Annotated in this window: 50 protein-coding genes, 1 pseudogene and 1 other annotated feature (2 of these 52 cut by a window edge); of the genes and pseudogenes, 35 read left to right on the top strand and 16 right to left on the bottom strand. The window is 46.0% G+C overall.

Translation table 11 applies throughout. The features are described 5' to 3' along the window. The 12 genes from melA to KSP24_RS10340 all read left to right on the top strand — a co-directional run. On the top strand, positions 1–473 hold the final stretch of the coding sequence (gene melA, locus KSP24_RS10395) for an alpha-glucosidase/alpha-galactosidase (RefSeq protein WP_013369680.1). It extends 1,042 nt beyond the left edge of the window; the window shows 473 of its 1,515 coding nt (coding positions 1,043–1,515); the start codon falls outside the window, past its left edge; the stop codon is at positions 471–473. A 585-nt stretch (positions 474–1,058) separates the two neighbouring features. Then, positions 1,059–3,212 (top strand): glycoside hydrolase family 6 protein, encoded by a 2,154-nt coding sequence (locus KSP24_RS10390; RefSeq protein ID WP_216975074.1) that lies wholly within the window; start codon positions 1,059–1,061, stop codon positions 3,210–3,212. Positions 3,213–3,386: 174 nt separating this feature from the next. Next, the gene (locus KSP24_RS10385) at positions 3,387–4,322 is read left to right on the top strand and encodes a nucleoside hydrolase (RefSeq protein WP_216975073.1); all 936 of its coding nucleotides are present in this window, start codon (positions 3,387–3,389) and stop codon (positions 4,320–4,322) included. 165 nt (positions 4,323–4,487) lie between these two features. Continuing rightward, entirely contained in the window at positions 4,488–7,163 is a 2,676-nt protein-coding gene (locus tag KSP24_RS10380; RefSeq protein WP_137077979.1) for a PAS domain S-box protein, read from the top strand. Positions 7,164–7,326: 163 nt separating this feature from the next. Then, positions 7,327–7,716, top strand: a complete 390-nt coding sequence (locus KSP24_RS10375) for a GntR family transcriptional regulator (protein WP_013369685.1) — start codon at positions 7,327–7,329, stop codon at positions 7,714–7,716. Then, positions 7,709–8,611, top strand: coding sequence for an ABC transporter ATP-binding protein (locus KSP24_RS10370; RefSeq protein WP_013369686.1), 903 nt, complete (start codon positions 7,709–7,711; stop codon positions 8,609–8,611). The genes KSP24_RS10375 and KSP24_RS10370 overlap by 8 nt, the downstream gene beginning before the upstream one ends. Continuing rightward, positions 8,586–10,682: a multidrug ABC transporter permease gene (locus KSP24_RS10365; RefSeq protein WP_216975072.1), complete on the top strand. Its 2,097-nt coding sequence runs from the start codon at positions 8,586–8,588 to the stop codon at positions 10,680–10,682. The genes KSP24_RS10370 and KSP24_RS10365 overlap by 26 nt, the downstream gene beginning before the upstream one ends. A 176-nt stretch (positions 10,683–10,858) precedes the next feature. Further along, positions 10,859–11,623 carry a class I SAM-dependent methyltransferase gene (locus tag KSP24_RS10360; protein ID WP_137077981.1) on the top strand — a complete coding sequence of 255 codons (765 nt, stop codon included), beginning with the start codon at positions 10,859–10,861 and terminating at the stop codon, positions 11,621–11,623. A 151-nt stretch (positions 11,624–11,774) separates the two neighbouring features. Continuing rightward, the gene (locus KSP24_RS10355; RefSeq protein ID WP_216975071.1) at positions 11,775–13,229 is read left to right on the top strand and encodes a PstS family phosphate ABC transporter substrate-binding protein; all 1,455 of its coding nucleotides are present in this window, start codon (positions 11,775–11,777) and stop codon (positions 13,227–13,229) included. A gap of 157 nt (positions 13,230–13,386) precedes the next feature. After that, the gene (locus KSP24_RS10350) at positions 13,387–14,679 is read left to right on the top strand and encodes a WD40/YVTN/BNR-like repeat-containing protein (RefSeq protein ID WP_216975070.1); all 1,293 of its coding nucleotides are present in this window, start codon (positions 13,387–13,389) and stop codon (positions 14,677–14,679) included. 13 nt (positions 14,680–14,692) lie between these two features. Beyond that, entirely contained in the window at positions 14,693–15,556 is an 864-nt protein-coding gene (locus KSP24_RS10345) for an aldo/keto reductase (RefSeq protein ID WP_216975069.1), read from the top strand. A 15-nt stretch (positions 15,557–15,571) separates the two neighbouring features. Beyond that, positions 15,572–16,108, top strand: a complete 537-nt coding sequence (locus KSP24_RS10340) for a mismatch-specific DNA-glycosylase (RefSeq protein ID WP_216975068.1) — start codon at positions 15,572–15,574, stop codon at positions 16,106–16,108. 95 nt (positions 16,109–16,203) lie between these two features. On the opposite strand, the gene ald is transcribed toward KSP24_RS10340, so the two are convergent. Further along, positions 16,204–17,334: an alanine dehydrogenase gene (gene ald / locus KSP24_RS10335; RefSeq protein ID WP_216975067.1), complete on the bottom strand. Its 1,131-nt coding sequence runs from the start codon at positions 17,332–17,334 to the stop codon at positions 16,204–16,206. A gap of 382 nt (positions 17,335–17,716) precedes the next feature. Between ald and KSP24_RS10330 the strand changes: the two genes are divergently transcribed. From KSP24_RS10330 to KSP24_RS10300, 7 genes are all read left to right on the top strand, one after another. Then, the gene (locus KSP24_RS10330) at positions 17,717–19,381 is read left to right on the top strand and encodes a PucR family transcriptional regulator (protein WP_216975066.1); all 1,665 of its coding nucleotides are present in this window, start codon (positions 17,717–17,719) and stop codon (positions 19,379–19,381) included. 101 nt (positions 19,382–19,482) lie between these two features. After that, entirely contained in the window at positions 19,483–21,006 is a 1,524-nt protein-coding gene (locus KSP24_RS10325) for a copper amine oxidase N-terminal domain-containing protein (protein ID WP_013369695.1), read from the top strand. A 245-nt stretch (positions 21,007–21,251) separates the two neighbouring features. Continuing rightward, positions 21,252–22,562, top strand: coding sequence for a galactokinase (locus KSP24_RS10320; RefSeq protein WP_216975065.1), 1,311 nt, complete (start codon positions 21,252–21,254; stop codon positions 22,560–22,562). A gap of 113 nt (positions 22,563–22,675) precedes the next feature. Next, positions 22,676–23,593 (top strand): PD-(D/E)XK nuclease family protein, encoded by a 918-nt coding sequence (locus KSP24_RS10315; RefSeq protein ID WP_216975064.1) that lies wholly within the window; start codon positions 22,676–22,678, stop codon positions 23,591–23,593. A gap of 176 nt (positions 23,594–23,769) precedes the next feature. Further along, entirely contained in the window at positions 23,770–24,429 is a 660-nt protein-coding gene (locus KSP24_RS10310; RefSeq protein ID WP_040101980.1) for an SGNH/GDSL hydrolase family protein, read from the top strand. Positions 24,430–24,571: 142 nt separating this feature from the next. After that, complete coding sequence (locus tag KSP24_RS10305; RefSeq protein WP_216975063.1) at positions 24,572–25,915, top strand: hemolysin family protein; 1,344 nt, start codon at positions 24,572–24,574, stop codon at positions 25,913–25,915. Positions 25,916–26,176: 261 nt separating this feature from the next. Next, complete coding sequence (locus tag KSP24_RS10300; RefSeq protein WP_025675498.1) at positions 26,177–27,451, top strand: methyl-accepting chemotaxis protein; 1,275 nt, start codon at positions 26,177–26,179, stop codon at positions 27,449–27,451. An 89-nt stretch (positions 27,452–27,540) separates the two neighbouring features. Here the strand turns inward: KSP24_RS10300 and KSP24_RS10295 are convergent, their stop codons facing one another. Further along, positions 27,541–27,753 carry a hypothetical protein gene (locus KSP24_RS10295; protein WP_025675499.1) on the bottom strand — a complete coding sequence of 71 codons (213 nt, stop codon included), beginning with the start codon at positions 27,751–27,753 and terminating at the stop codon, positions 27,541–27,543. 140 nt (positions 27,754–27,893) lie between these two features. Between KSP24_RS10295 and KSP24_RS10290 the strand changes: the two genes are divergently transcribed. Continuing rightward, positions 27,894–28,676, top strand: a complete 783-nt coding sequence (locus tag KSP24_RS10290) for a YwaF family protein (protein WP_064962449.1) — start codon at positions 27,894–27,896, stop codon at positions 28,674–28,676. Positions 28,677–28,799: 123 nt separating this feature from the next. Here KSP24_RS10290 and KSP24_RS10285 read toward each other — a convergent pair whose 3' ends face one another. After that, the gene (locus tag KSP24_RS10285; protein ID WP_216975062.1) at positions 28,800–29,591 is read right to left on the bottom strand and encodes an SDR family oxidoreductase; all 792 of its coding nucleotides are present in this window, start codon (positions 29,589–29,591) and stop codon (positions 28,800–28,802) included. Positions 29,592–29,794: 203 nt separating this feature from the next. Here KSP24_RS10285 and KSP24_RS10280 point away from each other — a divergent pair, with 203 nt between their 5' ends. After that, on the top strand, positions 29,795–31,228 hold the full coding sequence (locus KSP24_RS10280) for an N-acyl-D-glucosamine 2-epimerase (RefSeq protein WP_216975061.1): 1,434 nt from the start codon (positions 29,795–29,797) through the stop codon (positions 31,226–31,228). A 117-nt stretch (positions 31,229–31,345) separates the two neighbouring features. Then, a complete protein-coding gene (locus KSP24_RS10275; RefSeq protein ID WP_025678842.1) occupies positions 31,346–32,017 on the top strand; it encodes an MgtC/SapB family protein in 672 nt (223 codons plus the stop codon). 217 nt (positions 32,018–32,234) lie between these two features. On the opposite strand, the gene KSP24_RS10270 is transcribed toward KSP24_RS10275, so the two are convergent. Then, positions 32,235–32,912, bottom strand: a complete 678-nt coding sequence (locus KSP24_RS10270; RefSeq protein ID WP_013369710.1) for a peptidylprolyl isomerase — start codon at positions 32,910–32,912, stop codon at positions 32,235–32,237. A 330-nt stretch (positions 32,913–33,242) separates the two neighbouring features. After that, positions 33,243–33,500, bottom strand: coding sequence for a YqkE family protein (locus KSP24_RS10265; RefSeq protein ID WP_013369713.1), 258 nt, complete (start codon positions 33,498–33,500; stop codon positions 33,243–33,245). Between the two features lie 136 nt (positions 33,501–33,636). Between KSP24_RS10265 and KSP24_RS10260 the strand changes: the two genes are divergently transcribed. Both KSP24_RS10260 and KSP24_RS10255 read left to right on the top strand, forming a co-directional pair. Beyond that, positions 33,637–34,869: an MFS transporter gene (locus KSP24_RS10260; RefSeq protein WP_064962446.1), complete on the top strand. Its 1,233-nt coding sequence runs from the start codon at positions 33,637–33,639 to the stop codon at positions 34,867–34,869. A gap of 87 nt (positions 34,870–34,956) precedes the next feature. After that, positions 34,957–35,136: an aspartyl-phosphate phosphatase Spo0E family protein gene (locus tag KSP24_RS10255; RefSeq protein WP_013369715.1), complete on the top strand. Its 180-nt coding sequence runs from the start codon at positions 34,957–34,959 to the stop codon at positions 35,134–35,136. A 67-nt stretch (positions 35,137–35,203) separates the two neighbouring features. On the opposite strand, the gene KSP24_RS10250 is transcribed toward KSP24_RS10255, so the two are convergent. Next, positions 35,204–36,106 (bottom strand): DMT family transporter, encoded by a 903-nt coding sequence (locus KSP24_RS10250; protein ID WP_040101971.1) that lies wholly within the window; start codon positions 36,104–36,106, stop codon positions 35,204–35,206. Positions 36,107–36,261: 155 nt separating this feature from the next. Between KSP24_RS10250 and KSP24_RS10245 the strand changes: the two genes are divergently transcribed. Next, positions 36,262–37,122 (top strand): TrmB family transcriptional regulator, encoded by an 861-nt coding sequence (locus KSP24_RS10245; protein WP_013369717.1) that lies wholly within the window; start codon positions 36,262–36,264, stop codon positions 37,120–37,122. A 138-nt stretch (positions 37,123–37,260) separates the two neighbouring features. Here KSP24_RS10245 and KSP24_RS10240 read toward each other — a convergent pair whose 3' ends face one another. Then, positions 37,261–38,343, bottom strand: coding sequence for a bifunctional 3-deoxy-7-phosphoheptulonate synthase/chorismate mutase (locus KSP24_RS10240; protein WP_216975060.1), 1,083 nt, complete (start codon positions 38,341–38,343; stop codon positions 37,261–37,263). An 84-nt stretch (positions 38,344–38,427) separates the two neighbouring features. Continuing rightward, positions 38,428–38,701 (bottom strand) — a binding site (T-box leader). A gap of 368 nt (positions 38,702–39,069) precedes the next feature. Next, the gene (locus tag KSP24_RS10235) at positions 39,070–39,330 is read right to left on the bottom strand and encodes a hypothetical protein (RefSeq protein ID WP_013369720.1); all 261 of its coding nucleotides are present in this window, start codon (positions 39,328–39,330) and stop codon (positions 39,070–39,072) included. A gap of 183 nt (positions 39,331–39,513) precedes the next feature. Between KSP24_RS10235 and KSP24_RS10230 the strand changes: the two genes are divergently transcribed. Both KSP24_RS10230 and KSP24_RS10225 read left to right on the top strand, forming a co-directional pair. Next, positions 39,514–39,801 (top strand): hypothetical protein, encoded by a 288-nt coding sequence (locus KSP24_RS10230; protein ID WP_013369721.1) that lies wholly within the window; start codon positions 39,514–39,516, stop codon positions 39,799–39,801. A gap of 132 nt (positions 39,802–39,933) precedes the next feature. Further along, entirely contained in the window at positions 39,934–41,823 is a 1,890-nt protein-coding gene (locus KSP24_RS10225; RefSeq protein WP_216975059.1) for an ATP-binding protein, read from the top strand. 99 nt (positions 41,824–41,922) lie between these two features. Here the strand turns inward: KSP24_RS10225 and KSP24_RS10220 are convergent, their stop codons facing one another. The 4 genes and pseudogenes from KSP24_RS10220 to KSP24_RS10205 all read right to left on the bottom strand — a co-directional run. Beyond that, complete coding sequence (locus tag KSP24_RS10220) at positions 41,923–42,159, bottom strand: NHLP leader peptide family RiPP precursor (protein WP_216975058.1); 237 nt, start codon at positions 42,157–42,159, stop codon at positions 41,923–41,925. Between the two features lie 75 nt (positions 42,160–42,234). Next, entirely contained in the window at positions 42,235–43,170 is a 936-nt protein-coding gene (locus KSP24_RS10215) for a hypothetical protein (RefSeq protein ID WP_216975057.1), read from the bottom strand. A gap of 178 nt (positions 43,171–43,348) precedes the next feature. Next, on the bottom strand, positions 43,349–44,386 hold the full coding sequence (locus KSP24_RS10210) for a polysaccharide deacetylase family protein (protein WP_419185403.1): 1,038 nt from the start codon (positions 44,384–44,386) through the stop codon (positions 43,349–43,351). A 105-nt stretch (positions 44,387–44,491) separates the two neighbouring features. Beyond that, positions 44,492–44,977 (bottom strand): annotated as a pseudogene (locus KSP24_RS10205) (glycoside hydrolase family 11 protein); the annotation flags it as partial. Between the two features lie 333 nt (positions 44,978–45,310). On the opposite strand from KSP24_RS10205, the gene KSP24_RS10200 reads away from it, so the two are divergent. Next, positions 45,311–45,787, top strand: a complete 477-nt coding sequence (locus tag KSP24_RS10200) for a hypothetical protein (protein WP_216975056.1) — start codon at positions 45,311–45,313, stop codon at positions 45,785–45,787. Positions 45,788–45,837: 50 nt separating this feature from the next. On the opposite strand, the gene KSP24_RS10195 is transcribed toward KSP24_RS10200, so the two are convergent. Next, positions 45,838–46,332, bottom strand: coding sequence for a hypothetical protein (locus KSP24_RS10195; protein ID WP_216975055.1), 495 nt, complete (start codon positions 46,330–46,332; stop codon positions 45,838–45,840). A gap of 674 nt (positions 46,333–47,006) precedes the next feature. Next, the gene (locus KSP24_RS10190) at positions 47,007–47,456 is read right to left on the bottom strand and encodes an AbrB/MazE/SpoVT family DNA-binding domain-containing protein (protein ID WP_238791015.1); all 450 of its coding nucleotides are present in this window, start codon (positions 47,454–47,456) and stop codon (positions 47,007–47,009) included. A gap of 202 nt (positions 47,457–47,658) precedes the next feature. Between KSP24_RS10190 and KSP24_RS10185 the strand changes: the two genes are divergently transcribed. Together KSP24_RS10185 and KSP24_RS10180 are read left to right on the top strand one after the other, a co-directional pair. Next, positions 47,659–49,059 carry a helix-turn-helix domain-containing protein gene (locus KSP24_RS10185; RefSeq protein WP_216975054.1) on the top strand — a complete coding sequence of 467 codons (1,401 nt, stop codon included), beginning with the start codon at positions 47,659–47,661 and terminating at the stop codon, positions 49,057–49,059. 226 nt (positions 49,060–49,285) lie between these two features. Next, on the top strand, positions 49,286–49,540 hold the full coding sequence (locus tag KSP24_RS10180; RefSeq protein ID WP_013369731.1) for an aspartyl-phosphate phosphatase Spo0E family protein: 255 nt from the start codon (positions 49,286–49,288) through the stop codon (positions 49,538–49,540). Between the two features lie 201 nt (positions 49,541–49,741). Here the strand turns inward: KSP24_RS10180 and KSP24_RS10175 are convergent, their stop codons facing one another. Next, on the bottom strand, positions 49,742–50,965 hold the full coding sequence (locus KSP24_RS10175) for an acyltransferase (RefSeq protein ID WP_216975053.1): 1,224 nt from the start codon (positions 50,963–50,965) through the stop codon (positions 49,742–49,744). A gap of 218 nt (positions 50,966–51,183) precedes the next feature. On the opposite strand from KSP24_RS10175, the gene KSP24_RS10170 reads away from it, so the two are divergent. From KSP24_RS10170 to hcp, 4 genes are all read left to right on the top strand, one after another. Further along, a complete protein-coding gene (locus KSP24_RS10170; protein ID WP_013369733.1) occupies positions 51,184–52,191 on the top strand; it encodes a substrate-binding domain-containing protein in 1,008 nt (335 codons plus the stop codon). Positions 52,192–52,225: 34 nt separating this feature from the next. Further along, the gene (locus KSP24_RS10165; RefSeq protein ID WP_216975052.1) at positions 52,226–54,226 is read left to right on the top strand and encodes a cache domain-containing sensor histidine kinase; all 2,001 of its coding nucleotides are present in this window, start codon (positions 52,226–52,228) and stop codon (positions 54,224–54,226) included. Beyond that, complete coding sequence (locus KSP24_RS10160) at positions 54,177–55,478, top strand: response regulator (protein ID WP_013369735.1); 1,302 nt, start codon at positions 54,177–54,179, stop codon at positions 55,476–55,478. The genes KSP24_RS10165 and KSP24_RS10160 overlap by 50 nt, the downstream gene beginning before the upstream one ends. A gap of 143 nt (positions 55,479–55,621) precedes the next feature. Continuing rightward, positions 55,622–56,914 carry a hydroxylamine reductase gene (gene hcp, locus KSP24_RS10155; RefSeq protein WP_064962432.1) on the top strand — a complete coding sequence of 431 codons (1,293 nt, stop codon included), beginning with the start codon at positions 55,622–55,624 and terminating at the stop codon, positions 56,912–56,914. Between the two features lie 48 nt (positions 56,915–56,962). On the opposite strand, the gene KSP24_RS10150 is transcribed toward hcp, so the two are convergent. After that, the gene (locus tag KSP24_RS10150) at positions 56,963–57,310 is read right to left on the bottom strand and encodes a helix-turn-helix domain-containing protein (RefSeq protein WP_040101959.1); all 348 of its coding nucleotides are present in this window, start codon (positions 57,308–57,310) and stop codon (positions 56,963–56,965) included. 210 nt (positions 57,311–57,520) lie between these two features. On the opposite strand from KSP24_RS10150, the gene KSP24_RS10145 reads away from it, so the two are divergent. Continuing rightward, positions 57,521–57,671, top strand: the start of a protein-coding gene (locus KSP24_RS10145) for a hypothetical protein (RefSeq protein WP_064962431.1). 353 nt of this gene lie beyond the right edge of the window; 151 of the gene's 504 nt are visible here — the first part of the coding sequence; its start codon is at positions 57,521–57,523; its stop codon lies off the right edge, out of view.

Below are 57,671 nucleotides of genomic sequence, written 5' to 3'. Positions count from 1 at the left end.
TGCCGGACGATGCGATTATTGAAGCCCCTGGATATGTGGATCGGAATGGCATTTCCATGCCGCATGTTGGAGAACTGCCGCTCGGTCCTGCTGCCGTGTGCAATGTTAGTATTTCCGTTCAGCGTTTGGCTGTCGAAGCGGCTGTACATGGAGACGATAAGCTGCTGCGCCAAGCGTTTATGATGGACCCGTTAGTGGGCGCGGTGTGTAATCCAAAAGAAATTTGGCAGATGGTCGATGAGATGCTGGTGGCACAGGAGGCATGGTTGCCGCAATATGGAGCAGCGATTGCCGAGGCGCGCCAACGTTTGGCTGCAGGCGATCTGATTCCGACCCGACCTTATGAGGGAGCAGCGCGGCTTAAGGTGAAGACGGTTGAAGAAATGCAGCTGGACCGGGATGCTGCCAATAAAAATGCAGGACAATCCGACAAAGGCAAGGATCGCGAAAAAGTGCAGAACAGCAAGGCGTAACAGCTACTTGGTACAATTGAAGTAACGCTCATTCTATGGCCTGTTAATAAACAGAGACGGATGGAACAGCAATAAAAGGGTGTTTTCATGACCATAGGTCTGGAACACCCTTTTTGCTGTCGATAGATTTAACGATTTGGCGTAGCTGGTAACCTGAGGTTTATCATTGTCGATTTGGGCTGGCGGAAATTAAAGAATACAGTCTTGTTTTTTATGAATCCACTCTTTTACTGTCGACTCTGAATCTCCTGAGAGCTTGTCATAGCAGGGAAGTTCAACAAGTGATAGAACCGATCTTAGAAAAAGAGGCACCCTGCCGGACCGTCGTTGTGGCAATTCAAATACCTAATTAATAATTGTAGTCCTTAATTTATTCAATTTACAGCAGATTTCCAGCTCACTATAATCTAACATAGGAGGTGACAAGAAGGGGAAAATGTGAGCGCATGAACAAATGGAAAGCGCTTACCTTTCACAACTATGAACGCTACTTTTTCTAGGGAGAGAGTAGGCGTAACACACATTTAATCATATAACAATCAGGTGCCGACATAGGAAGATTCAATAAAATCTACGGAAAGATAGGTGAAGCAATTGAAAACAAAGCAAGTGCTTCGTAAAGGAATGAAGTATGCTTTTGCGCTATCACTCGTCGCAAGCAGCTTTCTACCAGGTGCAGGATTTACGGATAAAATACATGCAGAATCCCATGTCGATAATCCTTACCAAGGAGCGACAAAATACGTTAACCCTGATTATGCGGCTAGTGTCGACACATCGATTGCCAAGGTTACGGATGCGAACCTGAAGGCAAAAATGCAAACGGTCAAAACGTTCCCGACAGCCGTATGGCTTGATCGTATTGCTGCTATTAACGGCGGTGGGGGCAAGCTTGGCTTGGAAGCGCATTTGGACCAAGTATTGGCGCAAAAGAAAGGCAACACACCGATTACGGCGGAATTCATTGTGTATGATCTGCCCGGACGAGATTGTCATGCCTTGGCTTCCAATGGTGAATTGCCGTTGACCCAGGCAGGTCTGGAAACGTACAAAAAGGATTATATTGACAAAATCGCTTCTATTTTTGCGAATCCCAAATATAAGGATATTCGCATCGTAGCGATCATTGAACCGGACAGTTTGCCAAATCTGGTAACCAATCTGGATACTCCCCAATGTGGACAAGCCAAATCTACAGGAATTTATGAGGCTGGCGTTAAATACACAATGAATAAGCTGAACGAGATTCCGAATGTGTACAAATACGTGGATATCGGTCACTCTGGCTGGTTAGGTTGGGATAACAACCGTGCAGCAACGGTATCTCTGTTTACAACTATCTTCAAAGATACTAGCAAAGGTCTGGCCAGTGTGGATGGCTTTATCACGAATACAGCCAATACTTCACCGTTGACAGAACCGAATCTGCCTGATCCCAACCTGAATATTGGCGGGCAGCCGATCAAATCGTCCAAATTCTACGAATGGAATCCTAATTTCGATGAATCGGATTTCGCTGAGTCCTTGCATAGAGATTTTGTCAATGCAGGCTGGCCAAGCTCGCTCGGCATGTTAATTGATACCGGCCGTAATGGATGGGGAGGACCTAACCGTCCGACTTCCGCAGTCGGCAATGATATTAACTCCTATGTAAACTCAGGTCGTGTGGACAAACGTTCGCACCGTGGTAACTGGTGTAATAGCAGCGGAGCAGGGATGGGAACACCGCCACAAACGGCTCCAGCTGGCCATATCGATGCCTATGTCTGGGCGAAACCTCCGGGTGATTCCGATGGTTCCAGCTCACTCATTCCGAACGATGAGGGTAAAGGCTTTGACCGTATGTGTGATCCTACCTATACAACCAAGGATGGCACATTAACAGATGCTTTGCCGAATGCACCTATTTCAGGAGCATGGTTCCATGATCAGTTTGTGATGCTGGTACAAAATGCGTACCCTGCAATCATGCCTTCCAGTGGTGGTGTGGACCCAGCGCCTACAGCTCCAGCTGTACCTTCAGGCTTAAAGGCTACTGTGGGTAATGCACAAGTAACGCTGACTTGGGATGCGTCTACGGGTGCCGACAGCTACACCGTAAAACGTGCCACTAGCGAAGCAGGTCCTTTTACAGCCGTGGCGCCTCTTGTAACAGCAAGAGAGTACACGGATAAGGGACTGACGAACGGAACAACGTACTTCTATGTTGTAAGTGCTACGAATGCGAAAGGAACAAGTAAGGATTCAGCAACGGTAAGCGCTGAACCAAAAGGTACACCGACAGATCCAACCGACCCTACAGATCCAGCGGGTGATCTGGTGGTAATGTATCGTGCTGGGGACACGGATCCAGCGAATAACGCTGCCAAGCCTTTCTTTAACCTGAAAAATAAAGGTACAACACCCGTGAAGCTGAGCGAGCTGAAAATCCGCTATTACTTCACGAAAGATGGCAGCCAAGAGCTGCAATCTGCGGTAGACTGGGCGCAAGTAGGTAATGATAATGTGCTGCGCACCATTAAAGACAACTATATTGAAATTGGATTCAGTGCGGCAGCCGGCACGCTTGCTGCTGGAGCGCAAACAGGTGATATTCAGATCCGCATGAACAATAGCGACTGGTCTAATCTGAACGAATCCAATGACTATTCCTTCGATCCAACCAAAACATCTTATGCTGAATGGAACAAAGTAACGTTGTTCCACAACGATAAGCTGGTATGGGGAATCGAGCCTTAGGATTTGGCCAGATCATGTGCTCTTGAGTGATTAAAAAGTGGCAAAAAAAGGCTGCGGCATAACTGTCGTAGCCTTTTTTTAACGTCTTCAAATAAAGAATTCGATGACCAAGGGAATAAGCATTCAAATTGTGTATAATGAAAAAAAGAATGCTGTTCTACTGTGGAGGTCATCATGAGCAAAAAGTTAATCTTAGATGTAGATACTGGCATTGACGATGCGCTTGCTATTGCGTACGCGGTCCATTCGCCGGAATTGGAGCTACTTGGTATTTCAACCACCTTTGGCAATATCTCGGTGGAGGAGGCAACACGTAACTCACTGATCCTGCTGGAAAAACTGGGGGTAGAGGCTCCGGTCGTGTCTGGGGCTCACAAGCCGTATGCCCGTGAGCTGTTCAAGCCATATTCCCGTCATATTCATGGTGAAGACGGCATTGGCAACCAGCTAAAAGGAGCGCCGTCCCGTCAGGCAGCGTCTGGAGATGCGGCTGATTTTATCATTGGACAGGCTCGTCGCTATGAAGGCAAGCTTACACTTGTAGCTGTGGGACCGCTCACCAATCTAGCGATTGCTCTGGATCGTTGTCCGGAATTGCCTCAATTACTTGACCGCCTCATTATCATGGGCGGCGCGGTCACGGTGAAAGGGAATGTAACTCCAACGGCAGAAGCCAATATCTATGCCGATCCAGAGGCAGCAGCCTATGTGCTGGAAGCAGGTTTTCCGCTTACGCTCGTTGGGCTGGACGTTACCATGCAAACCCTGCTTCCCCAGCAGGAAGTGGACAAGTGGCGTGAGCAAGGGACTGAGCTTGGTATGTTTATGGCGGATATGACCGACTTTTATATGGAAGCCTATCGCAATTTCAGACCTGGTATTGCAGGCTGTGCATTGCATGATCCACTAGCCGTAGGGTTAGCTATTGACTCCAGTTTTGTGGAGACGCGTCCAATGCACATTGCCGTTGAGGTAGGGGATTCCACCGAGGTTGGTCGCACCCGAGAGGTACAAAATGAGACTGGAGCTCAAACGCTGACTACGATTGATGTGGCACTTAAAGTAGACGCTGAGCGATTTTTGCGTCATTTTCTTAGCCGGGTGGTATAAAAAAATAATCTAAAGATTGCCGATGAACCTGCATCGGCAATCTTTTGTGCATACATGTTTTAATGGCTTTCATCTAGAGGAGGGCTCTCCTCAATAAAAATCCCATATCATGTTAGAATAGGTATAGTTAGAAAAACTGCCGGACCACAGAGGAGGAGATTCATTGTGTTTTCTGCTGCTCGACGACTGCCTTTGCTGGAACATATGTATAATCATGCCCCGACAGGAATCGTGATTTTGTCGAGGGAGGGGAAGTGTCTGTATGTCAATCCCGCCTTTTGCAAAATGGTCGGATATGAGCAGGAGGAATTACTGGATATCCGATATTACCATCTCTTGTATAATGAGGCTCAGGATCAGCAAGGGCTGAGGGAGGCCTATGCAGGTTGGCTAAAGGCTACGGATCAAGTCTACAAGACAGAGCTGCGTTTAAAGCATAAACGGGGAACAACTGTCTGGCTATCGCTGGAATTAACCATATTTGATGATGAGGCTACCGAACAATCTTATTTGATTGCGTATGCAATGGATGTCACGGAGAAAAAGGACATGGAGCAGGTGCTTTCGGACAATGAGGATTTGTACATGTTGATTACCGAAAATACGCCGGATGTCATCTCTTACAGCACGGCAGACGGCATACTTCAATATATTTCCCCTTCGGTGGAAAAACTCCTTGGCTATACGAAGCAGGAAATGCTCGGCAAAAAACGGCTTCAATTTTACCATATCGAAGATGCCGATTACATGCGTGTACATGGAATGTTCAAGGAAACAGGCATCATGAAGCGGCGTGTACGTCATAAGGACGGGCATTATTTGTGGCTGGAAGTATCGTACCGTATTATTCGAGATGAACAGGGCAAGATCAAGCGAGTTCTATCCATCGGACGAAATATCACAGAGCGCCAGAAGAGCGAGGAGAACCTGGCAAAAGCTCAACAGTTGGCGATGTTCGGCTCATGGGACTGGGATCTGGTCAACAATGTTATGCATTTTTCCAAGGAATTTCGCAGCATATTTGGCTATCGTGTCAAGCCGGTTGAAACAAGTATTGACGCTTTCATGAAGGCAGTTCATCCCGAAGATACTGAACGGATGAAGCAAATTATCAACAACGTGATCTTAAAGGGAATTCACGAAGAAACCTTTTACCGGATTGTATTGCCCAATGGGGAACAGAAGGTACTGCGTTCGATCTGGGAAGCTGAGATGGACGAGCATGCAGGCAAGCCTGTTCAAGTAGTCGGGATGATACAGGATGTTACAGAGCACCGGGAAATCGAGCAGCGTCTTCGTGAAAGTGAAAACCGTTATAAGTCACTATTTCAGCATAATCCACTCGGGATATGCGCCATGAATATGGAAGGTCATATTTTGAGCGTGAATCCGAGTTTGGAGAAGCTTACGGGTTATACGAGGGATGAGCTGCTTGGAACTGAAATACTTGTAATGGCTTCCTCTGAGGAACAGGACAAAATCAAACGACATATCGAAATGGCCAAACAGGGGGAGACACAAACCTATGAATCGGAATTCATACATAAGGAGGGGGAGCGTCTATTCATCAAGATGACTAATATCCCGATTTTCGTGCAAGAAGAAATTGTAGGCTGCTACGGGATTATAGAGAATGTTACCCCTCTTAAAAACTACATTGCTCAGATTGAAAAGCTCAGTAACGAGCATTCGCTTATTTTGAATGCAGTATCCGAAGGAATTGTGGGTTTGAATACGGAAGGACATGTCCGCTTTATGAACCCGGCAGCCGTTGAGATGTTCGGCATAGGATCAGCCAACCCGCTGAACGGTTCATGTATAGACGTGATTCGCCATGCTGACGAAATAGGCAGCCATTTTCCGGACGAGCAGGCTTCTATTCTCCAAGCGATTCGCAGCGGCGCTTCTTATCAGGCAGAGGAAGCTGTATTTTGGAAAAAAGACGGGTCCAGTTTTCTGGCCTCTTATCGAATCAGCCCTTTGATGGATAACGGCGAGCGAAAAGGAGCTGTGATGGTTTTTGTAGACAGGACGAATGAAAAGGAGATTATTCGGGCCAAGGAGTCTGCCGAACGCGCCGACCGGGCCAAGTCAGAATTCCTGTCTGTGATGAGTCATGAGCTCCGTACACCGATGAACGGCATTATAGGCATGGCCGGGTTACTGGCAGACACGGAATTAGATGAGGAGCAACGTAGCTATATCGATATTATTACCAGCAGTAGCAACGCTTTAATGCAGATACTAAATGAGATACTGGATTTGAGCAAAATCGAAGCTGGCAAAATGTCGTTGCTGCATGAGTCTTTTGTACTGGAGGATGTGGTTGGCAGTGTAGCTGACCTATTTATGACACAGGCTATGGAAAAAGGCATCCAGCTAGAATGGCATGTAGATCAGGAAATGCCAGGGATGCTGGTCGGTGATCATGTGCGTATCCGACAAATATTGGTGAACTTGGTGAGCAATGCGATCAAATTTACGGAGCGAGGGCATGTAAATATTTTTGTGGAGAGAAAGGCTTACAGCCGCCGTAAAAAGAAATGCCTGATTGAGTTTAGTGTAACTGATACTGGAATCGGCATCCCGGCAGACCGTCAGCATTTGTTGTTTCAGCCTTTTTCCCAGCTTCATCCGGCATTGAACCGGAAATATGGAGGGACAGGCCTCGGCTTGTCCATCTGCAAAAACCTGGTCAAGCTAATGGGAGGTTCCATTGGTGTGGATAGCGACGAGGCCAAAGGAGCAACATTCCGGTTCCAGCTGGATCTTAAACTGCCGGAAGGGCAAACGCTTGCCAATATAAGCCGTGATCAGCCTTATGATTCAAAGGAAGGCTAAAAAGACATAGCCGTGATGCATCCTGCATCACGGCTATTTTTGTAAGAAATGTTCAAAGAAAAGATTGACAATCTGTTCTAACTGTACTATTAATGATAGTACAGTTAGAACAGTTGAATATGCATAAATGAATTTGAGCCAGTGTTGAAAGGAGGAAGTCCATGTGTTCGAGCTGGATATCCGCAGCCGTAAGCCGATCTACGAACAGCTTATGGAGAAGGTCAAGGAAATGATCATGTACGGATCGCTTCAGCCGGATGAGCAATTGCCTTCTGTACGGGCATTGTCCGCTCAACTTACGGTGAATCCGAATACGATTCAGAAGGCGTATCGCGAGCTGGAACGCGAAGGATATATCTATTCCGTTCAGGGTAAAGGTAGCTTTGTCACGCCTACCCAGCAGCAACCGCAACAAATGAAACGGGATGAGATTCGGGCGGCATTGTTAAAACAGATGATCGAAGCTGTCCATTTCGGTTTTACACAGCAGGAAGTGGACGACATATACGTGGAAGCTATGCAAACAAAGGAAAGGGGGATGTCCCTTGATTGAATTAAGGGAAGTCACAAAGACATTTACAGAAGAAAAGGCTGTCGATCAGCTTGCCCTTACGGTAAAGAAGGGCTCCATTTTTGGACTGCTGGGCTCGAACGGGGCAGGGAAAACGACCTTGCTCAAAATCATTGCCGGGATTTACCGACCGGATACTGGCAAGGTGCTAATCGGTGGTCAGCCAGTGTATGAGCAGCCTGAAGTCAAGCAGCACATTCTGTTTTTACCGGATACCCCTTATTTTTTCCCGCAAGCGACAATTCGTCAGATGGCCCGGTTTTACCGCTCCATTTATCCAAGTTGGAGTGAGGAACGCTACACACAGCTTACGGATATTTTCAAGCTGGACCCGAAGCGCAAACTCCACCGTTTTTCCAAAGGGATGAAGCGCCAAGCCGCTTTTTTGCTTGCCTTGAGCTGCATGCCTGAGCTGCTGGTTTTGGATGAACCCATTGATGGTCTGGACCCGGTGATGCGTAGAATGATCAAAAATCTCTTGTTCCAAGAAACCGCTGCACGTGAGATGACCGTCGTGATCTCATCTCATAATTTGCGTGAGATTGAAGACATGTGTGATCATGTCGGCATTATGCACCAAGGTCGGATGCTATTGGAAAAAGAGGTCGATGACCTCAAATCCGATACGCATAAGGTGCAGGTTGCTTTTCGGGACAGCATGCATGAGGAAGCTGTCTGTAGCCAACTTTCGGTCGTACATAAGGAGCGGAGGGGCAGTGTTCTGCTGCTTATTATCCGGGGTGAGCGAGAGCGGATTGCGGAGACGATTGAAGTGTATGAGCCACATGTATTCGATTTGCTACCGCTGACGCTTGAAGAAATTTTCATTTATGAAATGGAGGACGCAGGTTATGACATCCAACCGATTCTTCTGTAGCGGCGGCGTAATTCGCCAATGCCTGAGACAGCATGGCTGGATCGGTCTACTGTACTTGGCGGGATTACTGTTTACAGTACCGCTGTCATTGTTTATGAGCATTGGTGATGAACAACCACGAGTGGTTTTAAAAAGCTTGTTCGATAGCACAAGCTCAGGTAATGAATTGCAAAAATTAATTCTAGTGACCGTACCGGTGCTGGCAGGAGTGATGCTGCTTCGTTTTGTTCAGCGACAGGGGCCATCCGATTTGTATCATAGCCTACCTTTGCGTAGAGAGCATCTATTAACGGCACATTTAATTAGCGGTCTTATTCTTTTACTTGTACCTGTATGGCTGACTGCGGGAGTAACTGCCTGGGTTAACACGTCAGTCGAACTGCCTTATATTTTTCAAATTAATGACGTTGGATCGTGGGCTTTGGTTGTGTCCGTCCTTACGATTTTCTTGTTTACTTTTACTGTGTTTGTAGGGATTTGTGTGGGACAATCGTTGCTACAGACCGTAGTAGTGTATGTTTTGCTGCTATTGCCTCAGTTTCTATTCATGATGATAGGGCGTTTTCTGGAACGCAATTTATACGGATATGTGCGGGTGCGAGAAACCGTTGTTCAATATATTAACGGCTCGGAGTTTCGCAGCAATAATAATGTTTGGGAAAACTTATCGCCGTTTGTACGCATTATGGACAACTTGCCACAGCGCGCCTTTTCTTACATGGAGCTACTTGCCTATCTAGGTATCTCTCTGCTGTTTGTCGCCTTGAGTTATGGTTTGTATCGTAAACGCTTGGTCGAAAAGGCGACTCAGGCCATAGCATTTCCTTTCTTACAGCCTTTGTTCAAGGCAGGAGTCATACTATGCGCCATGCTTATACTAGGCGATTATTTTAATAATGCAGGTACAAGAGGAGCAAACTGGTCGATTTTTGGGTATGCACTTGGAGCTATTTTAGGCTATATCGTTGTAGAGATGGTCATTCGCAAGACGTGGCAAATTATGCGTGTTCGTGCTTTGGTGGAAATGGTCGTGTACGGTGTGATTATGGGGCTGGTACTATATATCCCGGTTTCAGGTTGGTTGGGTTATGAGGGGCGGATTCCAACAGCACACTCCGTAGAAAAAGTTTATGTCGGGCGAGAGGAGCCTCTAGGGGGAGATGCAGAAAGAGAAGCTTATTACTCCCAAGACAGGGCCTATATCACCTCTGTGCTGAATTTACATCGTGAACTCGTACGCGCACATGCAGCTGGCGAGAAAATGTTGTCCAAAAACCTGGCCGTCGAATCGGCATTCATAGTCTACCGTTTGGATGATGGTTCCACCATGACTCGGCGTTATACATTCCCTGAGAAACCTTTCCGGACAGAACTGACTAAGGTGATGGAAGCAGAGCCTTATAAAACGGTAAGATACGAGCTGGATAAGCTGCAAGGAAAAGCAGAGACGATTAATATCCAATCCATAGATGATAATGAAAGACGAGTGGTTTTGACCAATCCCAAAGAAACTCGTGAATTTGAAGATATACTCAGAGAAGAAGTATTAAGTATGAGTTATAGTGAAATGCAATCACATCGATATCCTCTGGGGAATGTTTCTATTACAAATAAAGAGTCATCCTTTACCAATAACGAACCGAAATGGAAGCGTGAACTCTCATTTAATTGGCCGGCTTCCTATCACAAGCTTACAGGTTGGCTAGAACAAAAGGGATATGCGGATAAGGTCGTCATCGATGCCAAGGATATTTTTTCGATACGGGCTGTTCCTATTATTACTGAAGAGCTTGAACCTTATCAACCCAATCAGTATATTGAAGACTATAAGCTATTTAAAAGCATTCAACAGAAGCACAAAGCAATAACAATTGAAGATCCGAAGCTTTGGAGTACTGTACTGGAAAAGCGCAGACCCTATAGCTATACTCCAAATATTGCGAAGGGTACTTACCTGGTTCAGGTCAAGATCAAACCTTTATTTAGTTCAGATCCCCACACAGGCTATTACTATTTTACGCCAAACGATATGACACCGGAGCTTGCAAAGGCATTACCGGCAATTCCTTAAGCTCTAACGAGGGAGAGCGTCTGGTTTAGATGGCAAATAGACGGAGGTAGATGAACATGGGATGGTTGGGACACGACATATAACAACCTGATCGACGGGCAAGAGCTCCTCCACATTAGAACTGATATAAATAGAGACCAAAGCGTGTACAGTTCAATAGTGGAGGAGCAAAAAATATGAAGTATACAGAAGATCGTGAATTTCTACAGTTGTTGGAGCATCATAAACAGTCGTTTTCCGGATGGGATTTTTCATTCATCTCGGATACGGGACGAGTGGCGAGCGAGCCTTTGGACTGGTCTTATGCCAGCAAGGCTTTGGCGTTGATCCATTCCTCCAAGGCCATGCTGGATATGGGAACAGGCGGGGGAGAGCTCTTGTCGCAGTTGAGCCCTTTTCCAGAGATCATATGTGCGACAGAGGCATATGCACCGAACATACCTATCGCCAAGCAAAGATTGGAGCCGCTGGGTGTGCACGTGATGGCTATACATGATGACGATTCCCTTCCGTTTGGCGATGCCGGGTTCGATCTTGTGCTGAACAAGCATGAGTCATTTTCGCCAGCAGAAGTGCGCCGTATTTTGCGTCCAGGAGGTACGTTTTTGACTCAACAGGCGGGAGGCCTGGATTGTGCAGGCCTTAACGCTCGCTTGGGAGCACCTGATTACATGTATGCGGACTGGACTCTTCCTCGGGCACTTGCAGGTTTGAAAAGCAATGGTTTTGAAATCGTAGAGCAGCGGGAACAGTTCCCGATACAGCGATTTTACGATATTGGAGCGATTGTCTATTACTTAAAAGTCATTGAATGGCAGATTGCAGACTTCCAGCCAGAGAAATATATAGAACAGCTGTATGGTCTGTATTTGGACATTAAACGTGATGGGTATTGGGACGTGAAGCAGCATCGTTTTTTGATCCATGCCAGAGCGATATAGAGAAGATTCGATACCAAAGAGGCCTTTCCTGTAGGGGAGGCCTTTTTGCCATGTTTACCATCCTTTCGTATACTAATCTTTACCATAATTGTACAATGAAGAAGCAATGGCTTACAGTCTCATTTCATTCATTAGTTATAGGGGGATGTACATGTCTGAACCAAAGGGAGTTATAACCAAGCCGGAAAAGAACGAGTCTGTGCGGATCGCATGGTTTTGGCCATGGCTGGTCGGTACGTTTATGTTTGGATTGTTTTCAGTCATGTTTAATATTATTTGGAGTATGGTTGTAGCACCTCAAGTGCAGTATTTGCTGAGGCATGAAGGTGTAACGGATACAACTGTGATTGTAATACTGCTTCTATATGCATGGATTATCGGTCTCATCTTTGCAGCTTATGGTGCCTTGAGTGCGCGTATGTCCAACATGGGCAAGCTTCCGTTGATGCTGACAGGGCTACTATCATTATTATGTGGGCTGTGGTTGTGGATTGTAGGAATACAAGGGTCAGGTGGTCAACCTGCTGAAGTGTCGGGAGGGGCGTGGGGGCTCTTTTCACTCTATCATGCTTGGGCGGAGCCTGTGTTAGAGGTATTGGGCCCATATACACAGCATGGTGAATTCTGGTTTCTGCTGACCGCACTGCTGCCCATAATTGGCATGGTAGTCGGTGTTGGGGTAGATCGTTATCCAGCGCTAACCGACAAGAATGGTAAGGTGGATCATAGATGGCAATGGGTTGTTGCCGCGATATCTGCTGCGCTCATCATTGTACTGACGATTACGCTCATGCTTCCTCAACGTCCGTACATTGCGGAAAGGGATTTCCCGGTAGTAGATGGAGCTACAGCGGCCATTCCATTCGCGCAGGATATGCTGCATGAATTGACCGGAATGAGCAAGGTTCGTGCGGCTCACGAACTGAGATTCAACACAACACATCAGGCTTATGTCAATCTGATTGAAAAGAAGGCGGATCTGATACTGGTGGCGGGTCCATCCGATGAGGAATTGCGCCTGGCGAAAAGTCGGGGAATTCAAATGAAGCTCACACCCATCGGGTGGGATGCGTTTATTTTTCTCGTTCATAAAGGCAATCCGGTTAACGGACTTTCTTCGGAGCAGGTACGCAGCATATATGAAGGATCTATTCGTAACTGGAGTGAAGTAGGGGGAAAGAATCAGCCGATCGTTGCTTATCAGCGAGAGGAAAATTCAGGAAGTCAAACATATATGCAGAAGAAAGTGATGAAAGGTCATGACATGGCTGAACCACCTCGGGAACTCCGAATTGGTATAATGGGTGAAATGATTAATGCAGTTGCTGATTTTAACAAGGATCACAATGCGCTCGGTTATTCATTTTATTATTTCGCAAATGTGATGCATAATCGTCAAGAGGTCAAATTTTTATCTATTGATGGAGTGGAGCCTGACAAAGAACACATTCGTTCGAAACAATATCCATTCACAGCCCAACTGTTTGTAGTTACACGCGAAGGTGAGAAACCACGTGCTTCGATGCAACGATTACTTGAATGGCTGCAAAGCGAAGAAGGAACTCGGGCTATTGAAAAAGGCGGCTTTGTTCCTGTAAACTCGTAATCCTATAACGATTCGCATACAGGATTCGCATGCAGTCAGTATCGTATATTCACCGCAAGAGTGAAACCAATACAGCAGAGTAATACATAGAATATGCTTTGCTGTGAGTACCATACCCGCGCAGCAAGTATATCAACAACATAAGGGGATGAACAAAATGAAGAAAAAAACATCGGTTTGGGTGCTTTTGCTCGCCGTAGCCCTAGTAGCAGCGGGGTGTGAATCAAATTCACAAACAGGACAAACAGCTCAGAACAAACCAAAGGATTCTGCAGCGTCACAAGTCAATGGTTCGGGAGCCACTGTGGATACACCGGAACAGCAGACTACTTCTGACGGTAAAAATAGCACATCTCCGTCCAGCACTGACAAAGCAGTGGAGACAGGAGGGCAAGCAACGACAGATGCTAGTATAGCGAACGTCCGCATGGACAATATTACCGCGCTGCGATTAATCGACGGCCAATCCGGCTGGATCGGCGGTAATGGATGGATTGCCCGAACAGATGCGGCTCCATCCGGTTCAGTCGGTTCAGCTTGGAATGTGCAGTATCAAGGAAAAGGTACGGTTCAACAGATTTTTGCCTTGAATGGACAGCAGGCCTGGGCTGTTATGGAAGATAGCGGTTCACTGCTGGCAACTCTCGATGGCGGCAAGCGTTGGGAAGCTGTCGGGACTGTGCCTGAGCAAGGACAGGCGGGCTTTTTACACTTTGTATCATCCAAGGAAGGATTCAGTGGCAATCAATATACCAAAGATGGTGGACAAAGCTGGTCTTCGCTCCCCGTACCTAGCCACATAGTAGGACAGCCATATTATCATGATCGGCAAAACGGCTGGGCGGTAACTCAGAGCACAGAACGCTCATTCCAGATTTTACACACCGTTAACGGGGGCCAAAATTGGACCCCTGTCATGTCACGAACAACCGAAGGGCCTCTGAACGGAGTAACTATTCGTTCGGTAGAACGGGGCAACGCATGGATTGAGCTGGTTGGAGACACGGGGATGAATCAGACGTCGTATTCGCTTTGGCATACGGCTGATAGTGGACAAAGCTGGCGCACTGTACTGGCAAATTCCACCGCTGGCGGCGGTCCGGCACCGGGTATTGGCCAGCAAGACAATCAGGTTCCCAAAAATGAAGGGACGGCACCAGGTATGCTCTATGCAGTTAACAGCAGTACCGCATTGATGGGAGGCTATTGTGCACCGTGCGACAAGCCTAATACGATTGGTTGGACAACTGACGGTGGCAAGACGTGGAACAATGGCAAGCAAGGCTTTGAGGGTTATGGCAATCAGCAAATCGGGATGGCCAATGCCAAGGAAGGCTGGGCTATTTTCTCGGATTCAGAGCAGGCCCCGATTCTATATACCACCTCGGATGGCGGTCAGCACTGGACGCAGAGTCATGTATTTGACAAGCCTGTGACACCAGGCTCCTAAGGAGGGAATGTAGTTGAGTCAACATAAGAAAAGTGCGATTACATGGACGGACGGTCGTGAAGTACCACTCATCGGGCAGGGGACGTGGAATATGGGCGAAAAAGCCTCACTTCGGCAGGAGGAGGTGCGTGCGCTTCAACTTGGCTTCGAGCTGGGTATGATGCTGGTGGACACGGCTGAAATGTATGCGGAGGGCGGCGCAGAAGAGATCGTCGGGGAGGCCATTCGGGGCCGCCGGGATAATGTGTATCTCGTCAGCAAAGCCTACCCTCATCATGCGGACCGTCAAGGATTGGCTCAAGCCTGCGAAGCGAGCCTAACCCGAATGGGAACCGAATACGTGGATATGTATCTGCTGCATTGGCGCGGAAATATTCCACTGCAAGAAACAATACAAGGCATGGAAAAACTGCGTGAGCAAGGCAAAATCCGTAGCTGGGGCGTGTCCAATCTGGACAAGTCCGATATGGAGGAGCTATGGGGCCTGAGTAATGGCGAAGCCTGTGCTGTCAACCAAGTGCTGTATCACGCGGCTTCGCGAGGTATCGAATATGATCTGCTTCCTTGGAGCCGTACGCATGGAGTACCTGTAATGGCCTATTGCCCGATTGCTCAAGGGGGACGCCTGCGTCGAGGACTGCTGGACCATCCTGTTATGGTAGACATTGCTGCCAGCCACGGAGTAACTCCATCGCAAATCGCACTCGCATGGGTCATACGGGACGGTGATGTATGGGCAATTCCCAAGGCGGTACAAGAATCGCATGTACGAGAAAATGCAGCGGCGGCGAGCATTCAGCTCACCCCTGAACAACTTCAACAAATAGACGAAGCTTTTCCTCCGCCAACGAGGAAGCAGCCGCTGGATATGGTTTGAGGAAGGAGGGGCCCGATGACAGAACCAGAGACAGAACTACACGAGGTAGATGATCATCTCGACTATGGATTATCCGTTGTATTTATCGGCTTTAATCCCAGCTTGAAATCAGGAGAGGTAGGACATCATTACGCTAATCCGCGCAACCGCTTTTGGCGCATACTGGAGGGGGCCGGCTTGACGCCTCGCTTATACGATCCATCGGAAGATCGGGAGCTGTTGAAACTGGGTTTCGGTTTTACAAACATTGTTTCCCGTCCCACCAGGGGAGTGGAGGACATTACCCGTGAGGAATACGCTGAAGGACGTCTGAAGCTGCATGCAAAGCTAATGGAATACCGCCCGAAGGTCGCTTGCTTTGTCGGCAAAGGCGTGTACACCGAATATAGTAAAAAATCCAAAGCGGATTGGGGATTCCAGCCTGAACCGCTAATCCCCGAAATGCATGAATTTGTGGCACCTTCGTCTAGTGGACTGGTGCGCATGTCGTTGGAAGAAATCACGGATATTTATCGGCGTCTCCAAACGTTCCTTTCGTCAGAAGCCATCTAAATGCGGTTAAATATGTTATATGCAGTTAGCATACAAAGAACCATACACTTCAATCCCTACTGGGAAAAGTGTGTGGTTCTTTGTGCTGCTTTTTTCTATTGTAAGGTTTTGGTCTGCCATGCCTGTTCCACAGGAACATAAGGATACCCCAGATCACGGGCGACTGTTTCGTAGGTGATATGTCCATTCAGGACATTGGCACCGCTAAGCAGCGGCTTGCTTCTGCGAAGCGCCTCTTGCACACCAAGATCTGCAAGTTGGAGAGCAAAGGGGAGCGTCGCGTTGGTCAGAGCGAGCGTAGAGGTTTGCGGTACCGCGCCTGGCATGTTCGCCACTGCATAGTGAATGACGCCATGCTTTACATAGGTTGGCTGATCATGTGTCGTGATGTGGTCAATCGTCTCAACAATGCCACCTTGGTCAATGGCGACATCGACGATCACTGAACCGGGTTGCATCGTCTGCACCATGGCCTCTGTGACAAGCCGCGGGGCTTTGGCACCGGTAATCAGGACAGCACCGATCAGCAAATCACTTTGCGCCACGGCGTCCGCAATGTTGGAGGGGGTGGATACCAGCGTATGAAGCTGATTGCCAAAAATATCGTCCAGTTGGCGCAATCTTGGCAGGCTCAGATCGATTAGTGTCACATCTGCCCCGAGACCGATAGCGACCTTGGCAGCATTGGTGCCGACCACCCCTCCGCCAATAATAGTCACTTTACCGCGTTTGACCCCCGGCACACCTGCCAGTAGGATGCCTTTACCGCCTTTTGGTTTTTCCAACAGCTGTGCTCCGATTTGTACAGCCATTCGACCTGCAACCTCGCTCATGGGGGTAAGTAGCGGCAGGCTTCCTTCCACATCTAGCGTCTCATAGGAAATGGCGGCTACGCCGTTGTCTGTTAAAGCCCGAGCCAGTGCGGGCTCGGCAGCCAGATGCAGATAGGTGAACAAAATCAAACCTGGCCGAAAATACCCGTATTCAGAGGGGAGCGGCTCTTTTACTTTGATAATCAGATCCGTCTGGGACCATACATCCGCAGCTTGCTGTACAAGGGTTGCACCCGCAGTGGCATAATCTCCGTCTGTAAAGCCGCTTTCAACCCCTGCATGGCTTTCTACAAACACTTGATGTCCGTGTTGAATCATTTGAGCAGCACCCGCAGGTGTCAGAGCGACACGATTTTCATTGTTTTTAATCTCTTTCGGAATCCCAATTCTCATTCGTCTCACCTCTCCTAAAAATAATTGTTATCCAACAGCAAATGATTGTTTTTAGGGCAGCTACGCTGCAGAATCAATGTTTGTTGATCGTGTTATCCAACGGCCAAGCATTGTTCTAGGGCAGCTATGCCTGCTATGTTTTACTGTTGGATGCGACCAAACGAGTGCAGAAAATGGCACTATCATTTGTATGCAGTCTGCTGATTAGTTACATGGACTCAAGCCGATAAATGCAATTCGTGTTAGATTAGGTACAGTTTACAAGGGGAGCGACTCCTTCGCATCATACATTTTGTCGGATTATCTGACTTAAAGGCTCGACTTTTTGATGAATATATGTCATATAAAATGACATAGAAACATACACATAAGGAGAATGCCGATGAAAGGTAAAAAAACATTTACCATTGCGGATGTGCTGGAACGTCCTGTTTTCCGGCGGGCGAACCTGGCAGCGGGGGAACAGGGCGTAAACCGCCGTGTGGGTTGGGTTCATGTGCTAGAAATCACAAATGTATCCCCCTTTGTGAGCCGTCATGACCTGATTTTGACGACCGGCCTGTGGTTAATCCGGAAGGGGGAAGAGCGCGCCGAGTATATGGAGCAGCTGATCCGCTCGGAAGCCGCGGGATTGTGTGTGGAGCTAGGCACGAGCATCTATGAGATCCCCCCTGAAATACTGGAGTTGGCGGAACAGCATCACTTCCCGGTCATCGTATTTGAGCAGCCGGTGCGTTTTGTTGAAATTACACAAGATATTCACTCTCTACTTATTAACCGACATCATGAACTATTAAAAGATCTGGAGCGATTTTCACGTCAGCTTCAGCAGGAAACCCTACGCAGTACCGATATGAACGCCCTCTTGCGTGTGCTTCATGACTATGCTGCCCGGCAGGTCATCTACATGTCCTCCATTGATACCAACCGATTCGTGCCCTCCGTCCAGCCGGATGTGGCAGACCATATTGCAGATTTTTATGCCCATGAAGTGGAAACAAGTATGACTGCCGATCGTGAAGGACACCTGCTGTTTCACCTGAATGAATCCACTGCCGTCTTGTTTCAGCCTGTTGTATGCTTCGGTCAGGTGTTTTCCGCTGTAGGTGTAGTACTGCATAATGAAATGCCGACGGAAGAAATGTCGCTGCTCATTGATTACACAGCCAAGGCGGCTGCTACATTGGTACTGAGAACACAGTTTCTTGAAGACCGATTGCTACGTAATCAAAATGAACTGATTCAGGATGTATTGAACGGCCAGCTTCCCAATGAAGAACAGGCCCAGACCCGGATGGGACTGCGATTGTTAACGAAGGGTCGGTATTTATTTTGGGCAGGGGTTATCGAGGTAGAGCATCAAGACAAAGACGCAAGTCAGGTGCGCAAGGAATCCATCAATCAGGATGTATTAGTGCTGCTTCGTTCTCTGTTGAAAAAAGAAGCGTTGCACAATCTGTTGATGATGAAGGGAAGTCAATGCTACATCCTTTGTGCAAAGGAGGAATTAACGCTGCGTTCCATAGCGCAGATGAAAAAAGTGCTGGCCCATACGGTTCAATATATTCAGAACTATGCCGCAGGACAGCTTGATAAAGTGCGCATTCATGCAGGCTTTGGTAAGGTAAGGCACCGCATGACAGGGACGGACCGCAGTTTTGAAGAGGCATATCAGGTCATTGAAGTCGCGCGAAGCGTTCCGGTCATGAAGGATCGGCTATTTTACGACAGCATCGGAATCTATCAATTGTTGAAGGCGGTGCCTCGAATTCCTTTTCTACAAGAATTTGTACAGGACCATTTGGGTGAGTTGATTGCGCATGATCGTGAGCATCATATGCAGCTTCTGGATACGCTGGATGCCTACTTTCAATGCCATGGCTCCAAGCGTGATACCGCCGGAATTTTGTATATTCATAGGCAGACTCTTTATAATCGACTAGATAAAATTAATGAAATCGTAGAAGGGAATTTGGCAGACTCTGACAAACGTCGCTGTCTGGAAATGGCACTTCTGGCTTACCGGATGCTTCAGGCTGAAAATTGATCCTAAATAACTAGCTCTATTTTCCATTCTACTCATTTACAATGCGTATCAACACTGAGATAATAGAAGAGATAACGGAAATATCTTGAAAGGGGATTAATATGAATATAAAAAAATGGATTGCCGTCCCTCTTATTCTGTTAATGGTAGCTTTGACAGGTTGCCAGGCAGTAGGCGGATTTGATGTAAGTAAAAATTTATTGGGAACACTTGATGTGAAATCCCAGCAGTCAACGGAGAAAATTTCTCTTAAGTTGACTCCAAAAGAAGGTATCACGCAAGGAGATCAACAAATCATAGATTTGATTAATTCGATTTCGGTGACTGTAGATGAAGCCAAGGTACAATCGGAGGAAGTTGCTTCCGCCAAGGGTACTTTGCATATTGATAAGTATAATTTGCCATTTGAGCTTGCTTTGGATCGCCAAGGTATGGCTATTCATCTGGAAGGTGCCAAAAAACCTTATTACATATCTTTGAACTCGCAAGAGAGTTTGAGTGGTCTGCCTGCCGGGTTTGATCCGTATGTATATTCCAAAGACGTGAGAGATCTGACCAAAACAGCCGCTGCACTTATGCTCAAGCATGCCCCTAACCCTTCGACCATTTCTGCAACGTCTGTAACCGAAGAAGTATACGGTGAAAAAGACAAGGTGAAACTGACTCGTCTCCATACAGAACTGCGCGGTGATGAGCTGGTTGCATTGGTAAAACCATTCCTGGCGAATCTGGCCAAGGATGAAGCTGGGTTAAAAGAATTGATCGGTCAAGCTATTGATATGACTAAAACTATCGCTTCCAGCATAGCTATTGAGGGTAGTGATAAAGTAACAACAGAACTGAATGAAAACAAAGAAAAGCTGGTCAACGAGGCTTATACTGAGGTTAAAAAGTATTTGGACCTGGCTGTGGCACAGTATGATGTAGGAGTCAGCACTATGTATGCAGAGGCACCTGAAATCAAAACAGTTCTGAGTGCAAACACTGTGCTGAAAAGCGACATGTATTTTGATGAAAAAGGAAATGTTCGCAAAGCGCTGACAGACCTGACAGTTGCATTGCCAGATGTAGACGATCTTCCGGTGAAGTCCTTTACCGTTCTGACCGAGACCCAATCCTGGAACGTCAATGGTAGTGTAACGGCCGATAAAGTAGATCTTTCTAACGGCGTTATTGACTTGAATGCACAAGCTGAATTAACACCGGGAGCGACACTGCGCAATTTTGAAGCGAATTCTCCGATCTACAACATTTTAAAAAATGATTTGGAAATTACAAAAGTAGAAACAATTTTCGATCCTAAAGACGATTACTACGTATTGGAGAATCGTGGAGGTACGGCTTTCATCCCATTGCGTGAACTGACAGGCGAATTGAGCTCAGAATTAAAATGGGATGCGGCTGCCAAACAAACAACTGTAATTGATGATATTACTGGTAAGACGATTAAGCTAAAAAGTGGCTCCAAGCAGGCTGTACTGGAAGGAAGCACATTGACGTTGCCGCAAGCTCCATATACGGATGAATATGGCACATTGTATGTTCCTTTCAAATCTGTTGCAGAGGCACTTGGCGCTACTGTAACTCGTAACAATGCTGGAGAATATGTGCTGAAACGCGATTAAAAAAGAAATCCAGAACACCATTCTTCTTCTTAACGGTTAGTGTATGGAATGAATCAGGTGTAAATACAGGAACCAGCCCCGATTAGGGGCTGGTTCTTTTTTAGTTATATTGGTAAAATGCTCATAAAAGCGATTAAAATAAGCGCTTACAGATTAAAATTGTGCCATACTTTTACACACGGAAAATTGAGATAATTAAAGCATCATTCTGCGTGGAAACAGACATACAAGTAGGGGGATATACGATGAAAGATATGGAGCTATTGAATTCTAGCGAGGGACAGATTGTTCTCGCACGGATGTACGGCCAACAACAAATTTCCGAGCAAACCTCTCGATATCAATCACTTATACAGGCGTATCAGGAGCATTTTGGTGTAGGGGATATTGAATTGTTTAGTGCTCCGGGGCGCTGCGAAATTGGAGGGAATCATACAGACCACAACCACGGGAAGGTGCTGGCAGGCAGTATTACACTTGATACGATCGCTGTAGCTGCTAAAGTAGAGGAATCCGTTATAACATTCTTTTCTGAAGGCTACAAAACGAAATACGTCATTGATTTAAACGACTTGGCGCCAAAACCGGAGGATGACGGTACGATGTTGCTGATCCGTGGTATTGCAGCTGGTTTGCTTGAATTCGGGTATCGCATCGGAGGCTTCCAAGCTTATATATCAAGTAATGTATTCTCTGCTTCAGGATTAAGCTCTTCCGCTTCGTTTGAAATGTTGATATGCACGATATTAAATCATTTTTATAACGAGGGAGCGTTAGATACTGTTGCTAAATCCAAAATTGGTCAGTATGCGGAAAACGTCTATTGGAACAAGCCTTCAGGGCTGCTCGATCAGATGGCTTGCGCATATGGTGGTTTGATTTCCATTGATTTTGAAAATCCCAAGGAACCGATCATCAATCCAGTCCATTGGAATTTTGAACAAAACGGCTACTCCCTGGTTATTGTAAATACAGGTGGAAATCATGCTGATTTAACCGATGATTACGCAGCGGTGCCGAACGAAATGCGTGCAGTGGCTCAGTCTTTGGGCGCTTCGGTTTGCCGTGACTTATCGCCTGAGAATCTGTATGACAATCTCAAGATGGTCAGGGAAAAAGCTGGGGATCGGGCAGTGCTTCGTGCTTTGCATTTTTTTGAAGAAAATAAGCGTGTGGATGAGCAGGTGAAATCGCTGGAGGAAGGGCGCTTTTCTGATTTCTTAAAGCTTATTACCGAATCCGGTAATTCTTCATGGAAATGGCTACAGAATGTATATAGAAGTGGGGTTGATCGGGAACAAGACGTATCGGTTGCCCTGGCTTTAACGGAAATGTATTTAAAATCAATTGATAATAGCGCATGCAGGGTACATGGTGGTGGCTTTGCTGGTGTGATCTTGACGATTCTTCCCAATGATCATGTGGATGATTACAAGGAGTGGATCAGCGGAATGCTGGGAACTCCAGTACTCGTAGTCAACGTCCGTGAGGATGGTGCTGTTAATGTAAGTGAATTGATCAATGCTGAACGGACTCGTAGCGAGAATACTAACTAGTCAGTCAAAGACTTTAACCTATGGGTTAAAGTCTTTTGTCGTTTTTATGACCGATACAGCTTAGGCATGCGTTATAATAAAGAGATGGAAGTTCTAATGAAGGAGGGCCTGTCATGGCAATATATCCGTCCTGGTCCTATTCACAATCGAGGGCCCAAACGTTCGACGAATGCTTACGCAAATACTATTATCATTATTACGGCTCGCATAACGGCTGGAATTCGGCACAGGGCACTGAAGAGCAAGTTACGTTGTATCGGCTTAAGCAACTGAGCAACTTATATATTTTATTCGGGAATATTACGCACCAAATGTGTGAATCGGTCATACGCGGGTGGATGGAAAAAGGGGCTGTCCCGCGCACAGCATTTCTGGAGACAGCTATGAAGAACATGTTGAATGACAGCTACAAGGAATCATTACACCGTGAGCTATGGCTACAAGATCCCAAAAATCGGGTTATGCTGGCAGAGATTTATTACGACGATGAAGTGCTTCCGGAACGGATTGCCCGGATTAAGGAGCGACAGCACGCGGTGGTACACAATTTGTACCGTACTGCGGTTTGGCGTGAACTGCAACAGGGAAAGGCCCGAATTGTAGAAGTGGAGAAGTGGGATACGATGCTCCTTCATGAGACGAAAGTATATGTCAAAATGGATTTGCTCTACCGTAGAGACAATGGAGACATGGTCATCGTGGATTGGAAAACAGGTAAGGAAGGCGATTTTTCCGACCAACTTTTTTTGTATGCTTCCTATGTACAGGAGCACTATCAGCTTCCTTTGGAGAAGATCGAGGTACGTGTGGAGTATTTGATGACAGGAGAGCATGAAGTATATCGCCCCACACCAGAGGATATCGACAAGGTAGTTGGCAATGTAGGACGTTACATCGAGGAAATGAAGTCCTGCCTTGATGACGATTACTATAATCGACCCAAGCCCGAGTCTTTTTTTACGCCGATGCCTTCTCGCAGAGTATGCGGGGGTTGTAATTTTCGCGAGGTGTGTAAGTACCGAGCGGTCTGAAATCGAAAAATCAATATAAAAACGGAGTAGGTGGAATGGTGCTGTACAAGCAATGGAAAGCACCATTCCATCTGCATAGTGGCTATAACTCTCCCAATTCCTGAAACCGCTTTCCAATTCGGAAAATACGAGGTATGATAAGGGTATTATTGGAAATTACGAGGAGGACAATCGAAATGTCGAGTACAGGACACACACGTATTCTTTTTCAAGGAGATTCCATTACAGACGGAGGAAGGGGACGGAATGAGGACGCGAACCATTGGCTGGGTCAGAGCTATGTGTATCTGATCGCTGGGGCACTTGGGAGTCGACTGGCTGATACACAGCCGGAATTTGTCAACCGGGGAGTTTCGGGGGATCGGGTTTCGGATTTGTATGCACGTTGGAATGAAGACACGTTTAGTCTACAGCCGAACTTGCTGAGTATTCTAATCGGAGTGAACGATGCCTGGCGGATTGTGGAGCAGGAGCCGTCCGGGGTGACGGACCGATTTGAACGAGCCTATTGCCACCTGCTGGAGGAGACACGTGAAGTGATGCCTGATACCGGGCTGGTGCTGTGTGAGCCGTTTATTTTGAAAACGGGAGCTACCGAGGCGCGCTGGGACATTTGGCAAGAAAAAATAACGGGCTACCAGCGTATTGTACGTCAACTTGCCGACAAATATGGGGCCGTATTTGTGCCGCTCCAGAGCATGTTGAACGAAGCTGCTACCAAAGCGGACGCCTCCTATTGGCTGCATGACGGGGTTCATCCGACAGCGGTTGGGCATCAGTTGATAGCTGATCAATGGATAGATATTGTGCAAAAGAGTCCACTGGCGATTCGTTAACCAAGTCGTACATAGTCTACATCCTTGTCATTTTTGGGTAATACACGATTATGGACATCATTACTCTTGTTATGATTCCATCCAAAAATGAATGTCAAAGGGGGTGCTTCTTGCTTCGTCATCAACGGAGTAAGAGAGGGCTATGGAAACGATAAATATCATTCTAGTTATTTTACTTATCACCTTAACTGCTTTTTTTGTGGCCTCAGAGTATTCCATTATTCGTGTGCGGGTATCTCGTATCAATCAATTGGCCTCAGAGGGCAATAAAAACGCGAAAGCCGTTAAAAATATTCTGTCTCGGCTTGATGAGTACTTATCCGCTTGTCAGCTTGGTACAACACTAACTTCAATGGCGCTAGGCTGGTTAGGGGAATCTACAGTTGAGAAGCTGCTACATCCCCTGTTTGTGTTGGCGCATATTCCGGCTGGACTAACGGGAGTACTCTCCTTTTTGCTGGCGTTTCTGATTTTGACCTATTTCGAGGTGGTCGTTGGGGAACTGGTACCCAAAACCTTTGCCATACAAATTGCCGAACCGATGGCATTGTTTTTTGCCCGTCCGATTACGGTATTCTATAAAATAACGTATCCCCTGAATTGGGTGCTCAGTCGTTCTTCACGTGTTATTACGGGGCTTTTTGGGCTGAAAAAGGTATCTGAAGAAGATGCAGCACTCAGTGAAGCTGAGCTTCGACTAGCGTTATCTGAAGGCTTTCGTAGTGGTGAAATTACACCGACAGAATATCGATACCTGAATAATGTATTTGATTTTGATGACCGTGCGGCGCAAGAAATTATGGTACCACGCATCCACATCCGTTCCATCTCTCATCAGGCAACGGTATCCGAGTTTATGGAGCTGATCGAGGACAAGGTCTACAATTTTCTGCCTGTAGCTGAACATGGGGACCGGGATCGTATTATCGGGATGATTCGCGTTAAGGAAGCTCTGCATGATTTGGCCCGTGGGCATAGCACAGGAAATACAACGATGGCTTCTTACATTCATCCGGTACTTCAGGTGATTGAGACGGTACAGGCTCGGGATCTGCTGATTCAGATGCAAAAACGACGTATTCCAGTAGCGGTGCTGGTGGATGAATATGGTGGCACGTCTGGGCTTGTCACCCTAGAGGACATTATGGAAGAGATTGTTGGAGACATTCCTTCCTATACGGATACCGAAACCCCCGCAGCGCTAACACCACTCATTACAAAAACAGATGATCATCGTTACATACTCAAATCACAGGCGCTTATCCATGAGGTCAATCGGCGCTTGGAGACAGATATTGAGGCCGGGGACGTATATACGATTGGCGGTTGGATGCTTTCAGAACGTTTTGATATCCAGCAAGGAGACAAGCTGACCAGCGGATTATGGGAGTTTACTGTACTGGAAAAAAACAGTCACCAAATAGACACAATTGAAGCGGTTAAAAAGGCAGTTGTTAAACAAAAGGATGACAGTTATTCTCAATGATGGAAAATGAAATTACAAAGAAATAGATCGATTTAGATGTGACGAATGGCCTGCAACGTAAGCGGCAGCGCGATTCGTCCACTTTTTTTGACGCAGTTTGCTGCCTGAATAGCATGTTGTTTTTGTAGTTAGGTCAGGAGACTTAAGGCTCTGGATCTTTATGCTTATAAATATAGGTGTCTGTGAAAAATACTACTAGAAATGTAGCAATTTTATGGTAAAATGGAATCAAATTTGAGTTTTTGGGGTGGGCTACAGTACATGAAGATGTCACTAGGTACGAAAATGGTTACTGCATTTGTCTCAATTTCAGCAATAACCTATGGAACAAGCGCTTTTTTTATTTTTGTACTCAAGGACTGGCTTGCTCATGGTACACAGGAATGGGTATACACCTCGATCATTTTGTTATTGGGTGTCCTGTGGAGTGGCATTTTGGGCTGGTTGATCTCAAAATTACTTACACGGCCAATTGTTAGATTGGCCAAGGCGGCAGAGGAAGCTTCGTCGGGCAACCTGTCTGTCGTAATTCCAGAGCGCCGTTCAGATGATGAAATCAAAGTGTTGTACGATGCATTTCGGCATCTGATGCTGAACATTAAAGATATGTTCAATGAGATCTCGTATAGCACCAGAACAACTTCGCAAAGTGCAGAAAATCTGAGCTTGGCTATTGTACAAGCTACGGCGCAAATCGAGTCCATGTCTACGGTGGTAGAAGATATTTTGGATGGCGTGGAGCAGCAAAAGCAAGCATCTGCCCAATCAATTAAAACAGCGGATCGAATGCTGGGCGATTTTAAAATGATGCGTAACAAATCGGGACATATGCTGGAATTGTCAGGCCATATGGAGCATTCAGTGGATTCGACGCAGACTGTATTTTCATCCCTGATGGATGGAATGGGAGAGCTGACAGCTTCACATAGTCGTTCGCAGCAGGTGATTGCACGACTGGAAAAAGAAGCTTCACAAATTGAAGCGATTACAAGCACCGTGAAGGATATTGCCGAACAAACCCATCTGTTGGCGCTGAATGCTTCCATAGAAGCGGCACGTGCGGGAGAAGAAGGGAACGGCTTTGCTGTAGTGGCGCACCAAATTCGCGCACTTGCCGCCCAAAGTACGGAGTCTGTACAGCAAATTAATGCTATCGTTAGCCGTGTACAGTCACAAATCGTAGAGACCGTGGAGTTGATGCATCAGCAAACGTCTTTGGTCAGTGCTGAGGCGGAACGGACAAGCTCTGTCGATCAGACACTGAACCGTTTGAACGCTATTGTACGTGAATTTGTCGAAAGCATTCGTACTATGGAAGAAGCCGTAACAGAGCAGACGAATCGGGTGGATCAAACCTTTGAGCAGATTCATCGTATTCAGCAAATGTCAGGGGCATTCTCTGAAGGTGCTCACAAAATTTATACGGCTGCTCATGAGGAGACGGCTATTATGCAGGAAATTTCATCCTCTTCCGAGGACTTGAAAGTGCTTACGAATAAACTCATGATGAAAACACGTGGAATCAACTATAACTAAAACCGTCATGTAAGATATGACGAATACCCATAAAACTTAGCCGCTACACACCGGAAAACGAAGCAAACGGGTTCTCCGGTGCGTGGTGGCTATTTTTTAATTTCAAAAAACTCACATTGTTTTCTGGGATGGTAAGCCAGATCACTGACGCTAGACTGCACAACGATGGTTTGATCGTCAAAACGGATTATAGTCCCGCCTGAGCCAATCAATTGGTCATCTTGAAATACCCGGATACGAAGATGACGTTCCAGTGCCTCGCTGAAATCCTGATCTGTAATTAGTCGGCGATTAATCGGCATGAGTGTTCTCCTTTGAATATAATATCTTTTATCATAAAGGTTAAGGTATTGAACAAGCAAGAAAGATGGCTAGAACATATTCGACTATTTGGTATAAAATAGAAGGTGCGAAAAAAGAAAGAGATCGAAGGGGGCTTTCTATGGACTGGCTATGGTCAGGGTCTTGGTTCGATGCGTACGCGCCGGAAGGGTTCGAGGCTTTTACTCCGTCACATGGTTTGGCTATATTGGGACTCATTGTATGCGCTGTGCTGCTGTGGCTAACGCGGGGCTGGATTCGGTCGAATAAGCCTGTAAGTGAGGGAATTCGCTGGCTATTAATTACGGTCCTCGTTCTCTCAGAGGTGACTTTGAATATATGGTATGTGGCACAGCATATTTGGGATGTCCAGACATCATTGCCCTTAGAGCTGTGCAGTGTGACACTGCTGTTGTCCATCCTCATGCTTATTTTCCGCAGCCGCTGGTTATACCCGGTGGTCCTTTTTGCCGGAATTGGAGGAGCGCTTCAAGCCGTACTCACGCCTAATTTGGCTTATGCCTTTCCTCACTATCGTTTTATCCATTTTTTCGTAGCTCATAGTGCTATTATTTTGGCTGCCCTATATATGACCTGGATCGCAGGGCTCCGACCGACGTGGAAGGGTGTAGGGAAAGTTATGCTATTTCTCAATGGCTTGGCGTTGATGGTGTGGATTGTAGACCGTGCTCTCGGTGCCAACTACATGTTTCTGACCGGAAAGCCGTCGACACCATCGATACTGGATGTTTTGGGACCATACCCTGTTTATATTTTGGCAGAAGAGGCCATTGCACTGCTGTTCTTTTCTCTTCTGATGTTGTTGTTTGAGGTGCTACCAGGAGGGAGATTGTATGTCCGCCTTCGCAAAGGAGCTGTGCATGGTGCTGACAGGGCGCTATAGAATTGTTGTGAAACGATGCACAAGTCATGCAAAAGCAGCCTTTTCCACTAGTAATGACTTGGGATAAGGCTGCTAGGAATGCCTAAACAGTAGTTTATATGGGGACAACGATCCCCTTTATGCTTAGCGCAGCAGCGATTCTGCTCCGTCTACATAGATCTCTGTACCTGATACATGGGATGATTCATCTGAGGCGAGAAACAGAACCAGATTGGCGACCTGCTCTGGCTCACCGGGAGCATCCTCCAGCGGATGCTCTCCGCCCTTCGGAAATTCGACTGGAATTTGTACCTTCTTCAAGTCTTCGGTAGGGTATGTGTTATCATCAATTTTCGTGTCGATGGCTCCTGGGCATATCGCGTTAACCCGAATTTTGTAACGTGCCAGTTCCAGCGCTGCCATTTTCATAAAAGCAACCTGCGCCGCTTTGGTGGAAGCGTAAGCTGAGAACCCAATACCCGAAAAGGTTCGGTTACCGTTGATGGAGCTGGTGATGATAATGCTGCCGCCGCGTTCCTTCAGGTATGGAACGGCATATTTAACGGTAGCGAAGGTGCCGCGTAGATTAATGTTCATCGTGCGGTCCCATTCTTCCAGCTCCATGGTCTCAATAGGGGCCATGGTGCCATTAATGCCTGCGTTGGCGAATACGATATCCAGCTTTCCGTATGTCTCAGCGACTTTAGCGAACCCCTGCTGAATCATGTCTGGCTTGGAAATATCACATTCCAGCACAAGTGCTTCACCGCCAGCCTGCTCAATGATTGCTTGGGTCTCCTCTGCATGCTCAGGTGTCCGATCCAGCATGACCACCTTGGCGCCTTGTTCTGCAAAACGAATTGCGGTTGCCTTGCCGATTCCTGAACCTCCACCACTGATCACTGCTATTTTTCCTTGCAATCTCTGCTCTGCCATTGACTATTCCTCCCATTCCGTTCATAAGCTAAACCTGACTCGTTATTCCAATACCTCTGAACGCTAATGATGAAACAGTAGCTGCTGCATTTCACCCCATTTGCGAAATATGGTAACATAGGCGAACCAGTAGGAACATATAGCCCAAACCTGTAGATTCTGAGCAAGTATCGGAAAAACGTGAGTGACGGAGGTGGATCGAATTGGACAATAAGAGAGATGAGCGATCCGAATCGACAGACTCTATAGCACAAATCGGAAAAATGAAACCATGGGCTCTGAACGGTCCCAGTATTCAAATTGATCCGTTGTTTCCCTATTACGCCAATCGGTCGCGGGATAGCATAGCGGATGAGATCGCCCTTGCGGGCTACCAGACCGTGCATTATTTTGTTGTACGTGAAAATGAAGTGGATGGAGCGCTTGTTGCTGCTTTTCAGCGCAGAGGCATCGCGGTGTGGGCGATGGTGCTGGGCAACGGTTCTTTTGGCGTGTCCCAGCTGCCGCCAGCGTGGAAGGAATGGCGTATGGAGTTGCTGCGCGAGCCCAACGACGGCTTTCAGCGGCTTTCGCATTTTGCTCACGAATATGTGGAATGGAAAAAGAAAGCCGCTGCCCGGCTCGTCACCGATATTCCGTTTGACGGCTTTGAGGTGGCGGAGCCTTATTTCCCCGAATGGAACGGGCTGCGCAGTGGAGTGTACGGGGATATTGGACCACATGCACAGCGTGCCTTCCGTGCACGCTGCGGTGAGGACATTCCAAATTTCCGCGATAAGCATGCGCGGAATTACTACCGGAAGGTCCCGAAGCTGTACGCGCAGTGGGTCGATCTGCGTGTGGACGCCGTGAATGGGCTTATCTGTGAGCTGGTGAACGGCGCAGGCGGTGTGCGTGATGCCCGGCCGGACATCTGTGTGGCGACATGGTCGCTCGCTGTGAGCGGGCGTGGCGATATTCCCGGTCAGCTGCGGGAATGGCAGGGCCTGGATGCGGTAGCCATGATCGGGAGCGTAGCTCCGGATATGCACGTACTCCAGACCCATTGGCCGGACTGGATGCGCCGCCGTCTGCCGCCACAGTATATTCGCGGCTATGCTCGCATCGCGCAGTCCATACGCGCCGCTTATCCGGACCTGTCCCTCGGAGTGCAGGCGGATATCGGTTCACTTGCGCGGATGGTTCGGAACCGCAAGTGGACGCGACAGTTCGGGGCTACCGCCCTGGAGGGCGACTATACCGCCTGGACTGCCTATGAATACCATCTGGGAGGCTACATGTACGATGATCCTCCAGTACCTCTTAGGGCGGAACGTTCAGCCGAAGATGAGGTGGTTATTTCTTTCAGCAAGCGAATTACTACGCCGTCTTTAGATGAGCTGCGTATTTGGAGCCGTGAGGACAACGCAGATTCAACTCGCGCTTTGAACCGCAAGTTAACAAATGATTCACTAACACTGCTAGAGCTTGTGGATGCAGCAGCAGACGGAAACCGTCTATTGCTCCGTATACGCAATTTACCATCAAGGGCATTTAGTATGCGTATAGACGGTGTACAGGATACACCAGAGCTGTGGCTACTCAAGGGGAGAAAGGCACATCGCAATCTTCCCGAACATGAAGTGAAGGTTCCTTAAAATTTGGGTAATAACAAAATAACAGCTGTATAACGGCTCATTTGCCGGAGCATCATGAATTATATATATTAAGGCAACATCTTTTCATAACTTAAACAATAGTGGAGTGAAAAAGGTATGTGGGATTGGGATTACCTGATTCGGGTCATGTTTGCCGGATTGTGCGGCGCGTTAATCGGCTATGAACGCAAAAGTCGGATGAAGGAGGCCGGCATTCGCACACATTTCATTGTCGGGATCGGGGCGTCACTTATGATGGTGGTATCCAAATACGGTTTTCAGGATCAGACTGTATGGTCCAACCTGTCGCTGGACCCTTCCAGAATAGCAGCACAGGTTATAAGTGGAGTCGGCTTTATCGGCGCAGGAATGATTTTTACACAAAAAAATAGAATCAAAGGGCTTACCACCGCTGCGGGCATCTGGACTACCGCCGGGATTGGTATTGCTGTCGGTGCAGGAATGTATGGGCTTGGCGCGGGTGTAACGCTGTTTATTTTGGCGGCTCAGTCCTTGCTCCATAGTCGTTTTTATCAGATGGCTACCCCGTCCACACGGCAAGTAGTTGTTCAGGTTGAAAATGAGCCGGGCGTACTGAATCAAATTAAAGAACTGCTGGAGAACAAAAAGCTGACCATTCACAGCTTTCACGCCGAGCGTATCAATAACGGTGAGCAGTTGATGGTTCATATGCTTCTAAAGCTGTCCCGGTCAGAGGGAGTGGAGGAATTGTTGTCACTGCTGCAAGAGATGGAAGGTATCCGTTCAGTCGAGACCAAATCCAATTAGACGACTTTACGGCTCATTTAGTATCTTTTTTGTCGAACGCTGACAGACCCATTTAACAGTAAAATACTTTAAAAATAATGATTGAAAACGCTTCCTTTTGTGTATATACTCTTACTACATCACAGAGCCAGCAGCTTAGAAAGCATCAGGGGATAAGCAACAACGACCTCATGCGTATGCACAAGGTCGTTGCTGTTATCCCGTTTTGAAAGACAGGTTATTTTACTTTGACGGGTTCTGGATATTTTTTACCCAGCGTATCTACAGTAACTTTTTTCATTGTAGCTGGTTTGGTAGGTTTGTCATTGCTATCCCGTTTGGAGTTGACGATAGCGTCGACCACGTCCATTCCGGACGTTACTTTACCAAAAGCGGCATATTGACCGTCGAGGTAGTCCGCATCGGCAACCATGATAAAAAATTGCGATCCGGCCGAATCCAGATCCGCCGAGCGGGCCATGGATAATACGCCACGTGTATGTTTGAGTGTATTGTTAACGCCGTTGCTCTTGAATTCCCCTTTGATACTGTAGCCGGGGCCGCCTGTACCGTTACCTTGCGGATCACCACCCTGAATCATAAAGCCTGGGATGACGCGGTGGAAAATGGTACCGTTATAAGCTCCCTTTTGCACCAAGGAGATGAAATTGTTAACCGTGTTCGGTGCTACTTCCGGATACAGCTCAAGCTTGATTTTCTTGCCATCGTTCATGACAATCGTGACAACTGGATGTGAAACAGTCTTGCTTTTGTCTTTAGTTGCAGCGGGCGTTGTAGTGCTTGTCCGGCTTGCGGCTTCCACATCGGCCGCTTTTGTGCCACATCCGGCAACCAGCACGAGCATGATGGCTAGCAGGCACAATGTGTACCATGGGCGTATCGATTTTCGGTTCATTAATATTCCTCCTGAAAGGTTGGATGGTGTAACATCCTAATTTATAGTTTGGGGACAGCGCAGAACACTTTTCCATTTACTATCATACCTTTTTTGCTGGGGATAAGGAAATACGGGTTTGAAAGCCGTATTCTTGACCCATACTGCTGCTATTCCCAAGGAAAGGGGCAGGATCATGATGGAGGTAGACAAAAAACTGGCTAAAGGTCTCATATGGGGTATGGCGTTCAGTCTGCCGGTTTGGGTAGGGGTGCTGTATTCAGTACAACATATTCGTGACTGGCTATAACATAAAGTGTAAAGATAGGCCAAAACCGCAATGGTTTTGGCTTATTTATATTTGTGCCAGTCCAAATCGCTGTTATTCAACAGGTGTTCAAAGTTGTTGTCCAGCTTCTTTTGTTCAGCTTTTTTTGCTTCGAGGGCACGTTGCCGTTCGTCTTCTTTACGCTTGTCCTGTTCTGCTTGCGCTTCATTGGCTTGAGCCTTAAGCTTGTTCAGCACGTCCTGACTCAACAGATCCTTTAACGTAGCAGGTTTGTCCTGAGCCGCAGGAGCAGCGAAAGACGAATTTCTCTTTTTAGCCATGTCATCATCTCCATTCCATTCCATTCGATTATATCAGCTTCTTCGTGGTTGTTCCACGATGAAAGGCTAAGGTCTACGGTAGACTTTTCTAATTTAGAGGGTAATAATGGAATGAACAGAAGGGACGTGTGGCAGCATGCATCTATATTGGAAGCGAAACCTGATTGTTTTGTGGATCGGAGTATTGTTTTGCAGCATGGCCTATTCCGTGTCGATTCCGTTTTTACCTATTTTTCTGAATACGGAATTGGGAGTTAACGATCATCTGGAACTATGGTCGGGGATTGCCTTTGGAGTTACTTTTTTAGCGAGCGCGTTGATTGCTCCGTTTTGGGGTTCGCTGGCAGATAAGTATGGGCGTAAGCCGATGTTGATTCGATCAGGCTTTAGCCTGGCTGTATTGTATCTGGTATGTGCTTTGGTGACAGACCCATATGTATTTGTAGGAGTTCGCTTGTTCCAAGGACTCCTCTCCGGATTTATTCCTGCGGCGATTGCGCTGGTCGGGACGGGCTCGCCTGAAGAAAAAACGGGCTACGCCCTTGGCATTATGGCGACTGCTGGAGCGACGGGCAGCATTATAGGGCCGCTGATTGGCGGTGTGGTGAGTCATTATTATGGCAATCGGAATGCCTTTTATTTCTCTGCGGCTCTTGTATTGGTATCTGCGTTCATCGCGACATTTGGCGCTAGAGAGGATAGCTTCAAGGGCACCAGTACCCGCTCGCATGTTCGTGATGATATCAAAGAGGCTATTGCTAATCGGCCGTTGTACTTTTTGCTTATTCTGGCTGGATTAAGTACCTTTTCCGTCATGATCTTGGAACCGTTAATTACGGTGTATGTGCTTGAAATGGGCGTGGATCGCAGCCATGCGTCTTTAAGTTCCGGGATTGTATTCTCAGCTGTAGGCATTGCGGCGGTGCTGATGGCTCCCCGATGGGGCCGGATTGGAGGGAAAATCGGCTTTGCCCAAGTGCTGCTGATTGGACTGATCGGTTCGGGAATCGGGAACATCTTGCAGTTTTTTGTAACCAACTTTGTTGGTTTTGGTGCGCTTCGGTTTGGATATGGATTGTTTTATGCGTCTGTCATGCCGGCGATCAATGCAATGACTGTGGAAGTCACCAAGCCGGAGTTTCGCGGACGAGCCTTTAGCCTGAATCAATCAGCTACCCAGCTCGCGACGATGGCGGGACCGCTGATTGGCGGCATGCTTGGTAGCTGGATGCCCATTCGCTGGATCTTCGTATTAAACGGTGGCATCTTGCTGGTTGCAGCGTTGTTGCTATGGGCGAAGGGAAAAAACGTTTTCCCGATTTCAGCCAAAAATAACGCCACCGAGCAGAATATTCATTCTGCCGGATAGGCCAACTAGATAATTATCCCAAACCCTTATTTTTAGTATATTATTCATAACCCTTTACACTGATCATATGACAGGGAGGGATATATTATGATAAGAGACGACATTTTGCGTCAACAGCTTGAGAATGCTCGTCAAAAGCTGTATATTTTGCAAGCAAAACATGGTTTTAATCATGCTAGTGTGCTCAAACAGTCTGTAATTATGGATAACCTCATCAATCAATATAACCACCTTTTTTATATAAAAGAAAAAAAGCCGACTGCCTAGATATAGCCGACTGGGCGAGAACTTTTAGAAAGGCCACTCGCCCTAGTATTGTAGGACTGCAATATCTTTAGGTACGGCTTGTTTGGTGTGCACTCATCAAGACCCCTAGAATAACGACCAAACCGCCAATGATTTGGCGCCATGTAATCGTTTCGTGCAATAGTAAGACAGAGAACAACACCCCAAATATCGGAACCAAGTTCATTAAAGAAACGGAACTGCTCGGTGACAGCTTGATTAATCCGTAATTATAAAGCAAAAATGCGATAACAGAGCAGAACACCCCCAGATACATGAGCAACATAAACGATCCCGTTGTCGGAGCCTGCCAACTATCCTTTTCCAATAAGGCTAACGGTATGAAAAAGATACTACCTGCAACGGTTTGATAAAAAGATAACGTCACCGGCGGATATTTGTCCACAACCTTGCGCGTCATGAAAGTGTAAAACGCCCACGCAAATCCAGTTCCAATCAAGATTAAATTTCCGATGAGTTGATTCTTACCATCCGAGCTTTCGCCAACTGAGGTTAAGAAATATACCCCGATCATGGCCAGTGCTATGCCGCAGATTTTATATTTGGATAATTTAACTTTATACAAAATAAATTCAAGCAGCGATGTAATTGCCGGATACGATGCGACAATTAATGCTGCGTTGGAAGCGGTTGTCAGGCTAACTCCTATATTCTCCATTGCAAAATAAAGAGTGATTCCAAGAACCCCACTAAACGAAATCGTAGCCAAATCCTTTGGCTTTACTTTGACATGTTCTTTTTTGATTAGCAAAACGATACCTAGTACGATGGAAGCTATGATAAATCTGGATAGACCCAAGGTAAGAGGAGGGAACGTCGTATAGGCTGCTTTGGTGGCAATAAACGATGTGCTCCAGATCAATAGCGCTAGAATCGTAGAAGTATAGTAAATCCGGTTGCTTTCGCTGTGATGAGCTATGACTTTGTTCAAGTTGTATCCTCCCTGAGTTCATCCCCTATGAAAGTATCATAGTAGCTACTATGGTTACTACTATGAAAATGCTACTAAAAAGATAATTTGTATATCAGTTTTTGTCAAGGGGAAGTGATATAGTAAGGAAGAACATGAATTGAGGAGAAGACGTCATGAAATCAAAACCAAACATATTAGAAATTCTACGTGATTTGAATTTTAGTGAATATGAAGCCAAGGCTTATGTGACTTTATTGGAAAGCTCTCCACTTTCGGGATATGCCGTTTCATTGAACTCTGGAGTACCGAGATCCAAAATTTATGAGGTTTTGTCGGGGATGGTCAACCGTGGGGACATCATGGTAAGTCAAGAAAATACACCTCTGTATGTGCCGCTTCCTCCACATGAATTGATTGCCCAGAGAAAACGCAAAGCAGAACAGATTTTTAATGTGGCGCAAGAGAGTTTGGAGCAGTACACAGCATCGTTTCAAAATAGAGAGAATATTTGGAATATTTCGGGTTATGAAGCCATTATCAATCGCATCAACGAAGGTGTGAAGGGAGCAAAACACCGAATTTTACTGGAAATTTGGAAAGAGGATGCCGAAGTGTTCCGGGATGCCTTAGAGCAAGCTGCTCAACAAGGAATTGAGGTGATCCTTGTAGCATATGGTGATCTTAACTTTGATTTTGCTACTGTTTACCGCCATGATATGAGTGAGGAGATTACGTCCGAAATCGGTGGTCGGTGGATTGTGCTTAGCGTGGATGACCGGGAGGTTGTAGCTGGCATACTTTCACTTGGTGATGACAGCCGCGCTGCATGGACGCTACACCCAGGCCTTGTAATGCCGATTACGGAAGTGATTATTCATGATATTTATATCATGGAAATCCTATATGAGTTCCGTGAAGAATTGGAGGCAAAATTCGGCCCTAATCTAATCCATCTTCGCAATAAATTTGCTATGGGCCCGAATGGAAAAGGATATTATGTTCCTTTGACTGAAAAGAGCATTAAACGTGTATAGAGATTGTTTGAGGTCCGATATGCAAAAATAAAAAGGCCCATGGAGTATTTTCCATGAGCCTAATTTATTGAATGCTGTGTTTAGGATGATAACCACTATGGCATTCTTTTTATTGAAGGTTTAGGCATAAAATTGATTTTACGCTTTGAATAAACCGGATTCTTTGACTTCAGACAGGAAGTTGTGGAACTCAGGTATGTTCAGCTGTTGCTGAGCATCGGACAAAGCGACTGCCGGGTTCGGGTGAACTTCTACCATGATGCCGTCGGCACCAGCTGCCAGGGCAGCCTTGGCACAAGGAGCCAGGATGTCCTTACGTCCTGTAGAGTGAGTTACGTCCACCAGTACAGGCAGATGGCTTTCCTTTTTCAAAATCGGAACAGCGGAAATATCCAGCGTGTTACGTGTCCATTTTTCATACGTACGAATACCGCGTTCAATCAGCATGACTTGTGTATTGCCACGGGAAACGATGTATTCAGCAGCATGAAGGAACTCTTCCATTGTGGCAGCCAATCCGCGTTTGAGCAAAACCGGAGTTCTGGTTTCACCCGCAGCTTTAAGCAATTCAAAGTTGTGCATGTTGCGCGCGCCAATTTGAATGATATCGATGTATGGGATGGCTTCCTCCAAATGTCTTGGATCGACGATCTCACTGATTGTAGCCAGCCCGAACTCGTCGCCAACGCGTTTGAGAATTTGCAGGCCTTCAATACCCAGCCCTTGGAAATCATACGGAGATGTACGCGGTTTGAACGCGCCACCACGCAGAATCGGCACACCGGCTTCCTTGAGAGCCGCACCTACCTCGCGAGTTTGTTGGTAGCTTTCCACCGAGCAAGGACCTGCAACCATGATGGAGGCTTTGCCACCCACCAGTGTATCTTTAACCTTGATAACTGTGCTATCCGGCTGATTTTTGCGGCTGACAATCAGATGTTTTTTGTGTTCTTCTTTTTGATAGTTCAGAGAAGCCTTGAAAATATTTTTGAACAGCTGGCGAATCGTAGCATCGTCGAAAGGTCCACGATTAGCTGCGATCAGCTTGTCCAGCATTTGTTGCTCGCGCACTGGATCAAAGTCAGGTACTCCTTGAGCTTCTTTCAATTTTCCTAGCTGTCCTGCCAGTTCAGCGCGTTGGGACAGCAGCTCCAGCAATTGCAAGTTTGTAGCATCGAGCTGTTCCCGCAACAGCTCCAAAGAATTTTCATTGATTGACATACAGTACACCCTTCCCGATTTAAAAATTGTTTTTCTTTCAGCCCATAGACTTTTTGCAGAAAATAACACAAAAAGGCACTCGTCGCAAGGGACGAATGCCGTGGTACCACCCTAATTACAGAAGTATACGTGCAAGTCGTCAACGTCATTCAATCGACGGCAGTAACCTCTGAGCTTGATGCCCGTAACGGGGGCTTCCGGAAACCTCTACTGCGGTCAAAGGAATGAATCCTTCTGTCGTCGGTTCAAGGCTCGACTCGGGAGTGAATTTCAACGCGGGATTGCGGTACGCTCTCAGCAATACATACCTTTCTGTGGGAATCCGATGACGCTTACTTGTCTCCGTCTATGTCTTTGTTCATGGTATTCAAAAGATTTGACCTTATTTTAAACAAAGTGGATGCAGAAGGCAAGCCCTGATTTCCGATTCTAGTTTTTGCATTCCCTATCTGTGCTATCATCTTGCTTGATCTCTGGGTTCGGGCTTCGCTGATGCGACTCCTCGTGGGTTATCTTCTATGCCATCGTCCGTATGAGTCTTGTCCGCAGTCCTGCGGTCATCCTCTTCTACAGGATTCAAGGTTTTATAGCGTTTGTACTCCATATCAGCTTGAGACATCGGATCTTTATACATAGGAGATTAGTCAACTCCTTTCGGTATATACACTTCATTACCCGCATAGCAAGATGAGAAACCGCTTTCTTATCTCCTATAACATGCAGTAATTAATCCAGAATATCGTCACTGTCCAGTTGCTCTTCTTCATCCCCATCGGTACCGTTCAGCAAATCTGTACCATGCAGGAATTCAGCAGGCGCAGAGGGATCAACAGGACTGTTCGGTGTCAGTTCATCGGCATCAGGTACGTCCTCCAGAGGAGTATCAGGCCCCTCGATCAGATTCTCCCAGTTTGTTTCTGCATTTTGCAGGGAAGGCTCAAAATCATGATCCTGTAGCTCAGTCTTTTGATTGTCGCGATTTGCCATCTAACTCAGCTCCTTTGCTTTTTGTTGCTTATTTCGACCTTACCCAAACCGCAGAACGGCTAAACTTAGAGTTAGTGTGTCTGTAAAAAGTTAAAATCATGCGAATAGGGATATGCTCTTTCCCAATAAGCGTTTTTTTGGTAACTGCTGTGATATGATAAAGAGGAGTTGGAGGGATATGAATTGGAATGGTACATGTTTGGTCCGATGATTAGTCGAATCCGAGTAGGTCAAAAGGCATCTACCCCAGGCTATTCGCGTACCGTTATTCGGCGTCCGGATGGTTTATACTGGACAGACGGCGGACAGGCCGGAAAAATAGTAGAAATACGCGATTATTTATTCTCCGATATTTGGACGATCTATGAGGATGAAGAATGTGAACCTTGGATAGGGCTTAGAGAGCAGATGGAGCAACGCGAACAGGAAATGATCATTAACCAATATGAAGATTTTACAAATAATGATTAAAAAGAACATGATACCCTTATTTTGAAGAAGGTATGAACATCATCGTATAGAATAATATAGTTTCAGGAAGATAAAAATGTTAAAACATATACAAATTTGTAAATCCTACTACGTAACTTTGAGGTGCTTAATATGAGGCATGTGCCCAAAGCTGTCGCCGCTCTGCTAGCGGTCATTGTGATACTATTGTCGCTGGACCACATCGGCTATGCGGCCAAAATGACCCCGGAAAGGGAGTATAAGATACCCTCCTGGGATATGAGATGGGGAGCAGAAGACGAGGATGGCTCTTTAGATGAGGTAACTGATCACAGTAAGGTCTGGATGCATATTGAAGATGATACACAGCTGCTCAAGCAGCCGGGCAATAGAGGCACCGCCTGGATTCGTATTAAGCTACCTTCGTTAAATGATGAAACACCAGCGGTGCTTTTTGAAAATATTTATGGCAGGCACATTACGCTGTATAAGGATGGCACCAATTTTTATGAATCGTACCGTGGCTATAATTATGAGAATAATCGTATTCTGATTCCGCTGAAGCCAGAAGACAGTGGTAAAACATTATACATATGGACGGAAAGCAGTAAAAATAGACTGGGCATTATCGGAAATGTGATGACTGGTGATTATCGTGACTTGTTGGGAAACTTGGTCAGAATGGATGTCTTGGATATTGTACTGGGCAGTACATTTATCTTTATCGCCCTGGTGCTATTGATCTGCTCGTTTTTCCTGTTCCGTCCAAGTATGGCCATGTGGCTGTCCCTAAGCGCGATTGTATTGTCGATCGGTCTGATGATTGTAACGTATTCACCGTTTTTATATACGTTCTATCGCGGCTATGGCAAGCTGTATTTACAACTTTTTGATGTGGCGCTATTTATTCTGTTGCCTTCATTAGCCTTCTTTTTTGAGCAAAATATCAATTCAATTTTACTGATTCGGAAATTCAGAAAATTGTTAACCGCCTACTCTTTGTTCTGCTTCATCATCATGATTGTGAATTTAGGAGCACAGGAGCGACTCAACGATGTATATTATTTTTTCAGTGTAATCGTCCTCGGTATATTGCTCGTAGCTTTGATGGTACTTTTGGTATTTGCTTCGATTCGCATGGCGCTTAAGGGAGACCACGAAGCGATCATTTTATCGACAGGCTTTGCATTTTTTGCAGTCATCACGATCGCAGAACTCAGCTGGTTCTTTATCCGGGACGGACACTACAATATGTTTTTATGGAAATGGGGCGTGTTCGGTTTTGTCCTGGCATTGATTGCGATCTTGGGCAGAAGGCTGGCGGAAAAGCACAAGCAAGTGGTTCGGTATTCCAGAGAACTGGAGATGTTCAATAATGAGCTTCAACGTTCAGAGAAAATGGAGATTATTAGCGATTTGGCTGCATCTGTAGCTCATGAAGTGCGCAATCCGCTTCAGGTTACACGTGGATTTCTTCAATTGATGAGCAAGCAGGAGGATGGTAAGAACAAAGACTATCTGCATATCGCTCTGGAGGAGTTGGATCGAGCGTCCGCGATTATTACTGATTTTCTGACTTTTGCCAAGCCGGAGTTTGACCATACCAAAACGTTGACCATATTGGATGAGTTCAAACATATAGAAGGAATTATCAGTCCAATGGCAAATCTGCAAGGTGGTAAAATTTCACTGGATATTCCCCAGGAAATCAAAGTGCGCGGGAATTCCTCCAAATTCAAGCAGGCATTTATCAATATTATCAAAAACAGTATTGAAGCGCTGCGAGAACAGGGACATATTCATATATGGGCTTATGTGGATAATGGAGAAGCAGTCATTCATATTCGGGATAATGGTGAAGGGATGGATGCTCAGACCTTATCCAGACGAGGTGAGCCTTATTTTTCGAATAAGACTAAAGGCACGGGTTTGGGGATGATGGTGACCTTTCGGATTATTGAAACGATGAATGGTAAAATATCTTTTACAAGTGCAAAAGGGGTGGGAACAGAAGCGACCATCCGCTTCCCCGTAGCCGGATAACATCCGGCTTTTTTGCGTTCGGAGAAAACGGAGGGAAGCTTGCTGAGCCCACCCGCTTGAGATTAAAAAGTATAGATTAAATAAGCTACAAGAACCAATCTACCACATCGCGCGAGGTTTCTGGGATGCAGCGATCACGCCTGAAGGGTTTGGAGGGATAACCAGATAAAATTGATCAGACGTTTCCTCTACCGTTTTGATTTGGATATGATCGGGGATCACGACTCCTAACACATCACGAATTGCAGATTTGGGATCTGCCATCAGTTTCTCTCTGAAACTGGCATCCTCCCAAGCTTTTTGAATGACTTGTGTTTGAAGAACTTCAGTAGCCATCAAAAATCACCCTCTCATTCAATTGGTTATAATTACCTAGTCAGTATACCACGTAAGACTCAGAAAAATCTAGCATTATTTCATATTTTTGGAGAGCCAATAATCAAGCCCGCCTCTTCGCAAATGTGAGCGTCCGCCTTCAATTTCTGCTGCCTCTTCGCTGAGCTCTGTTGCGATGGAATGTGCGAACCTATGCAGACCATGGATGGAAGGCTCCATCGTCTCTAGCTCCTGGACTGCTTGATTCGCAATGTCCACATAGCCGGCGAGCGCCCCGCGTACATAAATCGCTTCCTGAATTTGTTGTGGTCCTAGTCCTTCACAGTACGCCGTCTTTTGTTCGGCGCTGATATGGGACAATAGGCAGTTATAGCTATGTTCCACCAAGTCTTCTGACCAATCTGCCCAATCATCCGACATTTGGAGCACGAGCAAGCTCAAATCTGTCATATGGGTAACAGTCTGAATCAGATCGGCATGACCTGCGAGCAATAAGGCACCCGTCCCGGCCATTTTTAATGGGCTGGCTTTTAGTGCGACCTTATTTCTTTCACCTTGAAAATAGTCCTCTGTTCCTTCGGATATCACACTAACGGCCCATTCGTCCACATACGTCCGGGCATATGACCAAAAAGGAGAGGTTGCCGGAAAAAGCTCCTGATAAATGTTTAGACACTCGGTATAGAAAAGCTGACTTAAGGCAAGTTGCGTTTTACGGTTGTCTGCTGCTGTGTCCATCACGTCGTCTTGAATTAAATAATGAGCCATGACGAACACGTTGCCGAGTGACAGCTTGCGACATGTTTCGGGAGACAGTCCGGTCAGTTCCTGCAGCCAAAATGGAAGCAAATAGCATATGTAATTACGCGTACTGTCTTCCCGCAACGGATTAAACCGCGCCAGGTAGTCTAACCCCTCTTGCTGAAAGGGAACCGGAAATGTGGCCGTCCGTTCCTCCGCTTGGCGGAATACCTTTTCCAATTCTTCTTTGTATGCAAAATACCATTCCATGGCTACCACCCGCATCTCTTATGAATGTTTTTGTAGCGACTTCTAGTTGTTACCCGTCATTATATAAGAGATTGCGATATTGCAATATTATGTTATTTTTACATTGAGAATTATGTGAAAAAGATATCAACAAAAATCCCGGTCGGGAAGATCCCGCCGGGATTTTGTTTTTTTAAAATTAGATGATCTCCAAATAGTCAAGATAAGCATCCCATGTCCCATCATCGGCTGTTACAACAAGCTCAATCTTTTGATTTCCGGTGCCATGGTTGACATTTTTTAAAGTATAGACCGCAGGACTGCTCCCGCCGAAGTAGAAGGTACCCTTCGTTTGTCCACCAATTTTCAAGTCAACTTTGGCCATGTTGGAATTATTTGAAGCACCCCGGAGTGAAAAACTATGGGTACCGCTGGTGAAATTCTGTGTAAATTTCACCGAATCATTGTTCGTGTATAAAGCCACTCCGTTGAACGGCGAGCTGATATTTGAAGTGTACTGACCGCTCTTCGTCATATTTACTGCTTCGATTTTTGTGCTCGTGTTTGGCGGTGTTTCGTTGTTTTTGCCGTCAGGCGCTACCGCCCGGCCATTGCTTGGAGAGATCATACCAGAGCAAAGGTTGCGGTTTTTGAGATTCTGTGCGATTTGTGGGATCGCTTGGAGCGTAGTCTGATACTGATCGTGCATAAGGATCACATCGCCGTTTTTAAGTCTGCTTGCGGCAGCTACGATCTGTGCGGTAGAGGCGCCGTTCCAGTCCTGGGAGTCAACGTTCCATAACACTTCGGTAAGACCGTTTTGGTTCTCAATGGATTTGAGGGTTCCATTGGTCTCGCCATACGGAGGACGGAACAACTTTGGTGCCGTGCCAGTAATAGACTGTATTGTTTGCTGTGTGCGTGTAATTTCCGATGACATCTGTGATGCGCTCAGTTGCGTCATATGCGGATGTGACCATGAATGGTTACCGATCCACATGCCTGCTGCTTGTTGTTCACGTACGAGCGAAGAATTATTCTGCGCGTTTTGTCCAAGATTAAAGAGCGTTGCGCGTAATCCGTTTTGCTTCAGGGCACTAAGCAGTGCTCTGGTATTAGAGGGATTGGGGCCATCGTCAAAGGTTAACGCTACATAACCGTTCGAGCAATCAGCCGCATGCGCCTGATTGTTGGAGATTACCAGCGACCCTGTGAATAAAGACACGGTGATTGACATAATCGCCGTCCATTTTCCTAATTTAGCTATAGACAAGGTTCTTCCTCCTAACAATTTTAATAAACAGTAAGGTTAGTTGATTTTAGAGTCGTTCCGCCCTTAGGATTATCTGTCGTTAATCGTAATGGTATTATTAGTTACATTGGCACTGACGCTGCTTCGGCATCCCTCTACAGTAAGTGAAGTTTCATACATCATGCCCATTTTCATGCCCATGCTTTCCCACTTTTTGAAGTACTCGCTGACCGATATGGTTCCACTTGTGCGTTTGGATGTCCGGACACTCCAATACTGTTGAAAAGTTGTAATGTCTCCTTTAATAGAAGGCTGGTTAACCCGAGTGGTTTCATAAATATCATATGTTCCCCCGTCAACGGTAAAGGTGCCCTTTGGTGTTGCACCAGGTGGACGCCAGCTTCCCCAGCTATCGACGATGTAATATTCTACGAGCGGGTCAACTGCCCATCCATAGACGCATAAATAAGAATTACCATTTGGTTGGTAGTTGGCGCTGTAGTTTACAGAAATATTTCCGATTTGCTGGTGTGTCTTGGTTTCGTCGAATTTCTTGCCTTTACGGAATAATGCTGACTGTGATGCAATGCATTCTGTAGTAGCTTGATACAACATTTATTTCCAAAAATATAGTTGTAATCGATTACAAATTAATATTATCATGTTACCCTTCATATTTAACCTGAAAAACTTCAAGTTATATTGTAGAAAGTTTAGTTGTTTATTTTTGCTCACTCTACACGATAGGGTTCTCAAGGAGCGCGTGAAGATCGAAGGTTGGGTGTAATTGTGATAGCAATGCTCATGAGCTCTTTTTCCCGTCTTATGGTTACTTAACAGGCGAAATACGAATAAAAAAAGCTGAAAGAGAAAATATAGATGAAAAAGGGTGAAAGGAGGGTCCACAACATGAAAAAACAATGGAAATTGACCGCTGCTATCCTATATGGAGGAGTAATGATGTTCGGTGCTACGAGTGCCGCAGGAGCATCCAGTATGGAATCAGAGCATTCGTTGCAAGCTCTCACTCCCAATAATTCAGTCCAAGGGGAAGCCCAACAGTGGAATGTTGAACCACAGGACGATCACGGGCACGGACATGTGCACAGACATAGACATGGCAAAAGGCCTGGCGGCTTGAATCACCATCTCAACGAAAAAGTAGCTAGGCTGCTGGGGATCACACCTGTCCAGTTAGAGAAAGAGCTGGGACAAGGGAAATCGTTGGCCGAGGTGGCTAAAAGCAAAGGCATTCGAGAGGATCAGCTTATTGATAAATTGAAGAATGAAATGACCGTGGATTTGAAGCGGATTGTGAACCGTAAAGGTCCGATTACATTTGACCGTAAATCTGGAACTTCGAATGAAGCTCAATTGAAGCGATAGTCTGGGAGTAAAATTGTTTTACAATAAAAAAGGATGGGGAGAACCCATCCTTATATTTCAACTTCCTTATCATTTACGATGTCATATTTAGTTACTTTACCAGTGTATTTATCTACATAATAGAATCCATAAGTTGCAATGTGATCAGGAAAATCTTCGTAAGCTCTTAAAGAGTATTTTGTTCCTTCGATCCCTTCAACCATTACGTGTAAATTATATTTAGTAGCTTCGTTTTTTATTTTATCCAAAAGAATAGTGATTGCTTGATTTTCTATAATAATATTTTGCTGTTTCCCTAAATACAGTTTATTACCCTTGATGCTGATTGGTCTGCTTTCGGCAGTTCCAATATCCTTAACAGAGATGTACGTGTTTCCATTGTAAATCAAGCCCTCGGCAGTATTCTTTTTTGTACCCTCTAAAAATACATCAAACTTTTTCACAACAGCATTTACACTTGTTCCAGATGCAGCCATTGCGGTTGCACCCGTAATCATCATCCCTACGGTTAAGCCCACGAATAGCCCCTTTAATTTGTCATTCATTCTAATTACCCCTTTTATGTATGTAAATTTATTTATTAATAATATCCCAAATACCACCATGCATAAAGTGATTGTTGTGAGGAGAATCAGCTATCTTTAAAGAGCTTAAAAAAATCAATGGTTTCATTAAAATCTTCATCATCCGTATAAATGTTCATGACCTTGCCTATTTCGATTGCAAAATCTACATACTTATTGGGTTTAGCAGATATGATATTCTTGTGTATTTCCAGGCCCGATGGATGACTCACATGATTTTTAGGAGAAACACCTGCTAGCTCCAATAGTTCCGTGGCAGAACAAATGGTCGCGATCACTTTATGATCATTATTTAGTGCACAATATCCCCTTTGGTTTTCATAAAATAGGTTGCTAGCATAATTTCAAAACTAACATACCCATCATAAATTAGAACATGTGACTTCATTTATACACCCACTAACCATTTTTTTGTTTTAAGTCCGTTAAAAGCGTTTTTAGGAAGTTTACATATAGTCAGAATATATCATCTTGAAGAGTTTAAATCCATATTTTACAGCAATATCATTTGGAAGTTTTGAAATCTAATCTGTTAAATTTTAGTCATTATGGTTTCGAAGTTAAAAAATAACCAGTCGCCTTGAGATAAACAGCGACTGGTTATTGGAGTTTACTGGGATCAAGTTAATCAACACCTATAATAGCTTTTTAAGCTGAGATATACGGCTTTGTGACACGCCAAGCCATTCAGCATATTCGCCTTGCTGGGCTGTTGGATACTCACGCATAAGTCTTCTTAGATGTTCAACCAAATGTTGTGAAGACGATCGTTTTATGCTTTTCTCACTATCTCCAGCTTCCTTAACAGCAAGAGCAGGTATTGGACAATCCTCGATGTTTCCCTTCAAATCTTGTATGCATTTTTTACATAAAAATGAATGTCTGAAATAGCTTAAATCCTGGACCGAATGGCATAAGTGACAGCAGACACCAATATACTTCCGCATACTTAACAATCCGGTTTCAACATCCAAATAAAATTCTAAAGACTCGCCAGCTTGAATACCCATAGAGGTTCGCAATTCCTTTGGAATAACAATCCGGCCTAACGTGTCCAAGGGACGTGTCATACCTGTATTTTTCAAGTGATCTTCTCCTATCATAATAATCTATCATCCAATGATCTCCTAATAAAAATATAAAAATCTATAAAGTAAAAGTATTTATTGATGTTCCAAAAGATGGTATTATCATGAATGAAAAAACAGTAATTATACTATTTGTTTCAAAACTATATGAATTATTGAAAATGGGAATCTATGAAGATGCTGAAAGGGTGGTTTATCCATGGAAATCACACCTACGATACAGGCAGAAGTTCAAACCTATCTGAAACGAAAAGGCTTAACCATGACCGAGTTTGGTCACACGATCGATTTGAATGTAGGTACAGTTAGTGGTATTGTGACGGGCAACCGGTCTATGTCTGTTCACCAACTGGATAGTATTACTGCGGGAATGAATTTACCACCGGATTATTTTTACGAACGTTACATTGAAGAATGCATTGAAGAATGTCCACTCAACTGGAAAAAAATCAGCCCGTTCCTGTACCGATGCATTGAGCTGGGGCGATTGGACTGCTTGCAGCGAGTTGTCATTCTGTTATTGGATAACCCTAATTATCTGCCATCGCTCTTTGAAGTCGCCGAAAATGTATACAAAGACGGTTACAGCGAATCAGCTGCTTACTTATACAAAAAGGTAGCTGAAAGCGAAAAGCAGCAGCATTCAGAGCGATTAGCAATCTGCCAGTATCGCTTGTTCCAAATCAAAGTTGGACAGGATCGGGCTGTAAACCTTCAGGCTGCTATTGAATTCGCCCCCTTTGTGGATCGCTTAGACGAGATAGAGCAATTAGATGCTCTAAAAGATTTAGCGAATGTCTATAGGTCATTAAGCATGTGGGACAAGGTGTATGAATTTGCACATCGGATGGGTCAGTTAGGACAGCTTCAATATCATTTGGTTCACAATTCCAAGCGAAAAGGAACAGAGCCACGAAAAAAGCTAAGCAGACCATTGTTTGTATACATAGCCTACGCCGAATTGATGTGTGCTAATGCTTGTGATGCAAAAGGCGATCATGCACAAGCATTAGCACATCTTCGTGGTTATTCCGATCTAAGCTGGGTGAAGGAAAATGATCCAGATACACTCCATTGGCTAGAAAAATTTGAGCATTGGGCAAAAATTAATACCTGTGTTAATAAGCTTATGTCTGGAGATATTAGTGTGCTGCCAGATTACGTTGAACATATATCTGGAGAGCAACATATATTTGCAGAACTTTTAAATGTCATAGAAGTAGCTAATCGTTACAACATCGATATTGATCATATTCTTCAGCAGTTTGAACCCCAAATTACAGTCTATCGTGATCAAGAATATACGAGTACATTAACAGAGCAGCAAGTCATACTCGAAGAAACTGTACGATTCTGGTATAAGTTAGCTAAATACAACCTATATAAAGGGAGATACCTTTATGGGTTTAAATGCTTAATAGAAGCTTTGAAAAAAGCTGGTATAATTAACCACGCACTACTTATTTCCAATTGTGCAGGCTTATTTTTCTGTTTCAGTGAGCTTGCTACTCCTGAAATGCAGGCACAATTTTATTCTGCTTATAAGGAGGTGTGGGAAAAAAATGATCAAGAAGACAGTTTTAATTTTGGCAACAATTAGCTTTTTACTGGTAGTTGGATTACCAGTTCCAACTGAAATCCCAAGCGCTAACACAGTCCAAGTTCAAGGACATATTGGCACAGCTTAGTCGATTTTTTTGTTTTTTTCATTGGCCAGCTTATTGCTGGTCTCTTTTTGTATTATTTTGTAATTTTTTGCTTCAAAATTGATCCTGACGTATTTGTACATCCCTTCTTAAAATGAGATTCAGTAGGAGGTATGTAGGATGAACAAAGATGAAACGGTAACGTTAACTCAACAAATCGAACATGCCAGACAACACTTGCTTGATCTTTACGCAGAGTATGGCTTAGGACATGCTTGTGTACTGGAGCAGTCTATGCTTTTGGATGAACTGATTAATCAGTTCAACCGTATGTTTCAGACCAGGAAGCAGCCTCACCCGGTTTTGGACCAGATCCTTAACAACGACGATGGTATGTTCAGTTTATCCCCCCATTCTTTTTATGCAAAACTGTGACTTCTCCCACGTAATGCTTATAATTATTCTATATAATGACTTATTTTAAAACAAAATACATATCCATGTCATAAAATGTTAATCAGTTACGGACATGATTCAGCATGCTTAGACAACAAAAAAAGCAGAGCTCAATACGTGAGCCCTGCGAAAGTCCTTGAGGGTGTTCGAATCCCCCATATTGAACGCTGAAGCAGAAGATTAGCCAAGCTCCTGTGTGCTTTTGGAAGCACGTTTGGAGGAGAGGAACTGAAAATTAGGCCGCCAGTTCAAGCGCTGTCTGCCTTTGGAGCCAACAATCCAGTTGCCGCCAGGCAGATGGGCAAAGAGCCAACTGATGCCCAGAGACACACTTGCCACGACAACAAACGTAATGAGCGTAGCTGTAAAATGATGATCACCCAGTACAAGCGGACGAGTGTAATAGGATATGAAGGATAGCACGAGTGCATGGGCCAGATATCCTCCGAAGGAGTAGCGTCCAATCCAGTTAAGCATACGGCGAAACGGCTCGGTACGCGGGTCTTTTTGCAAATGAAGCAGCAGTCCATACAACAAAAGCAACTGCGAGACAATCAGCACGAAGGTGCTTGGCTTTAAATAGGTAGAAATATTGAGATTGATCGTATCGCCAGACTGGATCAGCATCGTGTGACCCATGAGCATGAACAGACCAATAAAGACAAATACATTCCACGGCAACGTCTGTTGGGCCAATCCCCGCCAGGTGTCCGTCATATAGGCGCATACTGCGCCCAGCATAAAATAGAAAAAGTACATAACAAAGTTATAAGTGCGGTAATCTAACAGGGTCTGCCCCAAGGATGGCAACCAAGCGCTCCATGCAGACATGTCATAGTAGGACCATTGTAACAGCAACGCATAAGCCGTAGCAGCAATCAGCATCACAGCCAAAACAAGCTGCTTGCGCCTTTTGGTGCTAAAACGACGTAGAAACGTCCGAATCCGTTCGGTTGCTTTTGCAAATAAAGGAAACCAAATATAAAACTGAAAGATCATGACCACAAACCATAGATGATATCCGCTGACGGGGATGATCATTTCCTCGAACATGCCTTTGTAAAAATATATATTTCCCCACTGCGCCGTTGACCAGTTCTGAGTACATACCCAATAAACAATGGTCCAGCAGAGAAAAGGAACATAAATATCTCGAAACCGTCTGCCAATATAACGGGAATAGCCAATCGGTTTGTTACCATTATAAAATAGCAGCGCCGCAGACAGGAAGACGAACGTGGGTGTGCCAAAACGTGTCAAATGGTACAGCATCGCGAGCATAACGGAATCCGGCTGTAGGATGTCGCTGCGATAAATATATTCGCCAATGCAATGCTGAAGCACGACAGCGAGGTAGGCAAGACCCCGTAGTTCTGTCCATTCCGCAATACGTGGCTTGCTCATCCATATCACTCCTTTTCCTCAAGATTCGCACATGTTTTCCCTAGCACAATTGTAGGTATTGTAACGTAGAAACATTAGTGCAGGATTAACGCCACCTGAAAGTAAGAAGAGTGAAGTAGTTCCAATTTAATATGATTGCGTTTACAATCTAAGTGAAACCAGAATAAATTAAAGTGAATTTATAACTTAAGGATACGCACAGGAAGAGGAGAGGAAGGATGAAGAAAACGCTGCTGGTGTACATGCTGCTGATTGCAGCCTTTGCTCTCTATGTGTTCAGATATGAACAAACCGGGCGGTTGAATGGAGCTTGGGAGGAAAAAGGGCTACGAGGCAGTATCGGAGAAACGTATATGATGATTACGTTCCAGTCCGGTTTGGAGTATTGGAAAAGCGGGCTCAAGGGCTTCGAGGATGCTGGGGATGCCTTGGGGGTGACAGTGGAGTATCGGGGGGCTACCCGGTATGATGCACAGGAGCAGACGACGGTCATTGAGCAGGCGATTGCCCGTAAACCCGCAGGCATTGCCATATCAGCGATTGATCCCCACTCCCTGATCCCGGTCATTAATAAGGCACTGGATGCCGACATCCCTGTAGTGCTGTTTGACGCCGGAGCGCCGGGGAGCCGGGCATATACTTTTTTGGGCACAGATAATTATAAGGCAGGCGTGACCGCTGCGGAAAAAATGGCAGAGCTGTTGGGACGTGAAGGCCAAGTCGCTGTTCTCACACTGCCTGGGCAGCAAAATCATGAGGAACGCTCGCGCGGCTTTCGCGATACCATTCAGCGGCAGTATCCTGCCATGAAGGTGGTGGAAGTGGTAGATGGTCGTGCTGACGTGATGGTGTCTAGGGATGAATCGCAAAGGCTAATGAAAGCTTATCCGAAACTGGCGGGTATTTTTGTGACCGAAGCCACCGGAGGAACAGGTGTGGGTGAGGCAGCACTGAGCCAAAAAAGCAGTCATCCGCTGAAGATTATTTCTTTTGATACGAATAAAGCGACACTGGATATGATTCGTGATGGGACCATCTCGGCAACGATTGCCCAAGGGACATGGAATATGGGCTATTGGTCACTTCAATATCTGTTCCATCTGCATCATCATTTGACGATTCCTGCACCTTCTTCCTCTGGAGACAATACTCCGCTGCCCGTGCGGGTAGATACTGGGATTTCCGTCGTCACCCGAGCGAATGTAGATGATTATTATGCAAAATAAATTTTGGGAGCGTTTCTACTTAGGATTGCACCAAATGATGCCACGGCTTCGCTTGCGTAATATGCCTTTACGTTATCAGCTCATGGTGCTGTTCTTGTTGTTTGGCATCGTGCCTTCTCTGGGACTAGGCCTGCTGGTGAATTGGACGGTGGAACGGATTATTGAGCGGCAGGTGGAAAATCATACGATGCAGTTGATTGGCAAGGTGAACGAAGCACTGGATACCAAAATGGAAAATTTGCAGAACATGACGTATCTGATTGCCTTTAATCCTGATATTGGCGAGTTTTGGAAAGGGCGGACGCTGGCCGATGGCCACGCGGTTCATACGAGTAGTGTAATGCCAGAAAATCAGGGGGAGCGAGCCCAGAAGCCTCTGCAAAACCAGGCTCCCGGCTCCAAGCAGGCAGTAAGTTCCGTACAGGAGCAGGATACGCTGTATAAAATGAAGCAATTTTTGCAGGGGTTTACCACCTTATATCCTGAAATTGCCGGGATTCTGATCGTGAACGAAAAAGGCGATTATATTAGCAATGAAATGTATGCTCGAAGCACGCGCAGCCTGACGGAAGAAGACTGGTACACACAGGCGGCGCAGCATGCAGGTATATTCACGGTGCTGGGACAGCCAAGTCACCGTAATGTGACCACTCATGTCCGGTATAAGGACAGTGAAATTGTCTCTGTCGTTCGCTCGGTCACGGACCCAGAGACAGGACATGTACTGGGTGTGATTATGATCGATCTCAAGCTGCGGGCTGTGTCGCAAGCCGCCAGAGATGTAACCTTGGGCAAAAGCGGGTATGTCATGGTGACAGATGCCAAGGGACGCAGTGTATATATGCCAGATATGCCTTTGATTGAGCGCATTCCGCCGCAATGGTTCGGGACAGAGGATAGCGGAATGTTTACCCGTGAAGCCGGAGGTAGGGAATTGCTCTTCATGTTCCAGGCTTCCGAGTTCACGGGCTGGAGAACAGTGGGAGTATTCCCGGCACGCGAATCTACACTGGAAGTGCGGCAAATTCAGTTCTACGTCGTCTGTTTTGTTTTCATTGTATGTCTGTTTGGTTTAACGGCATCCTTGCGATTGTCCAGTTCCATCGCGCAGCCGATTTTCCGGCTTATGTCTTATATGCGTAAGGCAGAGACAGGGGATCTTACGGTTCGCCAGTGGAGTGAGCGCGGGGATGAAATCGGAATGCTGGGCCGTAGCTTTAACCGGATGCTGGAGCAGATCCGCCGTCTCATGTTGCTTAGTGAACTAAGGGAACGGCAAAAACGGGATGCCGAACTGCGCAGTCTCCAAGAGCATATTAAGCCGCATTTTCTATACAATACGCTAGATACAATTCATTGGATGGCTCGGAAAAATGGAGCAGACGACGTATCCGACATGGTGGGGGCGTTATCGAAATTGTTCCGCCTTGGACTGAGCAAAGGGGATGACTTTATTTCGCTGCGCTCTGAGGTTGAGCATATCACGAGCTATATGCAAATCCAGCAAACCCGTTATCGTGATCGACTTCGCTGGGAATTGAATGTTCCCGACGAGCTGAAGGATCTGTTTGTATTGAAGCTGATGCTTCAGCCTGTAGTGGAAAATGCGATTTACCATGGTATTAAGGCCAGACGCGGTCCAGGCACAATTTGCGTAGAAGCTAAAGCCGAGGACGGCAAGCTGCTGCTGACGGTACGTGACGACGGTGCAGGGATGACGGCGGAGCGTCTGTGTGAGCTGCGTGAATGGCTGGAAATACCGCTGGAGGCGATGGAAGGAAGACGGAAACAAAAGGAAGTTCGTACAAATGGCAGAAGTTACGGCATGCTGAATGTACAAGCACGTATCCGATTGTCTTTTGGCGAGGAATATGGAATTACATTGGACAGTAAAGAAGGGACAGGTACCTGCGTTACAATCACTCATCCGTTGCTGCTGGATATGGCGCAACTGAAGAAGCCTTATGACAAAGGAGAGGGTCAGGATGACGAAATCCAAGGGAACAGACAACGCGACAACGGCGAGTCTGATTGACCAAGCCATACCAGAAGTAAGCATAGCCACGGCTAAACGTTATCAAGTATTGATCGCAGATGATGAGCCGATCATTCGTGAGGGGATTCGGGACTGCCTGGACTGGACGGCTTTGGGCATGGAGGTTGTAGCAGAGGCCGAGGACGGTGAAGAAGCGCTGAAGCTGGTTGGTCAGCTTAGCATCGACATTGTGCTGGTCGATATGAATATGCCGTTCATGGATGGGATTGAACTGATTCGGCAGCTGAGGGAAGGACGCTCGGAGTGCCGTTGCCTGATCATTTCCGGGCATGATGAATTTGCTTATGCACAGGAAGCTGTCCGGCTTGGCGTAGAAGATTATATTCTGAAGCCGGTAAATGCGGATCAGCTTCACGCTGCATTGTCACGGCTTCGTCAGCGACTGGACGAGGAGCACAAACGCGCCGCCTATGTAGAACAAGCTGCCGGGCAGATTGAACGGAATATTCCGCTGCTGCGTCAGCGATTTTGTCTGGAATGGCTGGAAGGACAGCACACGGGAAAAGACGTCATGGAGCAGTTGGCGTTTTTACGTCTTCCATCCCGGCCACCTGTTCAGATCGGTGTCGTACGGTGGCCTGCGGCAGAGGCCCGGCAGACGATTATGCGCGAGAATGACCGCCAGTTGTTTCTTTTTGCCGCTGAAAATATTATTGGCGAACTGCTGGAGGACCGACCGCATGTGTTGTTCCGCGATGCGAACGGACTGATCGGCATATGCCTGTGGCAGGAGGCACCCGAGACGATCGGCGCTTCCATGGAGCAGGCGATTGGACGTTACCTGAATATAGCGGTTCATACGCATGTGGAGTCCAACGAGGGTGGGCTGGAAGGCGCAATCAATGCGTACCGGGTGAGCCGGGATCGGGTGTACGGTGAAGCGCAGCTATCTCCCATCGTACGCCGGGCACGGCAGCTTATTCAGGAAGGTTATGCCGATCGCGAGCTGACGCTGGAAGCTCTTGCCTCGCGGCTACAGGTATCGGCTGTATATCTCAGCCGTGTGCTCAAAAAGGAGCTCAACGACAGTTTCGTGACCCTCGTCACGCGTGCCCGTATCCGCAAAGCAGTGCAGCTACTGGACTCTACGACATTGTCTGTGCTTGATATAGCAGAACGTACGGGATACGATAGTCAGCACTATTTTAGCACTGCTTTTAAAAAAGCCATGGGCGTGTCTCCTGTGCAGTACCGTAAGGGCGGGGGAATTCAGGAAAATTCGTCGGAATAGGAATGTTGGATTGCGGAATTGCCTTGCGCCCTCTCATGATAATCTGTGCTAAAAAGTGTGTGTGTAATCACACCCGCACGTTCAGGGGTTTGTTACGCTGTAGATAACGAACAAATATCTATCAATATTTGGAGGAAAACGATATGTTTTGTTATCAGTGTGAACAGACGCCGAGCGGCGGGTGTAAAGTCATCGGAGTATGTGGGAAAAATGAGACGGTAGCAAGCTTGCAAGATACAATGATTTTTGCATTAAAAGGGATTGCTGCCTATGCGACACATGCTCGTCAGTTGGGATATACCGATCCTGAGGTGGATCGGATCACGCATGAAGCGTTATATATGACCTTAACCAATTCTAACTTTAATGTACAAGAGCATTTGGAGATGGCGATGAAGGTCGGAAATGCTGCTGTACGGATCATGGATGTGCTGGATCGTGCGCATACGGATCGTTTTGGCATTCCACAGCCGATTACCGTCAGCCAAAATAAAATCGAAGGCCAATGCATCGTCGTGACCGGACATAATTTGTACGCGCTGGAAGAATTACTGCGTCAGACCGAAGGAAAGGGCATCAATATCTACACTCACTCGGAGATGCTGCCTGCCCACGGTTATCCGGCGTTGAAGAAATATGCACATCTCAAGGGCAATATCGGCAAGGCCTGGTACGATCAACGCAGATTGTTCGAAGAATTCCCAGGTGCGATTCTTGCCACGACGAACTGTGTTATGCCGATTAAAGGCACATATGCAGACCGCTTCTTCTCTTATGAAGTAGCAGGGCTGGAGGGTGTTGCCAAAATTGTGAACGACGATTTCTCTCCACTGATTGAACGCGCGTTGGCTCTGCCAGCCGCAGATGTAGAATCTGAGCAGGTGCTTACGACAGGATACCATCATGAGACAGTTATCGGGCTGGCACCTGAGATCATTCAGGCAGTCAAAGATGGACATATCCGCCGTTTCTTCGTCATCGCAGGCTGCGACGCACCAGGCAAAGGCGGTAACTATTACCGCGAGCTGGCTACATCCTTGCCGAACGACACGGTCATTTTGACCACGTCTTGTGGTAAGTTCCGCTTTAATGATGTGGACTACGGCACCGTTGGAGATACTGGCATTCCGCGTTATATTGATTTGGGACAATGCAACAATTCAGGTTCTACTGTGAAAATCGCTCTGGCATTAGCAGATGCTTTCGGCTGTACAGTGAACGAGCTGCCTGTCAGCATCGTGCTGTCCTGGTTTGAGCAAAAAGCGGTTGCCATCCTGCTAGGCTTGTTCAGCCTCGGCATTCAGGATATTCGCATTGGGCCGAAGCCGCCTGAGTTTATTTCTTCTGGTGTACTGGATGTACTGGTGGAGATGTTTGGCTTGAAGCTCATTACGACTGCAGAAGAAGATATGAAAGCGATGCTGGCGTTATCGTAAGGAATAGAGATGGTGGGGAACTGCAAAGCGCAGTTCCTTTTTTTTGATTCATCGTTCATCGATTCTCATAAAGATGTCCGTAAGAATCTTTAAGGCCAGTTCAGTATCTTTGGATTCACGAGTTCTTAGGAGAGACAAAATGGCTTTTATACTCGAATCTTCTTCGGTAAGCTCATCATTTTCCTTCACATATGTAAGTAACTGATAGACGCTCACGTTCAATGCCTTTGCTATTTTCTCCAGATTTTTCAAAGATATATTTCTCTCCGCGCGCTCAATGAAACCAATGTAACTCGAATTGAATCCTGCTTGTTCGGCTAAAGCTTCTTGGGAAAGCCCTTTAGACTTTCGAATATCTCGAATACGTGTACCGACTAATTCTAAAAGTTCTGACATGTTTACACCTCTCTATAGTTAGAAGTGTAGAGAAAGAGTTACATCTAATTAATATGCGTTAGTAAGTAAATTGAATTAAAAACTACTATATAGTAATATTCATTATGAAGCTTGTCCGATAGCTAGAAAATTATACATTTTAGTGGTCCATTGATATGCTACGTTGCTCACACTGTTTGTGAAATTCTAATTCAGGAGTTGATTCCCCCCATGAAACATTACTCCTTAAGCAACCAACTACATAGTGAAGCTGATTTTAAATTGCCTAAGTATAGTGACACCCACATATTGAATTGCATGCTGGATTTTCAAAAGCTTGCCCAATACCAAATGCAGCTTGCCCAGATGATGCGTGATCATG

This window comes from Paenibacillus sp. AK121 (assembly GCF_019042715.1).
GTDB lineage: Bacteria > Bacillota > Bacilli > Paenibacillales > Paenibacillaceae > Paenibacillus > Paenibacillus polymyxa_C.
The sequence above is the reverse complement of the archived record's forward strand: the minus strand, read 5'-3'. Positions and strand labels throughout refer to the sequence as shown.

Coding starts and splice junctions, on each gene's coding strand:
- KSP24_RS10305 (WP_216975063.1), top strand. CDS start 24,572: ATGGAAACGATAAATATCATTCTAGTTATTTTACTTATCACCTTAACT.
- KSP24_RS10255 (WP_013369715.1), top strand. CDS start 34,957: ATGATAAGAGACGACATTTTGCGTCAACAGCTTGAGAATGCTCGTCAA.
- KSP24_RS10195 (WP_216975055.1), bottom strand. CDS start 46,332: ATGAATGACAAATTAAAGGGGCTATTCGTGGGCTTAACCGTAGGGATG.
- KSP24_RS10295 (WP_025675499.1), bottom strand. CDS start 27,753: ATGCCGATTAATCGCCGACTAATTACAGATCAGGATTTCAGCGAGGCA.
- KSP24_RS10180 (WP_013369731.1), top strand. CDS start 49,286: ATGAACAAAGATGAAACGGTAACGTTAACTCAACAAATCGAACATGCC.
- KSP24_RS10360 (WP_137077981.1), top strand. CDS start 10,859: ATGAAGTATACAGAAGATCGTGAATTTCTACAGTTGTTGGAGCATCAT.
- KSP24_RS10330 (WP_216975066.1), top strand. CDS start 17,717: ATGAAAGGTAAAAAAACATTTACCATTGCGGATGTGCTGGAACGTCCT.
- KSP24_RS10320 (WP_216975065.1), top strand. CDS start 21,252: ATGAAAGATATGGAGCTATTGAATTCTAGCGAGGGACAGATTGTTCTC.
- hcp (WP_064962432.1), top strand. CDS start 55,622: ATGTTTTGTTATCAGTGTGAACAGACGCCGAGCGGCGGGTGTAAAGTC.
- KSP24_RS10225 (WP_216975059.1), top strand. CDS start 39,934: ATGAGGCATGTGCCCAAAGCTGTCGCCGCTCTGCTAGCGGTCATTGTG.
- KSP24_RS10220 (WP_216975058.1), bottom strand. CDS start 42,159: ATGGCTACTGAAGTTCTTCAAACACAAGTCATTCAAAAAGCTTGGGAG.
- KSP24_RS10350 (WP_216975070.1), top strand. CDS start 13,387: ATGAAGAAAAAAACATCGGTTTGGGTGCTTTTGCTCGCCGTAGCCCTA.
- KSP24_RS10260 (WP_064962446.1), top strand. CDS start 33,637: ATGCATCTATATTGGAAGCGAAACCTGATTGTTTTGTGGATCGGAGTA.
- KSP24_RS10265 (WP_013369713.1), bottom strand. CDS start 33,500: ATGGCTAAAAAGAGAAATTCGTCTTTCGCTGCTCCTGCGGCTCAGGAC.
- KSP24_RS10325 (WP_013369695.1), top strand. CDS start 19,483: ATGAATATAAAAAAATGGATTGCCGTCCCTCTTATTCTGTTAATGGTA.
- KSP24_RS10200 (WP_216975056.1), top strand. CDS start 45,311: ATGAAAAAACAATGGAAATTGACCGCTGCTATCCTATATGGAGGAGTA.
- KSP24_RS10215 (WP_216975057.1), bottom strand. CDS start 43,170: ATGGAATGGTATTTTGCATACAAAGAAGAATTGGAAAAGGTATTCCGC.
- KSP24_RS10310 (WP_040101980.1), top strand. CDS start 23,770: ATGTCGAGTACAGGACACACACGTATTCTTTTTCAAGGAGATTCCATT.
- KSP24_RS10355 (WP_216975071.1), top strand. CDS start 11,775: ATGTCTGAACCAAAGGGAGTTATAACCAAGCCGGAAAAGAACGAGTCT.
- KSP24_RS10245 (WP_013369717.1), top strand. CDS start 36,262: ATGAAATCAAAACCAAACATATTAGAAATTCTACGTGATTTGAATTTT.
- KSP24_RS10270 (WP_013369710.1), bottom strand. CDS start 32,912: ATGAACCGAAAATCGATACGCCCATGGTACACATTGTGCCTGCTAGCC.
- KSP24_RS10290 (WP_064962449.1), top strand. CDS start 27,894: ATGGACTGGCTATGGTCAGGGTCTTGGTTCGATGCGTACGCGCCGGAA.
- KSP24_RS10150 (WP_040101959.1), bottom strand. CDS start 57,310: ATGTCAGAACTTTTAGAATTAGTCGGTACACGTATTCGAGATATTCGA.
- KSP24_RS10210 (WP_419185403.1), bottom strand. CDS start 44,386: ATGTCAATCACCGTGTCTTTATTCACAGGGTCGCTGGTAATCTCCAAC.
- KSP24_RS10300 (WP_025675498.1), top strand. CDS start 26,177: ATGAAGATGTCACTAGGTACGAAAATGGTTACTGCATTTGTCTCAATT.
- KSP24_RS10165 (WP_216975052.1), top strand. CDS start 52,226: ATGATGCCACGGCTTCGCTTGCGTAATATGCCTTTACGTTATCAGCTC.
- KSP24_RS10385 (WP_216975073.1), top strand. CDS start 3,387: ATGAGCAAAAAGTTAATCTTAGATGTAGATACTGGCATTGACGATGCG.
- ald (WP_216975067.1), bottom strand. CDS start 17,334: ATGAGAATTGGGATTCCGAAAGAGATTAAAAACAATGAAAATCGTGTC.
- KSP24_RS10285 (WP_216975062.1), bottom strand. CDS start 29,591: ATGGCAGAGCAGAGATTGCAAGGAAAAATAGCAGTGATCAGTGGTGGA.
- KSP24_RS10340 (WP_216975068.1), top strand. CDS start 15,572: ATGACAGAACCAGAGACAGAACTACACGAGGTAGATGATCATCTCGAC.
- KSP24_RS10185 (WP_216975054.1), top strand. CDS start 47,659: ATGGAAATCACACCTACGATACAGGCAGAAGTTCAAACCTATCTGAAA.
- KSP24_RS10160 (WP_013369735.1), top strand. CDS start 54,177: ATGACGAAATCCAAGGGAACAGACAACGCGACAACGGCGAGTCTGATT.
- KSP24_RS10170 (WP_013369733.1), top strand. CDS start 51,184: ATGAAGAAAACGCTGCTGGTGTACATGCTGCTGATTGCAGCCTTTGCT.
- KSP24_RS10175 (WP_216975053.1), bottom strand. CDS start 50,965: ATGAGCAAGCCACGTATTGCGGAATGGACAGAACTACGGGGTCTTGCC.
- KSP24_RS10275 (WP_025678842.1), top strand. CDS start 31,346: ATGTGGGATTGGGATTACCTGATTCGGGTCATGTTTGCCGGATTGTGC.
- KSP24_RS10315 (WP_216975064.1), top strand. CDS start 22,676: ATGGCAATATATCCGTCCTGGTCCTATTCACAATCGAGGGCCCAAACG.
- KSP24_RS10365 (WP_216975072.1), top strand. CDS start 8,586: ATGACATCCAACCGATTCTTCTGTAGCGGCGGCGTAATTCGCCAATGC.
- KSP24_RS10240 (WP_216975060.1), bottom strand. CDS start 38,343: ATGTCAATCAATGAAAATTCTTTGGAGCTGTTGCGGGAACAGCTCGAT.
- KSP24_RS10235 (WP_013369720.1), bottom strand. CDS start 39,330: ATGGCAAATCGCGACAATCAAAAGACTGAGCTACAGGATCATGATTTT.